The sequence below is a fragment of the Psychrobacter sp. SZ93C1 genome (assembly GCF_015864635.1).
GTDB classification, from domain to species: domain Bacteria; phylum Pseudomonadota; class Gammaproteobacteria; order Pseudomonadales; family Moraxellaceae; genus Psychrobacter; species Psychrobacter fozii.
Map to the genome: position 1 here is coordinate 1 of NZ_JADYWY010000012.1, position 57,671 is coordinate 57,671.

The 57,671-nt window shown below is 41.5% G+C and carries 53 protein-coding genes and 1 pseudogene; 27 read left to right on the plus strand and 27 right to left on the minus strand.

Translation table 11 applies throughout. From position 1 onward, the window contains the following. Positions 1-271: 271 nt before the first annotated feature. Complete coding sequence (locus tag I6E83_RS13415) at positions 272-841, minus strand: c-type cytochrome (RefSeq protein WP_197102580.1); 570 nt, start codon at positions 839-841, stop codon at positions 272-274. Positions 842-931: 90 nt separating this feature from the next. After that, positions 932-1,192, minus strand: a complete 261-nt coding sequence (locus I6E83_RS13420) for a hypothetical protein (RefSeq protein WP_197102581.1) — start codon at positions 1,190-1,192, stop codon at positions 932-934. A 546-nt stretch (positions 1,193-1,738) separates the two neighbouring features. Between I6E83_RS13420 and I6E83_RS13425 the strand changes: the two genes are divergently transcribed. After that, positions 1,739-2,878: a M14-type cytosolic carboxypeptidase gene (locus I6E83_RS13425; protein ID WP_197102583.1), complete on the plus strand. Its 1,140-nt coding sequence runs from the start codon at positions 1,739-1,741 to the stop codon at positions 2,876-2,878. Positions 2,879-3,077: 199 nt separating this feature from the next. Here the strand turns inward: I6E83_RS13425 and nfsB are convergent, their stop codons facing one another. The 4 genes from nfsB to I6E83_RS13445 form a co-directional block, all read right to left on the minus strand. Then, positions 3,078-3,734 carry an oxygen-insensitive NAD(P)H nitroreductase gene (gene nfsB / locus I6E83_RS13430; RefSeq protein ID WP_197102585.1) on the minus strand — a complete coding sequence of 219 codons (657 nt, stop codon included), beginning with the start codon at positions 3,732-3,734 and terminating at the stop codon, positions 3,078-3,080. Between the two features lie 65 nt (positions 3,735-3,799). Further along, positions 3,800-4,852, minus strand: a complete 1,053-nt coding sequence (locus I6E83_RS13435) for a zinc-binding alcohol dehydrogenase family protein (protein ID WP_197102587.1) — start codon at positions 4,850-4,852, stop codon at positions 3,800-3,802. Between the two features lie 42 nt (positions 4,853-4,894). After that, complete coding sequence (locus I6E83_RS13440) at positions 4,895-5,794, minus strand: SDR family NAD(P)-dependent oxidoreductase (protein WP_197102589.1); 900 nt, start codon at positions 5,792-5,794, stop codon at positions 4,895-4,897. A gap of 254 nt (positions 5,795-6,048) precedes the next feature. Continuing rightward, a complete protein-coding gene (locus tag I6E83_RS13445) occupies positions 6,049-7,017 on the minus strand; it encodes a hypothetical protein (protein WP_197102591.1) in 969 nt (322 codons plus the stop codon). 181 nt (positions 7,018-7,198) lie between these two features. Between I6E83_RS13445 and I6E83_RS13450 the strand changes: the two genes are divergently transcribed. Further along, positions 7,199-8,113 carry a LysR family transcriptional regulator gene (locus I6E83_RS13450; RefSeq protein ID WP_197102593.1) on the plus strand — a complete coding sequence of 305 codons (915 nt, stop codon included), beginning with the start codon at positions 7,199-7,201 and terminating at the stop codon, positions 8,111-8,113. A 115-nt stretch (positions 8,114-8,228) separates the two neighbouring features. Here the strand turns inward: I6E83_RS13450 and I6E83_RS13455 are convergent, their stop codons facing one another. Then, a complete protein-coding gene (locus I6E83_RS13455) occupies positions 8,229-9,140 on the minus strand; it encodes a LysR family transcriptional regulator (RefSeq protein WP_197102595.1) in 912 nt (303 codons plus the stop codon). Between the two features lie 104 nt (positions 9,141-9,244). On the opposite strand from I6E83_RS13455, the gene I6E83_RS13460 reads away from it, so the two are divergent. Together I6E83_RS13460 and I6E83_RS13465 are read left to right on the plus strand one after the other, a co-directional pair. After that, a complete protein-coding gene (locus I6E83_RS13460; protein WP_197102597.1) occupies positions 9,245-9,691 on the plus strand; it encodes a VOC family protein in 447 nt (148 codons plus the stop codon). Beyond that, positions 9,678-10,271, plus strand: a complete 594-nt coding sequence (locus tag I6E83_RS13465) for a glutathione S-transferase family protein (protein WP_197102599.1) — start codon at positions 9,678-9,680, stop codon at positions 10,269-10,271. Before I6E83_RS13460 ends, I6E83_RS13465 begins: the two co-directional genes overlap by 14 nt. A 191-nt stretch (positions 10,272-10,462) precedes the next feature. On the opposite strand, the gene I6E83_RS13470 is transcribed toward I6E83_RS13465, so the two are convergent. Next, positions 10,463-12,643, minus strand: coding sequence for a heavy metal translocating P-type ATPase (locus I6E83_RS13470; RefSeq protein WP_197102601.1), 2,181 nt, complete (start codon positions 12,641-12,643; stop codon positions 10,463-10,465). A 199-nt stretch (positions 12,644-12,842) separates the two neighbouring features. Between I6E83_RS13470 and cadR the strand changes: the two genes are divergently transcribed. Further along, the gene (gene cadR / locus I6E83_RS13475; RefSeq protein ID WP_110923360.1) at positions 12,843-13,256 is read left to right on the plus strand and encodes a Cd(II)/Pb(II)-responsive transcriptional regulator; all 414 of its coding nucleotides are present in this window, start codon (positions 12,843-12,845) and stop codon (positions 13,254-13,256) included. Positions 13,257-13,735: 479 nt separating this feature from the next. Here the strand turns inward: cadR and I6E83_RS13480 are convergent, their stop codons facing one another. Next, positions 13,736-14,083: a hypothetical protein gene (locus I6E83_RS13480; protein WP_110923361.1), complete on the minus strand. Its 348-nt coding sequence runs from the start codon at positions 14,081-14,083 to the stop codon at positions 13,736-13,738. A gap of 121 nt (positions 14,084-14,204) precedes the next feature. Next, complete coding sequence (locus tag I6E83_RS13485; protein WP_110923362.1) at positions 14,205-14,567, minus strand: hypothetical protein; 363 nt, start codon at positions 14,565-14,567, stop codon at positions 14,205-14,207. Positions 14,568-14,895: 328 nt separating this feature from the next. On the opposite strand from I6E83_RS13485, the gene I6E83_RS13490 reads away from it, so the two are divergent. Continuing rightward, positions 14,896-15,534 carry a LysE family translocator gene (locus I6E83_RS13490; protein WP_197102603.1) on the plus strand — a complete coding sequence of 213 codons (639 nt, stop codon included), beginning with the start codon at positions 14,896-14,898 and terminating at the stop codon, positions 15,532-15,534. 519 nt (positions 15,535-16,053) lie between these two features. On the opposite strand, the gene I6E83_RS13495 is transcribed toward I6E83_RS13490, so the two are convergent. Together I6E83_RS13495 and I6E83_RS13500 are read right to left on the minus strand one after the other, a co-directional pair. After that, the gene (locus tag I6E83_RS13495; RefSeq protein ID WP_197102605.1) at positions 16,054-16,260 is read right to left on the minus strand and encodes a hypothetical protein; all 207 of its coding nucleotides are present in this window, start codon (positions 16,258-16,260) and stop codon (positions 16,054-16,056) included. A 30-nt stretch (positions 16,261-16,290) separates the two neighbouring features. Beyond that, the gene (locus I6E83_RS13500) at positions 16,291-17,274 is read right to left on the minus strand and encodes a hypothetical protein (protein ID WP_197102607.1); all 984 of its coding nucleotides are present in this window, start codon (positions 17,272-17,274) and stop codon (positions 16,291-16,293) included. A 444-nt stretch (positions 17,275-17,718) separates the two neighbouring features. Between I6E83_RS13500 and I6E83_RS13505 the strand changes: the two genes are divergently transcribed. Then, a complete protein-coding gene (locus I6E83_RS13505; RefSeq protein WP_197102609.1) occupies positions 17,719-18,336 on the plus strand; it encodes a trimeric intracellular cation channel family protein in 618 nt (205 codons plus the stop codon). A gap of 168 nt (positions 18,337-18,504) precedes the next feature. On the opposite strand, the gene I6E83_RS13510 is transcribed toward I6E83_RS13505, so the two are convergent. Continuing rightward, positions 18,505-19,482, minus strand: a complete 978-nt coding sequence (locus tag I6E83_RS13510; RefSeq protein ID WP_197102611.1) for a zinc-dependent alcohol dehydrogenase family protein — start codon at positions 19,480-19,482, stop codon at positions 18,505-18,507. 168 nt (positions 19,483-19,650) lie between these two features. Between I6E83_RS13510 and I6E83_RS13515 the strand changes: the two genes are divergently transcribed. Together I6E83_RS13515 and I6E83_RS13520 are read left to right on the plus strand one after the other, a co-directional pair. Next, on the plus strand, positions 19,651-20,544 hold the full coding sequence (locus I6E83_RS13515; RefSeq protein ID WP_197102613.1) for a LysR family transcriptional regulator: 894 nt from the start codon (positions 19,651-19,653) through the stop codon (positions 20,542-20,544). Between the two features lie 233 nt (positions 20,545-20,777). Further along, positions 20,778-21,002, plus strand: coding sequence for a hypothetical protein (locus I6E83_RS13520; RefSeq protein ID WP_194196758.1), 225 nt, complete (start codon positions 20,778-20,780; stop codon positions 21,000-21,002). A gap of 340 nt (positions 21,003-21,342) precedes the next feature. Here the strand turns inward: I6E83_RS13520 and I6E83_RS14885 are convergent, their stop codons facing one another. Next, entirely contained in the window at positions 21,343-21,531 is a 189-nt protein-coding gene (locus tag I6E83_RS14885) for a GNAT family N-acetyltransferase (RefSeq protein ID WP_265091222.1), read from the minus strand. Further along, positions 21,512-21,844, minus strand: a complete 333-nt coding sequence (locus tag I6E83_RS14890; protein WP_265091223.1) for a GNAT family N-acetyltransferase — start codon at positions 21,842-21,844, stop codon at positions 21,512-21,514. The genes I6E83_RS14885 and I6E83_RS14890 overlap by 20 nt, the downstream gene beginning before the upstream one ends. 298 nt (positions 21,845-22,142) lie before the next feature. On the opposite strand from I6E83_RS14890, the gene I6E83_RS13530 reads away from it, so the two are divergent. Further along, positions 22,143-22,403 (plus strand): hypothetical protein, encoded by a 261-nt coding sequence (locus tag I6E83_RS13530; protein WP_197102615.1) that lies wholly within the window; start codon positions 22,143-22,145, stop codon positions 22,401-22,403. Between the two features lie 481 nt (positions 22,404-22,884). Here I6E83_RS13530 and I6E83_RS13535 read toward each other — a convergent pair whose 3' ends face one another. Both I6E83_RS13535 and I6E83_RS13540 read right to left on the minus strand, forming a co-directional pair. Beyond that, on the minus strand, positions 22,885-23,601 hold the full coding sequence (locus tag I6E83_RS13535; protein ID WP_197102617.1) for a 3'-5' exonuclease: 717 nt from the start codon (positions 23,599-23,601) through the stop codon (positions 22,885-22,887). A gap of 337 nt (positions 23,602-23,938) precedes the next feature. Beyond that, positions 23,939-25,753 carry an NAD(P)/FAD-dependent oxidoreductase gene (locus tag I6E83_RS13540; protein WP_197102619.1) on the minus strand — a complete coding sequence of 605 codons (1,815 nt, stop codon included), beginning with the start codon at positions 25,751-25,753 and terminating at the stop codon, positions 23,939-23,941. An 852-nt stretch (positions 25,754-26,605) separates the two neighbouring features. On the opposite strand from I6E83_RS13540, the gene I6E83_RS13545 reads away from it, so the two are divergent. Then, positions 26,606-26,911 carry a putative quinol monooxygenase gene (locus tag I6E83_RS13545; protein WP_197102621.1) on the plus strand — a complete coding sequence of 102 codons (306 nt, stop codon included), beginning with the start codon at positions 26,606-26,608 and terminating at the stop codon, positions 26,909-26,911. Between the two features lie 224 nt (positions 26,912-27,135). On the opposite strand, the gene I6E83_RS13550 is transcribed toward I6E83_RS13545, so the two are convergent. Further along, a complete protein-coding gene (locus I6E83_RS13550; RefSeq protein WP_197102623.1) occupies positions 27,136-28,020 on the minus strand; it encodes a LysR family transcriptional regulator in 885 nt (294 codons plus the stop codon). 173 nt (positions 28,021-28,193) lie between these two features. Here I6E83_RS13550 and I6E83_RS13555 point away from each other — a divergent pair, with 173 nt between their 5' ends. Beyond that, positions 28,194-29,330, plus strand: coding sequence for an alkene reductase (locus tag I6E83_RS13555; RefSeq protein WP_197102625.1), 1,137 nt, complete (start codon positions 28,194-28,196; stop codon positions 29,328-29,330). A gap of 217 nt (positions 29,331-29,547) precedes the next feature. Then, complete coding sequence (locus I6E83_RS13560) at positions 29,548-29,769, plus strand: hypothetical protein (RefSeq protein ID WP_197102627.1); 222 nt, start codon at positions 29,548-29,550, stop codon at positions 29,767-29,769. A 238-nt stretch (positions 29,770-30,007) separates the two neighbouring features. Here the strand turns inward: I6E83_RS13560 and I6E83_RS13565 are convergent, their stop codons facing one another. From I6E83_RS13565 to I6E83_RS13585, 5 genes are all read right to left on the minus strand, one after another. After that, positions 30,008-30,904 carry a 3-hydroxyacyl-CoA dehydrogenase gene (locus tag I6E83_RS13565; protein WP_197102629.1) on the minus strand — a complete coding sequence of 299 codons (897 nt, stop codon included), beginning with the start codon at positions 30,902-30,904 and terminating at the stop codon, positions 30,008-30,010. A 574-nt stretch (positions 30,905-31,478) separates the two neighbouring features. Beyond that, entirely contained in the window at positions 31,479-33,125 is a 1,647-nt protein-coding gene (locus tag I6E83_RS13570; protein ID WP_197102631.1) for a BCCT family transporter, read from the minus strand. A 160-nt stretch (positions 33,126-33,285) separates the two neighbouring features. Then, the gene (locus I6E83_RS13575) at positions 33,286-35,793 is read right to left on the minus strand and encodes a CoA transferase (protein ID WP_197102632.1); all 2,508 of its coding nucleotides are present in this window, start codon (positions 35,791-35,793) and stop codon (positions 33,286-33,288) included. A gap of 234 nt (positions 35,794-36,027) precedes the next feature. Then, complete coding sequence (locus tag I6E83_RS13580) at positions 36,028-37,518, minus strand: CoA-acylating methylmalonate-semialdehyde dehydrogenase (protein WP_197102634.1); 1,491 nt, start codon at positions 37,516-37,518, stop codon at positions 36,028-36,030. A gap of 59 nt (positions 37,519-37,577) precedes the next feature. Next, the gene (locus I6E83_RS13585; RefSeq protein WP_197102636.1) at positions 37,578-38,768 is read right to left on the minus strand and encodes an iron-containing alcohol dehydrogenase; all 1,191 of its coding nucleotides are present in this window, start codon (positions 38,766-38,768) and stop codon (positions 37,578-37,580) included. A gap of 245 nt (positions 38,769-39,013) precedes the next feature. On the opposite strand from I6E83_RS13585, the gene I6E83_RS13590 reads away from it, so the two are divergent. Further along, a complete protein-coding gene (locus I6E83_RS13590; RefSeq protein ID WP_197102638.1) occupies positions 39,014-39,784 on the plus strand; it encodes an IclR family transcriptional regulator in 771 nt (256 codons plus the stop codon). 229 nt (positions 39,785-40,013) lie between these two features. Here the strand turns inward: I6E83_RS13590 and I6E83_RS13595 are convergent, their stop codons facing one another. Then, positions 40,014-40,628, minus strand: a complete 615-nt coding sequence (locus I6E83_RS13595; protein WP_197102640.1) for a GNAT family N-acetyltransferase — start codon at positions 40,626-40,628, stop codon at positions 40,014-40,016. Between the two features lie 138 nt (positions 40,629-40,766). Continuing rightward, complete coding sequence (locus I6E83_RS13600) at positions 40,767-41,642, minus strand: MBL fold metallo-hydrolase (RefSeq protein ID WP_227680956.1); 876 nt, start codon at positions 41,640-41,642, stop codon at positions 40,767-40,769. A 147-nt stretch (positions 41,643-41,789) separates the two neighbouring features. On the opposite strand from I6E83_RS13600, the gene I6E83_RS13605 reads away from it, so the two are divergent. Next, entirely contained in the window at positions 41,790-42,683 is an 894-nt protein-coding gene (locus I6E83_RS13605) for a LysR family transcriptional regulator (RefSeq protein WP_197102642.1), read from the plus strand. Between the two features lie 168 nt (positions 42,684-42,851). Here the strand turns inward: I6E83_RS13605 and I6E83_RS13610 are convergent, their stop codons facing one another. Then, entirely contained in the window at positions 42,852-43,457 is a 606-nt protein-coding gene (locus I6E83_RS13610; RefSeq protein ID WP_320158395.1) for a TetR family transcriptional regulator C-terminal domain-containing protein, read from the minus strand. A 578-nt stretch (positions 43,458-44,035) separates the two neighbouring features. Here I6E83_RS13610 and rutA point away from each other — a divergent pair. The 11 genes and pseudogenes from rutA to I6E83_RS13665 all read left to right on the plus strand — a co-directional run bounded on the left by rutA (position 44,036) and on the right by I6E83_RS13665 (position 55,202). Continuing rightward, on the plus strand, positions 44,036-45,139 hold the full coding sequence (rutA, locus tag I6E83_RS13615; protein ID WP_197102653.1) for a pyrimidine utilization protein A: 1,104 nt from the start codon (positions 44,036-44,038) through the stop codon (positions 45,137-45,139). Positions 45,140-45,153: 14 nt separating this feature from the next. Further along, positions 45,154-45,873, plus strand: coding sequence for a pyrimidine utilization protein B (rutB, locus tag I6E83_RS13620; RefSeq protein WP_197102655.1), 720 nt, complete (start codon positions 45,154-45,156; stop codon positions 45,871-45,873). A 75-nt stretch (positions 45,874-45,948) separates the two neighbouring features. Continuing rightward, entirely contained in the window at positions 45,949-46,332 is a 384-nt protein-coding gene (gene rutC, locus I6E83_RS13625; RefSeq protein WP_110923384.1) for a pyrimidine utilization protein C, read from the plus strand. A 179-nt stretch (positions 46,333-46,511) separates the two neighbouring features. Then, positions 46,512-47,048, plus strand: a complete 537-nt coding sequence (gene rutF, locus I6E83_RS13630) for an NADH-dependent FMN reductase RutF (protein ID WP_227680962.1) — start codon at positions 46,512-46,514, stop codon at positions 47,046-47,048. A gap of 33 nt (positions 47,049-47,081) precedes the next feature. Beyond that, on the plus strand, positions 47,082-48,440 hold the full coding sequence (locus I6E83_RS13635) for a solute carrier family 23 protein (protein ID WP_197102657.1): 1,359 nt from the start codon (positions 47,082-47,084) through the stop codon (positions 48,438-48,440). A gap of 39 nt (positions 48,441-48,479) precedes the next feature. Continuing rightward, a complete protein-coding gene (locus I6E83_RS13640) occupies positions 48,480-49,979 on the plus strand; it encodes a CoA-acylating methylmalonate-semialdehyde dehydrogenase (protein WP_197102659.1) in 1,500 nt (499 codons plus the stop codon). Between the two features lie 109 nt (positions 49,980-50,088). Further along, a pseudogene (gene ribB / locus I6E83_RS13645) lies at positions 50,089-50,772 on the plus strand (3,4-dihydroxy-2-butanone-4-phosphate synthase); the annotation flags it as partial. Between the two features lie 111 nt (positions 50,773-50,883). Next, positions 50,884-51,660, plus strand: coding sequence for a pyrimidine utilization protein D (gene rutD, locus I6E83_RS13650; RefSeq protein ID WP_197102663.1), 777 nt, complete (start codon positions 50,884-50,886; stop codon positions 51,658-51,660). An 18-nt stretch (positions 51,661-51,678) separates the two neighbouring features. Beyond that, the gene (locus I6E83_RS13655) at positions 51,679-52,275 is read left to right on the plus strand and encodes a malonic semialdehyde reductase (RefSeq protein WP_197102665.1); all 597 of its coding nucleotides are present in this window, start codon (positions 51,679-51,681) and stop codon (positions 52,273-52,275) included. Positions 52,276-52,828: 553 nt separating this feature from the next. Further along, entirely contained in the window at positions 52,829-53,368 is a 540-nt protein-coding gene (locus I6E83_RS13660; protein ID WP_197102667.1) for a phage antirepressor N-terminal domain-containing protein, read from the plus strand. Between the two features lie 217 nt (positions 53,369-53,585). Further along, the gene (locus I6E83_RS13665; protein WP_197102669.1) at positions 53,586-55,202 is read left to right on the plus strand and encodes an NAD(P)/FAD-dependent oxidoreductase; all 1,617 of its coding nucleotides are present in this window, start codon (positions 53,586-53,588) and stop codon (positions 55,200-55,202) included. A gap of 309 nt (positions 55,203-55,511) precedes the next feature. On the opposite strand, the gene I6E83_RS13670 is transcribed toward I6E83_RS13665, so the two are convergent. Next, positions 55,512-56,402 (minus strand): LysR family transcriptional regulator, encoded by an 891-nt coding sequence (locus I6E83_RS13670; RefSeq protein WP_197102671.1) that lies wholly within the window; start codon positions 56,400-56,402, stop codon positions 55,512-55,514. Between the two features lie 83 nt (positions 56,403-56,485). On the opposite strand from I6E83_RS13670, the gene I6E83_RS13675 reads away from it, so the two are divergent. Next, the gene (locus I6E83_RS13675; protein WP_197102673.1) at positions 56,486-57,412 is read left to right on the plus strand and encodes a DMT family transporter; all 927 of its coding nucleotides are present in this window, start codon (positions 56,486-56,488) and stop codon (positions 57,410-57,412) included. The last annotated feature ends 259 nt before the right edge of the window (positions 57,413-57,671 follow it).

Genomic DNA, 57,671 nt, shown 5'->3' on the forward strand with positions numbered 1-57,671 from the left:
CTCATTAATAGAACAGAATGAGCTATGTAATGCTTTAATCAAACTAGATTTGCTGCTGCGGTGAGTCAATGGTTGCATAAATGGCTGTTGAGCCATCTTTGTTAAGCTGCATCACTTTATAAGGAATAGACATTTTTTATTTAGCAGCTTTGTACTTAGAGACTTTATACTTAGAGACCTTGCACTTAGAAGTCTTGTATTTAGAGGTCTTATATCTAATAGATTTGACTCTGTGTATGGTCAAAGCAACAAGGGTTTTAATCTATGTTGCTCAGTGTGCCATAGTCGCGTCAGTGAGTGACATATCTAATATCTTGTCATCGAATCTAGTGGTCAACATCGTATATTGATCCGTATTCAGTTTGGGTAATTCTCTGATAAAAGCCACCATCGCCCACATTCTGTCATCATCATGAGAGGCTCCCCATGCTGGCATACCTGATGCCATAATACCGTGTTTAATAGCCCAAAATCCTTGTCTTGCACCAGCCTCACTTTGATAGCGATCAACGATATCTGCATTGGTAAAGTTTGGCGGTTTTGGGTAGAGGTTGTTACTCAAGTCTGTACTTGTGATACCGGGTGATAAATGACAGCCTGCACACATATCCTTATAGTCTGCGCCACCTGAGCTTATCATTTTTACCTTTTCTAAATTTGGAACCAAGATATCTGTACTTGCCCATTGAATTGAGCGATTGCGAGCGGTTTCTAACAAGTTGTAGACGATTGGACTGTGTTTCTGATCAGCACCAACGTTGACGATACCACTTGTGATAACAACAAAAATACCAATTACGATGGCTGTAATAGCGAATAATATGCCCAATAAAAATTTCATACGTTCATCCAAAAGAACTATTTTGTCACTCACCACTATCTAATGAATAAAATCGACTAAGTAGTGATGAGTGTTGAACAAAGTTATTTCTTAAGAAGCGCTGTTATTAGTAACACAGTGTTTTTTATACATCGCTTTCATTTTTTCCATATTGGCCATCATTGCTTTCATTGATGGATCGTTCATATCCATCTTGCTATGATCCATTTTTTCCATCATCTGCATGTGCTTTTCCATCTTTTCACAATTCATTTGGTCTTTTTCAGCATGCATTTTTGGATCATGTGCCATAGCAGAGATTGAAACGACTAAGGCAATAGCGGTTGCTACGATTGATTTAGATAACCACATAAGTAATCCTTTTTTGGTTTGATAATAGTATTGATAGTTGAAGTTATTGAATCTGTCTAAAGTATAAATAAAAGTTTCTGACAGGAGCATGACTACAAAATGACAATATTGTCATTTTGCAGGTTTTGATCGATGTTGAAAGCGTAGTGGGTTTGGGAGATTTATGACTTGAAAAAGAATTTGCCATGACCAAAAAGAGATAGAGTGACAGCATTGAATCAAAACAGAAACAATCAAAAAGGTGCTGCTCAGTATTGTGGGGTGTAGCTGGTGAGTATTTGGATTAGGAAGAGCAAGGAATACGTTATCCAACTGGTAGAATCAAATGATTGGCAGTAAACTATTTGATGGCGTTGCTAGAGCGAAACAGGCTGGCGCACTCTATTACATCTTTATATAGTCGGTTCAATATAATTTGGATACAAGGAAGCCGAGTGAAAGTACTACAATTAGGATACTAAGCGAGACTGACACCGTATCTAATTTATAGAGGATTGACTACATGCTTTTTAAGGCACAACTATAATGATTTATTAAGGAAAGACTATGCATATTACGGCTAATTTCGACGCAGGTAATATTGATATTATTAATTTAGACGATAAAAAAGACATTCAATTAGCGATTCGTCCAGACGTTGGCGAAGAGTTTTTTCAGTGGTTTAACTTTCGTCTGTCCGGTCAGATAGGCGAGCAGTATGTTCTCAATATTATGAATGCCAGTGAGGCATCTTATCTGGAAGGGTGGGAGGATTACCAAGCGGTTGCGTCTTATGACCGTCAGGAATGGTTCCGTTTGCCAACCTCTTATACAGATGGCAAATTAACCATCGTGGCAGAGCTAGAATGCGAAACCATTCAAATTGCTTATTTTGCGCCCTACAGCTATGAGCGTCATCAAGATTTATTGGCGGCAGTGCAAACGCACCCGTTGGTAACGTTAGAGCACTTAGGCGAAACGCTTGATAAGCGCGATTTGACGCTAGTTAAAATTGGTGATGGTGACAGTAATAGTGATGTGAATAAGCGTAATATATGGATTACTGCTCGTCAGCACCCTGGTGAAACGATGGCTGAATGGTTGGTCGAAGGTTTATTGTATAGCTTGTTAGACAGTGATAATGCGACAGGAAAACAGCTACTAGACAAAGCAAACTTCTACATCGTTCCTAATATGAATCCCGACGGTAGCGTGCGCGGACACCTGCGTACTAACGCGGTAGGAACCAATTTAAACCGTGAATGGGAAAGCCCAAGCTTAGAGAAAAGCCCTGAAGTATTTCATGTGATTAATAAAATGAAAGAAACCGGCGTTGACCTCTTTTATGATGTGCATGGCGATGAAGCACTGCCGTATGTATTCCTTGCAGGCTCTCAAGGGACGCCCAGTTATAGTGACCGTCTCGCACATTTACGTGATAGATTTTCAGACGTATTAAAGTTAGCCAGTGCTGACTTTCAGTCTGAGGTTGGCTATGAGATTGATGCACCGAGTGCTGCCAATATGACCGTTGCAACCAATTGGGTTGCTGAGCATTTTGATTGCCTTGCTAATACATTAGAGATGCCATTTAAAGATAATGATAACCTGCCTGATGAAGAGATGGGCTGGTCACCAGAGCGCTCTGCTAAATTAGGTGAGGCGTCATTAGTGGCAATGCTTGCTGTGGTAGATGATTTACGTTAATTTTAGATAAGTAAGAGAAAAATCCAACGTTTTTTATCAGTGCAATGCCATTAATATCACAACGATATTAATGGCATTTTTAGGTTTGAGATAACACGAAATTGCGCTTATTGACCGTTTGATAAGGCTCAGATTAAACACAGCCAATACGATGAAAAACGTATTGGATTATAGTATTTAGGCTTACTTTTATGAATGGTTAAGCCTTAATGAAAATAGCTTCTTCACTCAAGCGTGACTTAGGTATCTTGGCATTAAAGTCTTCATCACTGCGGTACCCAAACGATACCACTGCCACAGCAGAGTATCCTTTGCTACGTAAGTCGAACTCTGTATCAAGTGCCTGTAAGTCAACACCTTCCATAGGTACGGTATCAATACCCAAAAGCGCGCTGCCCAATAGTACCCCGCCCATGTTGAGATATACCTGTTTGGCAAGCCAATGTGGCTCATCTTTGGTATCGAATCGATGCATATCTAAGAACAATTGGCGACCTTGATGCATCTGTGCTTTGAATTCTGGCTGCGCATAACGACCGTCTTGATCTTCTTTTTCTAACACCGCCTGCATGTATTCATCGTCGGCATGAATACGAGTACAAAAAACCACCACGTGTGAGGCATCTAGCACTTTAGGCGTATTAAAGTGAAAGGCCCCTTGAGTGCTTTTGGCAATACGTGCTTTGCCTGCGTCATCATCTGCAATCACAAAACTCCATGGCTGAATGTTGGTGCTTGATGGACTCATTTGTAACATGTCTTTTATTTGCTCAAAATCCTCAGCAGATATTTTTTTGTTCGCATCAAATACTTTAGTGCTGTAACGCCAGTTTAGCGCTGCGTTAATGGTTTTCATAATAGTCCTTAAGTATAGCTGGCTTTAGTTTTTTAGCCAGCTTTTGATATGAATGTGTTGTGGCTTTAAGCGTTGTCAGACCAGCCTTCAAGTACGATTTTACCGTGAGCTTCTCTGTTCTCTAGCATTTGATGGGCATGGCGTAAGTTATTAGCAGTAATATTACCAAGCTCATGAGCAATGGTGGTTTTTAGTTGACCGGCATCAATCATGGTGGCTACTTGGTTTAACAAATGATGCTGCTCAATCATGTCAGGTGTATTAAACATCGAGCGGGCAAACATAAACTCCCAATGTAGGCTCAAGCTTTTTAGTTTCAATGCGTTGGCATCTAGGGTTTTAGGGTCATCAATGAGTCCCAATTTGCCTTGTGGCTTTAAGCACTCGATGATTTCTGCAAAATGCTCTTCGGTGTTGTTAAGGCTCACCACGTAATCCACTTCAGTAATGCCTGTTTTTTTCAGCTCATCTGACAATGGATTGTGATGATTAATCACGTAATCTGCGCCTAGCGTTTTTAACCACTTGACGCTCTCATCTCGTGAGGCAGTACCAATAATTACTGCCTGCGTTCTGGTTTTTAGCAACTGAGTCATGATTGAACCCACGCCACCTGCTGCACCAACCACTAAAATAGTCGGACGGCTTTCCGTCGTTTTTGTATCATCAGAATTTTCGCTAGGAGCAACGGGCACTTGCAAACGATCAAACAACATCTCCCACGCTGTGATGGTGGTTAAGGGTAAGGCGGCGGCTTCAGAAAATGACAGTGATTCTGGCATACGTCCTACAATACGCTCATCAACTAATTGGTACTCGGCATTGCTTCCTGAGCGGGTCAAATCACCAGCGTAATAGACGCGGTCGCCTATTGAAAACAAGCTAACATCCTCGCCAACGGCAGTGACCACACCCGCAGCATCCCAGCCAATAACGGCAAACTCATCCTTTGGTGCTGGTCTTGATTCACGGATTTTATAATCCACAGGGTTGACTGAGATGGCTTTTACTTCTACCAAAACGTCACGGCCTGATGCCACTGGTGTGTCTATAGTAATGTCTTGTAACGCCATCTCGTTATTGATGGGTAAGTTGTCTTGATATCCGATTGCTTTCATAGTCGTAGTCCTAAATATTTGTTTGTGGGTATGGAATAAAAATTATAGTGTGGGCGTTAATATCTGTTGGGTGTGTTGCATGAGCTTGGCAATGGCTGTTTTATTCAGGGCATCGCTATGAGGTGTGCCAAATTCGCCTCTCTCATCACCATGTTCACCGTCTTTGATGTCATTATCGAAATATCGACCTGCCTCAGATGTAAATTCATCGGCAATGGCCAGTGCTACTAAGATGTCAGCGCCTTTATCTGCTGGAGACCAGTGCTGTCCGTAAGCATCATTTGCCATGCGGGTGTTGAGTAATGAGCCGGGGTTAACGGCAATCACGTTGATATCATCGGCTTCTACCTGTTCAGCCAGTGCCATACTCCACATGGTTAAAGCCAGTTTGCTTTGTGCATAGGCATCTTGGTCGTTCAGTTTGGTGTGCCCAGTCATGGCTTGTGACGATACGACTTGCTGCGCCGCCGAGCTTAAATTGATAATACGGGCAGGCAGGCTATCGCTAAGTGTGTCGTTAGATTCTTCGACCGCTGATGCACTCATTAACGGTAGTAACGCTTGGGTTAATAGGTAAGGGGCAAAGTAATTCACCACAAAGCGCACATCGAACCCTGTCTCAGTCTGAGCGTTTGCTACTTTGAACACGCCCGCATTATTAATTAGTACATCCAAATGTATTCCGGCAGCTGTAAACTTGCTTGTTACTGCATCAGCCATATGCTGAACATCGGTTAACGACGCAAAATCAGCCACGAAGCCATCAACGTCTACTTGCTGATTGGCTTGGGTTGCAGCGGTTTTGACTTCTGCAATCACATCGGCAAGCTTATTGGTATCTCTACCATGCAGATAGATATTGTGACCCAGTTGTGCGAGTTTGATAGCGGCCAATTTACCAATACCATCGGTACTGCCTGTGATTAAAATAGTCTTTTTCATTTTTTATCCTTATTTATTTTTAAATGGTTTATTTTTAAAGCCGTGTTATTTATTCGATGTTTTCGATCAGGGTTTATAATAATCAATCTGATTACCTGTAACCAGTAGCGACCAGCGAAAACACTTTCAATATATTTTTGAAAGTCATATGAGTTTTAGTATCTGCTGAATAAGGTGTTATCTAAAGACAGCGGATCAGTTAGATTAATCAGCTGCTACTACTCATCAACTAGCAATCGACTGATAGACGAACTTTAGAATGGTGCAAAACGATCGGGTTGACTGTGTGGCACTGTCCATCGTTGATTGGCATCAATATCACTATGAAGTCCGACACCACGCGGCACTTGCATATTATCACCATACAGCCACAGCACCATGTTTGTGCGTGTGCCACTGGTAATAGGATGGGCTGCGTGCGGCACATTGCCTCGGTGAATAATCGCCATGCCAGGCTCAAAGATGGCTTGTTTACTCTGACCTAAATGACGATCGACAAAATCGACTTCTGACCCTGTAAAGGGTTCATCTATCAAATTTAAGTTGATATTTATCGTCACTGCTGATGCATCAGTATGGAGTTGCAGCGATGTGTCACCTGTGGGCTGATATTGAATCGAAAACCCAAAGGTTTGAGTGTCGTAGCCATAAACATCTGCAAACAGTAAGCGAGCGATGGGTCGCACATAGCGATTCATGATCTCATGATAAAACGCCTGAAAATGGGGCGCGGCGATATAACCTGTTGATCGTGCATCCAGCATCGCTCCATTGCGATTTAACGCAATACCATAAGGCAGACGTATTGGAATATTGGCATCTGCCACCGCTTGTAAATAACGACGAAGCTGAGACAATTGTGTTGGGTCAAAAAACTGACCTTGGTAGACATTAGGTAAAATCTCTTGCCACAAGTCTTTTACCGCCATTTCTGTCGCAGGTGTCTTCCACGCTTGTGTCACAGCGTTACGTAGTTTTGGGTCAAATAATGAGTTATCAAGTACAGGCAAGTCCGTCTCAATGGCTTCCCATTCTGTCCATGCCTGCTCAAATAACTGACTATTTTGATGCCAGAAATGCTCTACTGAAGGCGCACGTCTTAGCATGTCTGATTTTGAAGGCAGTGGTAAGTTGCGCGCTTGCTGTAGTGGGCTTACGTGATCGCTTTGCTCAGTGTTGAGTGCAATGTTGAGAGCAGTATCAGGCTGTTCGATAGTGTGCATAATGAGTCTCCAAATGTAGGGGTAGATCTTATGTACACATATTACTATAATTAATTATTTTGATAATCAGCAGGTTTAGCGAAACAGTTTCAATAATTTTTATATAATGATAAATGCATTAGTGTCAGCAACTCGTTGTTACCGCTAATTCAATTACAGCTAAGCTAACCAAGGCGACACGATGAAGAATTTGCAGGATTTACGTATTTTTATTGAAACTGCTCGTTTGGGTAGTTTGTCTGCCTGTGCGCGCTACTTAGATCTGTCGCCAGCGGTGGTGAGTGCAGCCGTAAAACGGTTGGAAGCCGAAATTGAAACGGTATTGTTTGTTCGCTCAACCCGCCGGCTACGTTTGACCAGTAAAGGTGAGCAGTATTTAAAGCATTGCCGAGATGCCGTGGCTATTTTAGACAACGCTTATGCAGGATTGCATGATAATGATGCCGAGTTGACCGGTACGATTCGGCTGTCTGCATCGTCAGATTTGGGGCGAAATTTGGTGTTGCCATGGTTGGATGATTTTATGCAAATCCATCCCAAAGTGACGGTGCAGCTACACATGTCAGACAGCTATGTAGATCTATATGGGCAACAGATTGATTTGGCGTTGCGCTATGGTGCGCCCAAAGATTCGTCGCTCGTGGCATTACCCATTGTGTTGAACAATCGTCCGATACTATGTGCCTCAAAGGTATATTTGGACAAGGTTGACAATAATATTGGCTCGCCGAAAATCCCTGAAGACTTAACTCAGCATAATTGCTTGTGTTTGGGACATGACGAAAAGTATTTGAGTGAGTGGACTTTTGAAAAAGAGGGCAAGACCAAACGTGTGGCAGTGGCTGGCAATCGGCGAAGTAAAGATGGTGATGTGGTACGGCGCTGGGCCGTGGCAGGTCAGGGTATTGCCCTGAAATCACAGTTAGATATAGCTGCAGATTTAAAAGCAGGGCGATTGGTTGAAGTGGCGTTGGACGGCTGGCAAGTGGCCAACTATCCGCTATATTTGATTTGTCCAGAACGGCGATTGATAGATCCGCTGTTTAATGCGGTTAAAGAATATCTGATTGAGCGGGTAGAGGGAGTGTTGGCATAGATTTTTAGTCAACATAGCCATTGTCGCAGAATGTTTTACGTTTTAAGTGGTCTATCAATCAATAAATAACATGCCTTAGTGTAAATCGATAAACTTACTGAGACGTAATAATGCGCTAACAAGACAGTTCGCGAAGTCTCTCCTTTAGTTTTGGAGATGTAAATTCCAAAAAGCTTTTCATCTTTTGCGGCAAATATTTTCGAGTCTTGTGCAGCAAATGTATAGGGGTTTCATCAGGTTCAAACTCAGCTAGTATGATATTAAGATCACCTTTATCTATCGCCTCTTTCACTTGATAATGCAGTTGTTGAGTGATGCCCACACCCTTTATAGCAGCATTAACCGCAGAGTCACTATCATTGACTGTGAGTCTTGGTAAAATATCTACATGAGCGGGGAGTCCAGAATCAGGAAGGTTGTAGCTCCAATAAGGGGTGGTCATTACTGTACTTAATGATATGCAGGAGAGGTGCGTTAAATCATAAGGGGATTCAATCTTGCAATGATTAGATAAAAATAATTGACTTGCACAAGTCACTGTTCGCATACGACCCACTTGAGTCGCGACCATTGTGCTATCTGGCAACTTGCCTATTCTAATTGCCATATCTACATCATCTTCGAATAGATTGATATTTCTATCGGACAACAAGAGCTGCACATTTATATTTGAATATAAGGACAAAAATTCAATAACAATGGGTAATACGTATAGCCTGCCAAACATAACGGGTGCAGTTATAACCAAATCACCTCTTGGTTCTGAATACTCTCCTTTCGCTTTACTTTCGGCCTCTTCAACCTGCTCCAGTATTCTCTTACAAGCTTTTATATAATCGTATCCAGAATCAGTTAAAGACAGTTTTCTGGTGGTTCTATGCAATAAACGAATACCCAACTGATTTTCAAGTTCAGATATCTTTCTACTTAGGGTTGGCAGCGGTATGTTCAAGCTTTTGCTTGCCGCAGAAAAGCTGCCAAGTTCTACGACTTTGATCAGCATAGACATTGCTTGTAATCGATCCATAATTGTCTCATTTATTGAAAATATGATTATCAAATTTACAGTATTATCTTTTAAATAACAAAATGTCATACTGAACATGTCGAAATCAATAGGAGAACTATCTTATGAGCACCTTATCTCAGGCAAATTCACAAGTCGCGATTGCCTACGATCATGTTGGTATTAGAGTCAGTAATCGACAAGAAGCGATTGCGTTTTATGAGCGTCTTGGATTCGCAGAAACCTATCGCATACCTGAAGGTGAGGCGAATGAAATGGTCACTTCGGCTGGTGTACGAATCAATCTTATTTTTAATGGCGCAAAAACAAAAGATCAAAAAAACGTCCTACTGGATGAACCGATTAAAAGGCCAGGCATGACTCATCCAGCCTTTATCATTCAAGACATAGCTGCCTTACAAATCTGGCTACTGAAAGAAGGGATAGAAATCACAGAAGGCCCTAAACAATTAGGTCCAAGAAGGATTACGTTATTCATTCGTGATCCAGATGGAAATGTACTGGAATTTAATCAACTACTGTCTGAGGAAAAAAATTATGAGACTGTATGATTTAGCGCTATCAGGAAACTGCTATAAAGTAAGGCTATTTGCCTCGTTTATCGATACGCCTTTAACGATTGTGCCTGTTGACTTCATGAATGGCGAACACAAAACAGAAGCAATACTTAAATTAAATCCTTGGGGAGAAATCCCAATTTTAGAAGACGGATCCGTCATATTAAGAGACTCACAAGCCATATTGGTATACCTAGCCAATAATTATGGTGGTGAAGCATGGTGGCCGAGTGAAGCACATCTGCAAGCTGATGTGATGCAGTGGTTGTCTGTTGCTTCTAATGAGATACAATATGGCCCCAACGTAGCACGTTTGATTAAGAAGTTCGGTTTGGAAAGTGATTGGGAGCAAGCTTCAGAGCGTTCACATAGCATCTTAACCTTAATAGACAATCATCTCGGTAGTCACCATTGGCTAGCCGCCAGCCGTCCTACTATTGCTGACTGCGCAGTTTATCCATACATTTCAACGGCACACGAAGGCGATATTGATATAGACAGCTATCGCAATATTCAGGCATGGATGAATCGTCTACAGCAATTACCAAATTATATCTCTATGCCTGGGAACTAACCTTGGTTCATGATAAATACGGTGCTGTGTCTTGGATGGCAGTACTCTTTTTTGCCAATATATGGCGAAATTGTTTAACCTAGAATGACTAGGCATCAAAAATTTCACTGCATATTGTCTAAAAAATAGTCACTGCCAGCACCACATTTGAGTATTCAACAGACCCTAGTGGTTTTTAGAGCAAGTTCCAATTAACTAGCCCCTTTAAAGCGCAGTAAGCGTAACGCATTCAACGTGACCAATACGGTCGCGCCAGTATCAGCCAATACAGCGATCCATAGCCCAGTGATACCCAGTACAGTAGTGATTAGAAATATGGACTTTAGACCAAGCGCAAATATCACATTTTGATGAATGTTGGACATGGTGGCACGTGACAGGGCAATGAGATGAGCAACGTCTGTGACGCGACTTTTTAATAATGCGATATCGGCTGTCTCGATGGCGACATCCGTACCGCCGCCCATGGCGATGCCCACATCTGCGGTTGCTAGTGCTGGCGCATCGTTAATACCATCACCAATCATCGCTACTTTGCTATTACCTTTCATCTCATTCAACAAGCGTAGTTTGTCTTCGGGCAACAGCTCAGCTTGCCATTCTATCTCTAAATGACTAGCAAGCGCCTGAGCGGTCAGACGGTTGTCACCTGTGAGCATCACAGAGCGCACACCCATCGCTTTGAGCTGCGCCACGCCTGCCTGAGCATCCTCTCGCAACTCGTCTCGTAGCGCGACCAACCCAAGCAATTCACGGCTTTGCTCATCGAACAGCACGGAGACCGTCTTACCCTCATTTTGCAGTGCTTCAATTTGTGCATTTTGTTCGAGTGATATCGACGTTTCATTGGCTGCGTAGACGGGTGAGCCGATGGCTAACGGACGCCCAGCTATCGTCGCATGTACTGCTTTGCCCGCAGTGGCATAAGCCCTAGAAGCTACTGGTATAGAAATATTAGTAGCTTTGGCATGATCGATGATCGCTTTTGCAAGTGGATGACTAGAGGCAGACTCGACACTGGCAAACAGCGCCAACACCTCATTTTGACTCTCAGATCCTATATGCTCTTGTACTATGTGTCCCTGTGCTATGTGCCTCTGTGTAAAGGCAATAACATCGGTAACGCGAGGCTTGCCTTCAGTCAACGTACCCGTCTTATCAAAAGCCACGACATTCACGCGACCAATGGTCTCTAAAGCGCTACCGCCTTTGATGAGTAAGCCGCGACGTGTACCGACAGCCAACCCTGACGCGATGGCGGCCGGAGTAGATAGGACGAGTGCGCAAGGACAGGCAATTAGCAACAGTGCAAAACCACGATATAGCCAAGTCGCCCATTCTCCTCCCATCGCTAACGGCGGCACGATAATAACCAGTGCGGCAATCGCCATCACTGCTGGAGTGTAATAACGACTGAATTTTTCAATGAAACGGGCAGTAGGGGCTTTAGAGGCTTGCGCTTGCTCTACCAGAGTAATAATGCGCGCAATGGTGTTGTCGGCCGCGGTCTTTTCTACACGGACTTGCAGCACTCCTTCCATGTTGATGGAGCCTGCGAATACCGTATCGCCTATCGTTTTGGCAACGGGTATGGATTCGCCAGTGACAGGTGAGTCATCAAGATTAGAGTCACCTTGAACAACGACACCATCAGCAGATACTTTATCACCAGGACGTACCAAGACCAAATCATTGACCTGTAATGAGACTGCAGGAACGTTACGCTGTCCGCCTTGTGCATCAAGCAAAATCGCAGTCTTTGGAACCAATGATACCAATGCTCTGATACCAGCACGTGCATGATCAGCCGCCACGCTCTCTAGTAATTCGCCAACTGAAAACAAGAAGACAACAGCCGCAGCCTCTTCAGCTTCACCAATGATAAGCGCACCAATTGCCGCGATAGACATCAGCATTTCAATTGAAAACGGGGTGCCTGTCATTGCCAAGGTCATAGATTTTCGGGCAAAGGGAAAAACGCCCACAATAACGGCAATAGCGAATGCCCACATTCCATAATCAGGAAAAATTAGTGCTAACGCGTAGGCGGCACTCATCAAGACACCCAGACCAACCACTTGCTTGCCTTTTCGGGTTTGCCACCAACGCTGTTGCTGCGTATCTAACGGATTGTCACCAATGCCGTCTGCTGCGATTGCTTGATCAGTAGTGGCAGATATACCAAAACCAAGGCGCTTGATGGTTTTTTCGACATCACTGAACTGAGTCTCTGAATCAGAGGCCAACGTTAGCTCTAACTTTTCAGTCGCAAAATTAAGCTGTATGTCAGAGACACCCGGCATACGTGCTAATGCAGTTTCAATCTTTCTGACGCAACTGGCACAGTCCATACCTTCAATACGATATTGCATAATAATTCGTCCTACTATAAGCGTTCTTTTGATAACGCTATTGTGAACCCTATAGTGGCTTCAGAGTCAAGGCCGTTTTTAGGTAACTGTACAAACTTGATTTTCTCAGTGTTAAACCTTATAGTTACTTTAATGTTTTCAATTTTGAGATGACTTTGAAATAACTTCAAGAGAACTGTGAGATAACTTTGGAATAACGATGCTAATAAAAATTGGAGAGCTCGCTAAGCGCACAGGCGCGACAGTAGAAACCATTCGCTATTACGAAAAAGAAAAGCTATTACCAGAACCTTCCCGTAGTGAAGGGAATTATCGCTTATATCGTGAAAACCATATTGAACGTCTACAGTTTATCCTGCACTGTCGCACACTTGATATGACGTTGGATGAAGTACGCACCTTACTGCAGTATTGGGAAGAACCTGACAGAGACTGCGGCGATGTCGATACCTTATTGGATGAACATATTCATGCAGTGGAAGTACGTATAGAGGAATTAAAGCAGTTGAAGCAGCATCTAAATGTTTTGCGGCAGAAATGCGTCAGTAGGGCGCCCGCGAAGTCATGCGGCATATTAAATGCGCTTGCCGACAACTCCTGCCATAACGAATAATATGGATAATAGTTGTTAATGCCAGCGATATTGCCAAATAACTATGTGGATTTATATAGGCAGTAGATTGATCCGCTGTTTAATGCTGTCAGAGCATACTTGATTGGGCGGTTAGAGGGAGTATCCGTAGTCTATTTTAAGTGGTTCCATTATATTGGTCTGTTTTGAGTGGTCTGTTAATAGGTTTGAAGAGTGAAATAGCTAGTTCCGCTAGGGTATGCCTATATCGAACCAGTCAGGTACTTTCACTGCTTCGGTTCCTTAGTGAGAACTTGAACATCCGACTCTATAATATTGCTATCAAGAGTTTAATTTTTTGAGATAGTAAGAGGGCACTTGTTGAAATGGCTGATGTTGTTCAAAGTCACTGCTGCTGCTGCTGCTGCTGCTGCTGCTGCTGCTGCTGCTGCTGAGAAGAAGGAATGGTGAAATTCGTGAAAGCCTTATTTCACTTGATGTAGCGGTGCTTTTAGATAAATTTAGTTAGAAAGGTAGTTTTTAATCAATTCAGTGCGTAAACCTTTTTCCCAGATGTCTTTTGCATAGACCTCTGCTTTGCTATCAGCTGTATTTTTAATTAAGTACTCATCTATTTTCTTTATCACCAGCTTAATTTCATTCCTATCCAATCGATAGAATTCGTGATATGGAAAGAATTCAACACATTTACTATCAATTATTTTATTAAAAATTTCTGGATATGGATCCAATATTGCTTCTTCCAGAAGCTTAATAAACCCTCTACCAGCGAACTCACTATAATCGAAAGATATACACTCATCACCCTCTTCAGGACTTGTTATATAACTTGTGGAAAAGACTGACATAGTTACTACCTTTGTAATAAGTTGCTTAATAATAACCTATGCTATCGATTTCGTAATCATGCAATCCATATCTAACATGAGTAGTTCGACTCCTGTATAGCGCACCGAACAGGATTTAACATTAATAAGCTCTATTACAATTAGTGTATTTACGACTTATTAAATCAAATTCATACCAGAAATCCCACATGTATCTATCATCTGCATTGAATACTATCCTAACTCCACGTTCAACTTCCCAACACCAGCTAAATATAAGCTTAAGCTTTTGATAATGCATTTCAACCTCGGGAAATGGGATAGTTAATACATAATTACCTGCTTTATCATATACCTTTGCTACAAAGTCTGTATTTCTAGAGAATGTTTCTTTATTAAAAATCAAAAAGTAATCGAAATTATCCAAAAGCGTAACATCACCATACTCGAAGTCGATTTCAAAATTATTCAGTAGTGCTAATTTTTCGCGATTATTTAAATTCATTTCTCTTCTCCTCTCTTTTAGAGCTAGTTCATTAGTAAAATTTCATAATTTTATGGATAGCTCAAGTGGAAATTAGGTTCGTTATAACAAATCTTAGAGATAATTTTTTTTCGAAAATCTCACATGATGTACATTACCAAGTACACCGCGACTACCTAAATAACTCAAGATACTGATACCATTAACCTACAGCCAGAGATTCAAGTCCTCACTAGGGTATCGCCCTTGTTACAACAACCCTATGTTTAAGAAAATCAAATATTTTGGTTGTCCTATAGTGATAAACTTAGCTTTGATAAGTATCAAACTAAATTTGTAAGGAATAGATATGGTGACGAGTACAAGTTTATTTGCTGTATTCCTAATAGCATTGGGAATTGTTTTGTCTCCCGGACCAAATATGATGTATCTGGTTTCAAGATCTATATCACAAGGACGTATTGCAGGAATGATATCTCTAGCAGGCATTGGGGCAGGGTTTTTATTCTATATGATTGCCTCAGCTATCGGCTTAGCTACCTTGTTTAAAGCAATTCCAATAATGTATGACATTATAAGAATTTCAGGTGCTATATATTTAGGTTACTTAGCTTGGAACATGATTAAACCGAAAGGTAAATCACTATTTGTAGCTGAAGAGCTTAAACCTCACTCACCCCTAAACTTGTTTTCAATGGGATTCGTCACTAATTTATTAAACCCTAAAATTGCACTGATGTATGCAGCTCTCATTCCACAATTCATTGATCCAGCCAACGGCTCTACTTTTAGTCAATTTATACAGTTAGGTATGGTTCAAATAGTGATAGCTATTACAGTTAATGGACTTATTGTACTCAGTGCTTCTACAATCAAAAATACGATAGTTAAAAAACCCTCTGTAATGCTTGCACAAAGATGGGTATCAGGTACGGTACTTGGTTTATTTGCCCTCAGCATGTTAAGACAGAAATCACCTACTGGCTAAAAGAGTAAATGAGCACTCAAAACAGCCGACTGCTCCCATAAACACACGTTATGATAATTTTTTTTAGCGGAAAAAGTCGGTTTAGGGTGGTCTGATTAAGCTATTGAAATAGTCATCAAAATACCACTAACACTTCGTTTGTCCCATCAAGCTGATTTTGTTTGAAGTAATGTTTTAAAGCACTGGAAGAAGACGCTCCGTTAGCAATATGAAGGGTAAGCATGCGACATATCTTATTTGAAACAGTAGGCGTCAAAAAGAAAAGATTAATATGTCATCGAGCACTGTTCTTAAGCTTCTTTATCTATGATTGCTTCGCTTATTTTTTATATATTGTTTGATTGAAATAATAATTAAAGCTATTAAAACTGGATAAATAATGAAAACATCTACTCTTATTATTGCCCCAACTTGTGTTTTAGACCATATATCGATATAAATTTCCCATACAATATATAGGAGTATGGCAACTATCGTTACCATTTGCATTTTGGTTATTTTTTTCACAGGTCTTCTCTCTTATTTACTTTCAAGATATGTTGGAAATGCATAAGTATGCGCAAATACTTTAGCTTGCTCATCCCATTTCCTGTCTTTTTGCGTTTCTTCAAATACAGTATTAATAGCTGTAGTTTGAATAAAGTTCATATTTTTACAGGCAGTCGTGAATACAGTTAATGCTAAAATTAACTGTATTTCAAAGTTTTTATATAGCACTTGTTCCATTCTATGACCCAGTAAACCTTTAAGGAATACTTAAAATTCGTTAACTGTGTCAATCACAAACTGACGAGAAGCCTCACCATCTATAATATGATACTGAATTTGGCGTGTTTTACTTTGTGGATTGGCATTGCTATCGTTTTCTAAATAGAGTGGGAAACGTCTAACCAATACATTCTCAACCAATGCAAACGCATCATGACCCATATAACCTTGTTTGAGTTTATCAGTCAGCTCTGGATAAGAGACTTCACGCCATGACAGCCCTTTATTGCTCGAATAAGCAATCACGTCACCATATGAGCCGCTACCCACACTTTGAGTGAATACCAGAATGTCATGATATCCATCGCCATTCATATCACCCACATCAGCACTAACAACAGGATCGCTAATTGATCGCTCGATAATGTCTTCACCCATGGGCTGAATCTGCAAGATATAACCACCATTGCCGTCAGAGGTACTGGTCACTTGAGTAGAAAAATCACCATAGTTGAGTGATGTAGCGTATTGCGAGTTATCCAATTGTCGAGTATCCAGCGTATCGCTTAATTTTTGATATACGCCACCAAGCGTTGCACCGCCGCTACAATAAAAAGCTGTTTTTTGTAGATGGGATTTTTCGCCTTCAATGGATAAGCTATTGTCATCAAAGCGCAAATAGACGGGGTTATTATCTACCCAAAACTGATACCGTCCATCATTAGCTTTATGAAGTACGGTGTCTAATGTACAAGTAGGTTTCTTTTTGTCTATGCGAGAACGAATAGACAAACTAATAGTGTCTGGACCAGCATCACGTACGCTGATCGCAAACCAGTCGTAACCCTCGTTACGCTTTGTATAGCCGTCTGTGACGTAATCGCCAGTTATATTGTTAGTATATTTATCGGTTACGGTTGTTGTAGGTAGGTTTTTTTGTAAAACCGTTGTTGTCTCGAGGCTCTGCTTATTGGTGTTCTGGCACGCAGTCAGACTTAATATCAGTATGCTGAGCAGTAACGTTTTTCTCATAATAATTTTTAGTCCTTCAGAAGATTGTTATATAGGCAATCCATAATAAATTCAGTACAGCCGATATCATTTGGCAATTTAAGAAAACCATTATCCATTCTTGGTGTGGAATATTGGTTTGTACCCATTTTTTCTAGATGGGATCTAAGTCAGGGCACTAGGATAGTGGAGTTCAAAGCCTGTGACCGTGTCTATTCAGTAACCTTTTTACTTGTTTATGAAAATTTGATGATTAGGCATAAGCTGCGTTTTATGCTTGGGAGAAGCAGTGCTTTTGCATATAAAATGACAATAACGTTGCATTATTTTTTGATTTCCCGTTGCTAAAATAGAGTAGTACTCGATGCTTGCAAAACGATTCAAATTATCATTCGTAATACATCAGATTTATCTTTACAATCTCCCCTCATTTACACTATCAGATAGATTTAAGGTGAGTATTCCATGCTTTTGAGTATAGTTTACATTATTGGTATTACAGCAGAGGCAATGACAGGTGCATTAAGTGCGGGACGACAAAATATGGATTGGTTTGGCGTTATGCTTATCGCGAGTGTAACAGCGATAGGTGGTGGTAGTATAAGAGATATCCTGCTTGGTAATTATCCCTTAACTTGGGTAGAACATCCTGAGTATTTATTAATTGTTTGTGTGGCTGGGCTTATAACGACCTGGTTGGCGAGATGGGTTGTTAAATTTAATGGTGTTTTTATGCGTTTGGATGCTTTGGGGTTAGCGGCCTTTAGCATTATTGGTTGCCAAGTAGGGCTTAACATGGGACTTCACTATGGTGTTTGTGTGGTTGCTGCCATTGTAACAGGCGTTTTTGGCGGGTTGCTGCGTGATTTAATATGTCGCCAAACTCCATTAGTTTTGCATCATGAGTTATACGCTTCAGTTTCTTTGATCGTTGCGTGTTTATATTTAACACTCCAGTATTTTACTGTTAGTAGCAATATTAGTGTCATTGTTAGTTTGGTTGCTGGTTATTTAATCCGTATGGCAGCGGTTAGAGCAAAGTGGCGATTACCCGTATTCCATTTGTTAGAAACTTCTAAATAAAATAGTGGACCCACCGTTATAAGAATGTCTACGAGCGAGCTGTGTTATTTTAGAGAGTCATTACCACCTGTGAACATCTCATTTTTAACACAGCTATTTAATACAGTTTGACTGCGATTTATCTCATTTTTATCGTCATGTTCAAAATGAGGACACGCCCTAATACTACTATAGAGTGAGCGTAATTTTACCCACTGCTTTACCTGATTCAAGATGGTCATGCGCGCGCGCTACCTCCCAAATAGAGTAGTTACTATCATCTATGATAGGCGTGATTTTGCCAGTATCAACCAGCTTTGCAATCATTGTCAGGATACGACCGTGCGATTCATGGTTGATGCCATGAAATAATGGAATGAGCACCAAAACACCGTGAAAGGATAAGGCTTTGAGAGCAACTTGCAATGGATCCGCAATGGGTAAAATAGTGGCGACATGGCCATTGAATCTAACGGCTTGAAAAGATTTTTGTATATTATCACCAGCTACCGTATCGAAAATTTTGTCGAAACCCACGCCGTTAGTATACGTCGCCACATAATCATCAACCTCCGCTGTTGTATAATCCACTAGATGATCCGCGCCTAGTGTTTGTGCTAATGCACTATTAGCAGGAGAGTAGGTAGCGGTGACTGTCGCGCCAAGTACTTTTGCTAGCTGAACGGCAATATGACCAACGCCCCCTGTTGCACCATGAATCAAGATGTTATCGCCTTCTTTGACATTCATTTTTTGTACGAGTGCCTCATAAGAAGTGAGTGCGACCAACGGTAGGGCTGCGGCTTGCTTCATACTGAGTGTTTTAGGTTTTTTAGCCATTAAACGCACATCAACTAACATGAATTCAGCAAGTGCACCATCAGTACCGTTGAGACCACCAGCCATACCGTAAACTTCGTCACCAACACTAAATTCAGTGACGCCGGCACCTATCTCGCTCACAATACCAGCTACATCACCGTGTAGTATCTCTGGCAAATCCTCCGACCAAGGCAGCTCGACTGAGCGCAGCATGGTATCAATAGGGTTCACACTAGTGGCTTTCACTGCCACAACCATATGACCTAGTGTTGCCGTTGGTTTTGGTTTTTCTGCCAATTGAAAAACTGCAGTTGTACCGATTTCTTTAATAATCATCGCTTTCATGTTATTACCCTTTACTGGTGTGAATGTCTTATTGTTTGTTTCAGGACAATCAGTTTAGGCGTTGCTAATCCAGCAAACCATTACCCAGTAAACAAATTACTTTTGCTTTTTGAGCAAGCCATGGTTACAGTTAAATGGAATACCTATCAACTTAATAGAGGAGTGGCAATGAGCTCAATAAATCGATTGGCATATTTTAATAGTGTTGTCGAAACCGGTAGCATTTCAGAGGCCAGCCGCATCTTTGATGTACAGCCGTCTTCCATTTCACGGCAGTTAGCAGTGCTTGAGAAAGAGTTGGGGGTACGTCTACTCAATAAAACGACCAGAAACACCAGTTTGACTGAAGCGGGGCACAAATATTACGAATACTCTCAGCGAATTGTGTCAGAGTTTGATAATGCCAAAAGAGCTGTTAATGACTTACAAATAACGCCACAGGGTAAGCTTAAAATAAGCATGACAGTCGGTTTTGGTGAAAGTATGGTATTACCATTGATACCGAAATTTATGTCGTTATATCCAGATATTGATATAAAAATTGAGTTAACAGAGCGGGTTGTAGATCTTATAGAAGAAAATATTGACGTGGCTATTCGAAGTGGACGCTTATCTGATTCGACCATGATTGCCCGACGCTTGGTATTTAATGATTTTCTACTGTGTGCAAGCCCCCAATATTTAAAAAATAATGGCACGCCTCGTAGCATTGATGATCTAGCTGATCACCAATGTATCCGATATGGTTATAACGGTTGGAAAGAGTGGTTTTTGATAGAAGAAGATCGTAAAAAGTTGATGATTAATAGTCAGGTTTCAGTGAACTCAGTGAATGGTCAGAAGCAGCTGGTATTGAATCATACAGGTCTGACGCTAATCCCATTGTGGGCTGTTAAAAGTGAATTGGCGAACGGGTCATTGGTTCGAGTCATGCCAGATCATGTTTTTAGTCCCTATGAAGAACTTAGTGCTACTTACGCTATTTATTTAAAGCGAGATATGGTCTCACCAAAAACACGCGTTTTTTTAGATTTTTTGGTAGAGCACATGATAGCGATTTGAGTTTGGGTCTACAGCTTGATCGCACAAATTTTTATAGTCGATGACTGCTAAATTTACTTTCATGAAGGTTGATGTTCTTAAAGACCGAGTATGAATAGTTTATGAAAAAATAGGAGCGCGCCCAATCCGCAGATTATTTCATATACGATACATGCCTAGGCACTCATGATTTGATGAATGCTTCTAAATTTAAAATGACTTATTACTCTTAAATATCAGCCTATGGAGCTTTCATGACATCTAAATTATTTATCAGTGGCTCAATTATGCTAGCCCTTGCTGGAATGTCTGGGCTGATGGAAAGCTTATTTTACGGTGGCATTGCTTCTGATGGCGTGCTTCAAGACAGCTTGTTTTTACCTCTGACTTTTATTTTTTTAGCCTTAGCAGTAATCCTTTATTGCTTATCACTAATCATGCAGGTAAAAACAAGCGTGACAGGGACTCAAATGAACTAAACACTTATTCCACAACCACATTATCAATCAGTGTCATCTTTTCGCCCGCTTTAAACGTCAGAGCATGAACACTAGACCTGACGTTTTTATTTTGGTCAGTCTCTGTTGGGTACTGACGTATAGTGACAAAGATGAATATCAAATACTAAATCAAAAGTAACTCTCTTTAACCTTAAAGTATTAACGTTATGTATATTGTGAAGTACCTTACTACTATCTCAACAATTCAAACTATTGGTGTCATTTGCACATAGGGCCGTAGATTCAAGTCCTCACTAGGTTACCAAACCGGTGAAGGCGCATGACTGGTTCGACATAGATATACTCAAAATAACAGATATTAGAGTAGTTTTATCATTCTGACATCTGTTATTTTAGTGCCTTCGTATAGCTCTTCATGACATTGGCCGTCAGACTCAAAACCAAATTTTTCATAGAAATTAATCGCAGATAGATTGGTTTGTAAAACCCATAAAGATAGACTAGAGCAGCTATTACACTGAAAAGCATCAATTAGAGCTGCGTTCATTCATTAACTTAGTACCTATCCCTAAATTTTGATATTGCGGTAGAAGATATAGAGTGGTTATTTCACACTTGTAATCTTTCTTAAAGTAAGAAATAAATCCTACAGTGGTATTATCAGCATCATATGCTATCCATGTGTTCACACCAGAGCTAGGTAATACTTTCCCCCACATCTCCATTTTTTGAGATAAGTTATTTTCCTTGTCTCTATACATTTTGGGTAAAAGCTCCGAATACGTAGCATTCCAACTTTCAAAGTGTATATTAGCAATATCTGATACATCGGTCTGGTTTGCCTTACGTGTAAAAAACATGTAGCACTCCATAGTTGAATGTTAGGATAGTACTACAGCGTAGCAAAAAATACATCATCTGAGGTTTCTAAACAATCCCGAAATTGTCGAAGGCCAAAGCTCCTTCATCGAATCGTATAACAGACGTTATAACAAATGGCTTCCATTCAAAAAATCATTCGTTTGAATGACAGAAAATAGACGAGTACGATAGGTATCAAGTAGAAGTATGTATTTAAAAAAAGTATAAAAAGTATTATTTATTTGCTATAACTGTAAAGGCTTTATAAATTCACGGTTAGGAGATGAAAAATGTATAGTGGATAATGAACTAACAGGGAGTAATTTAGCGCGAGCCATGCTGAAGCGTGGTTACGAAAAAATATGGTGTGCTGTCACTGATGAGAACGACCGACAGGCAATCACTTATTTAAATGGTAATGATTTTACAGCTTATATCGTAAAGTTTGAAAATGAATGTTTTTATTGTGATGCTGGAATGGAATGGTTGTACGCTGTACCCATTAAGATAAGGGAAATAACACAGAAAGAAGCAACTTCTATCAAAAAGACCTGCTAGCGACTGCGGGTTTTTTATTGCCTAAAATATACGTCGCATCATGCCAAATATGCACTGTGATTATAGTTAATGTGAGCAATAAGTAAGTCATTGGTAGAAAATTCAAGGCTATCTACGACGAGCTGACGCCACCATAGATATCAATGGTAAAACCTCTTTTTGACACATATTTCTTAGGTGTTGTGCCGATTTGATGCTTGAGATAACGAATCAGATGCGGCTGGTCACTAAAATCAAACTCGAAAGCGATATCAACCCAATCTACCTGAGAATGCTCTTTGCAGGGGCTCAGCTACAATGTTAGTCACATTATCTAAGGTAAGGTAACATTCATATCGTTGATTCAGTTTAAAAGAGAGACAAGGCAACCAATTGTAGATGTATATGGGATGCATCAAGCGAGGTTGACGCTGTCTCTCTTTTATAAAGGATTAACTATAGCTCAGCTTTTTATACTGGGTCAATAATCATTTATAGGGCTTTATACTGATGCTAATGCCTGCTTACAAGCTTCAGCCAAATACGTATCTACCGTATCCTGTTTGAGCAGCCACTTTAAATACCCAGCACCATCCGAATGGGTAACTAAATCTGCAATAGCCTCACCCTTAAACTTACCAAAACTCAAATGCGTGGGTATGCGTGCCATTTGACTAAAGGTATATAGGCTCTCTACATCAGTGATGACATGACCTTGGCTATTTGCTAAGTCAATTAGGCTGCCAAGTACCAGTTGAGTAAAGTAAATATCATAAATAGCAGCGTGTGCATGCTTTGCTTGAGCACGTGCTACATCTCGGTGGAAATGATAGAGCAAGGATACCAGTTTATGACTCTCAAGAGTAGGAAGGAGATGATTGGACATTGCATTGGTACAGATTAATTTAGGGGTATGGGTCACGCCCGCATTTTTTAGAACGCCCATATCATAATCAATATTATGACCAATCAAATATTCAACACTACTAGGCAATCTAAAGTCAGTATGAGGTGGCTCATTCATGACGTCTTCTTCACATATATGTGATACAGCCATAGACCCTAAACTGATTTCTTTTAGAGGATTAAAGCGCTTAGATCTTGGTTCCTGGATTACCTCTACGTTACCATTATTTATGTCAATAATAGAGTAGGCGGCTTCAGTCATGTGAGGTTCAACAAGACCTGTGGTTTCGGTGTCGAGTATATATGTGGTCATAGTGTCCGTTTATAGTTTGGTGCTAGATGTGAGTGGTAAAGGCGTAAAAGCTTTGACATTGATAACAATGACTAAGAGAGTTGCTAGCCATTAACAAGCTAAAATATCAATTGCTAACAGCGATAATTGATTAGATTGCTTGCTGCATAAATAATCGCTAACTATACCAGTCTTGGCGGTTCTAATACATACGAGATTATTAATAAAGAAGTGATATGCCTGTGCAAAGACAACCGTAAAGATGGCTGGACTGAAGAAATACCCATACTGAATCTAACCAGTATGGGTATTGTATTTACTTTTTTTATGAGTTGAACTGACTCTGGCAACGTTTGATTTACTCTAAGTGATGCACTTCTTGCAGGCCATATACCGGTGTCTCTAAACCTTCCATTCGGGCTTTAATTTGTAGTGATAAGTATTGAGAGTAATGTCGAGACTGGTGCAAGTTTCCACCATGGAACCATAATGCTTCTTGTTGTGTCGGTTTCCACATGTTTCTCAACTCGCCTTCCCAAGGGCCTGAATCTTTAGCAGTATCTGAGCCCATTCCCCAACACTTACCAACTTTATCTGCTACTTCTTGGGAGATTATTTTTGCAGCCCAGCCGTTCATAGAACCAAACCCAGTGGCATACACAATCAAATCAGCCTCTAGCTCTGTACCGTCAGTTAGTACGACCGATTTGGGTTTGATATGATCAATACTTACATTGGGTTTGAGCTTTATTTTGCCTTCTGCGACAAGCTCAGAGGCACCTACATCGATATAGTAACCAGAACCTCGACGTAAGTATTTCATAAATAGACCAGTGTGATCTTCACCAAAGTCGAGCATAAAACCTGCATCGGTTAGCCTCTTATAAAAATCAGCGTCTATCTCTGCTACTTTGCGATATACAGGCTCATGAAATTCCGGCATGATTTTGAAAGGAATGGAACCAAAAGTCAGATCTGCTTTATAGGTAGTTATTCCGTTTTCAACGGCTTCTTCTGAGTACAAACCACCTAACACTTCATCCATTAGCGTATTAGATTTAATAATATGCGTTGATGAGCGCTGTATCATAGTGACGTCTGCGCCATTTTCCCATAGGGCAGCACAAATATCATGCGACGAGTTATTAGCACCTAAGACAACACACTTTTTATCTCGATATGCTTCACCACCTGGATGCTGGCTAGAATGATGTTGCTCTCCAGCAAAGTCCTTCGCCCCTTTAATTTCAGGAATGTTTGGTAATCCGGACATACCTGTCGCTAAAACCAACTGTTTAGGATGTAATACTAAACGTTCACCCGCTCTATCAACCTCTACATTCCATTGCTGTAGCTTTTCATCAAAGGCCGCACTGACACATTCAGTTGAGCTCCAATAGTTTAGTTCCATAATCTTAGTGTACATCTCTAACCAGTCACCCACCTTGTCTTTTGGTGTAAATACTGGCCAGTTGTCAGGGAAAGGAAGATATGGCATGTGGTCGTACCATACAGGATCGTGCAAACATAATGATTTATAACGGTTGCGCCATGTGTCACCAGCTCTCGGCTGCTTATCAATGACAATGGTAGGAACTTCTAGTTGTCGTAAGCGAGCTCCTAGACCGATTCCACCTTGTCCGCCACCAATAACCAAGCAATAAGGTTGCTCGCTATAACCAAGGTTTTTCTCTTCAAGCTCACGCTTTTCCTGCCACGTTAAACGATTAGGATCTGCACCGTGTTCAGCCCCTTTTGAGCGTAACTTTTTGCGCTTTTCGGGGAAGTCTTTGAGCTCGGTCATCGTGGTCAGTAATGTCCAAGCTTTGCCATTACGCAGTCGTAAATGTCCATAGCCTTTCGATACTTTGGTCTTAAAAGAGATCCAAGCTTCTATTACGCCATCGTTTTCTACCGCATCTCCATCAAGTTGCCAGTCGTATGGCTCAGTGGTCTCTAAGGTATGCGAAAGCATTTCTTTGATTTCATCTTGTCCCTCTAGCGTTTTGATATTCCAAGTAAAAGAAACTAAGTCACGCCAGTAGCCTTCTTTTTCAAAGAATTCAGCGGCTTTGTCGATGTTTTTGGTACGTAGGGTTTGATCGAAACCTTGTAGCCAATTAGTGACTTGTTGGCTTGCGGATAACGTATGGTCTGATTTTTGAGCAGTCATAAAATTCCTCTCCCTGGTTATGTTTATTACTCTACCGCCGAACTCCATGTGCAGCAGTAAAAACTCACAAAATACCAAATAGCATGCTTTAAGAAGTGAATTAAAAGTCTAACTGATTGATATTATTGAGTGTTATCTCAAAAAAGAAAATCACTATACTTGAGAAAAAGCATAGTCTGTAAAGACGGTGTCTCTTTAGAAGAGTGATAGTCCGTAAAGACTATATCTGTTATAAACAGATGTTGTCAATTATGGTGTATGGTTGTTCTCTCAAACACCCTAAGATAATGTACTTGCCGAGCGAAAAAAGGGTGTTGTTTGAATCTTATAATAGGTCAGGGGTCATTATGTCGCATGGGATTAGTGAAAGTACCCCATGATACCTATGTGCGATAGCTTGGAGATGGTCACTTCCCCTCACACATCAATTGAAGAAATCATCGACTTTGATATATCTTTTTAATAAATGTTCTAATTTCAGGATCGTATCCAAACACTGATTTTTGCAGCATCATGTAGGAAAATCATAGGTAAAATTAGAGTTGTTTTGAGCATGCTCCTATATCATTGATGCTCTCAATCTTGAGATAACGTTATGTGATTTATCTTATAAATTATATAACATATCAACATTCACTTTCTTGATACTATAACAACCGAGCACTTACGTATTACGCGACATACATTGGAAAATCGTCAAGCAAATGGCAAAAAATTATTAGAAGTCCAGCCTGTATAAAGCGTCAAATAATCGCTTAAATTTACAAGTCTGATTTAATGTTTTGCGTGGATACGTTAAAGCTGCTTAGATTTATTTGAAATAATTATAATACTTAAAAATAGGAAAAACTTATGAACACACAAGCGAACAAACCGCTCACCATCGTTGCCACTGTCAAAGCCAAGCCTGAGCACGTCGAACAAGTAAAATTAGAGCTTCTCAAGCTAACAGCAGCTTCACAAACTGATCAAGGTTGTATCCAATATGACCTGCATCAAGACAATACGAATAGTAATGGCTTTATCTTTTATGAGATTTGGGAAAACAATGAGCTGTTGCAGAAGCATGTAGAAAGCCCGCATTTTCAAAACTATGTAACAGCAACAGACGGGATGATCGATGAATTTGTTATAAATGAAATGACCATTATCTCGTAAGTTTTAAAAAGCGCAGACTGAAAAAGTCTTTTAAGCTATGATTTATACGGCTTAAAAGGCTTTTTTAGTTTTAGAGAAGGTTGTTGTCATTAGCTATTACCTTCTCTGGATATATGGGTAAGGCTAAAACATTCAGAATAGTGACTTGTTACCAGAAAATAGGTACGAATTAACACAAATTAAAAAAGGGATCGGTCAAAATTGGCTATCGCTATCATTACTTACTATAGATTTCTCAACTGCTCAATCAACCAACGATGTATACCACTGTCGCTAGTACGTGGATGCCATGCCGCGATGACTTTAAAAGTAGGCGGCAATGCTTCAACTTCAAGCTCTTTGACCTTACTATTCGGCAATAACCGCGAAGGATAAAACGCAATCATATCGGTCGTATGCAAAATATCTGGTACGGCTGAAAAGCTAGGCACCGACATCACAATATTTCGTTTTAGACCCTTTTCTGCAAACCATTGATCATGAGAGCCGCGTAAATTAGCACGCGAAGGCGATACTACTAGTTGAGGATGAGCAGCCACTTGCGCCAGTGTTAATGCCTCTGTTGGAATTTTATTTTCATAGCTGGTAATGCATAAATGCTGTTCTTCAAATAGAGTCACATACGATAAGTTATCAGGGATAAATTCGGGGAAGGTAATCAGCAAATCAAGCTCGCCTGCTGCAATAAGTTGATTGATATTGTCTGAGGCAAAGTCACGGACGATCAGCTTTAGATCTGGTGCATCGCGTCGCGTAATATTAAACAATTGCGGTAACAATGCCTGCGTCGCATAGTCAGTCGCACTAATCGTAAATATGCCTTTGTATGTGTGCGGCATAAAAATCTCTGGCTCTAACAAATCTTCCAACTGTTTTAGTATATCGTTAAGGGATTGCTCCATCGATAGCGCCTTTGGCGTTGCCACCATGCTATTGCCTTGACGAATAAACAGGCGATCATCAAACACCTCACGTAACTTACGCAGTTGCTCACTGATGGCTTGTTGGGTCAGCCCCATTTTGCGTGCGACTTGTGACAAGTTTTTTAGATCAAGCAGCGCCTGTAATACTCTAAGTTGCTTAATGTCGAGCCGATTCATTCCATTCATAATGCATACCATTAATAGTTGTATCTTAAACAATAAGTGGTTGTTTCTAATTGTACCCTCAAAACGCTATGCTGACTAACATTGCTTAAGTAGCCACTAAATGAGCTATTAAGCATCAAAACAGGCCAAATACATTCAATAATAAGCCATCAGCTGCTTTAAAAGAGACCTCTATGACACAAACCATTCTAAACACAAATACACTATTTTCCTCTGTAGCACTTGGGCCTTATACACTCAAAAACCGCATCGTAATGCCACCGTTGACACGCTCTCGTAGCACGCAACCTGACAATATCCCTAATGACTTAATGGCCAGCTATTATGCACAGCGTGCTACAGCAGGTTTTATGGTGACTGAAGGTACGCAGATTGAACCAAGAGGCCAGGGCTATGCTTGGACGCCAGGTATTCATTCACCAGCCCAAGTTGAAGGCTGGAAAAAAGTCACGCAAGCAGTACATGACAAAGGCGGTATTATTTTTGCTCAGCTTTGGCACGTGGGCCGTGTCTCTCACACCAGCTTGCAGCCTAATGGTGCTCAGCCTGTAGGGCCGTCTGATATTACTGCTGATAATGTAAAGGTATTTATTGAAACAAGTCCGGGTGAAGGTGCATTGGCCGATCCAAGCGCTCCGCGTGCCCTCAGTACCGATGAAGTTGGTGAACTGGTAAGTATGTATGCGGCCGCTGCGCGCAATGCATTGGAAGCGGGTTTTGATGGGGTAGAGTTGCATTGTGCCAATGGTTATCTGGTGAATCAGTTTATTTCTGAACATAGCAACACACGTGATGACCAATATGGTGGGTCGTTGACCAATCGTTTGCGCTTCTTAAAAGAGATAGTAGCCGCTGTCAGCGATGTGGTTGGTGCTGATCGTTTGGGCGTGCGTTTTGCGCCACTATTTGCCAGTACCACTGAGACACGTGTGTACTTAGGCTTGGTAGAGTCAGATCCCCATCATACGTATATTGAAGCGATTAAAGTCCTTGAGCAAGCTGGCATTGCTTACTTGTCCATAGCCGAAGCCGATTGGGACAATGCGCCTGATTTACCAGACACTTTTTATCAAGCGGTCAGAGAAGGATTTTCAGGCCGTATTATTTATGCTGGCAAGTATACGGTACAAAAAGCTGTGAACATTTTAGAAAAAGGCTACGGTGATTTATTCGCGTTTGGTCGTCCTTTTATCGCTAATCCAGATTTACCCGAGCGTATTGCTAATAACTGGCCATTGAATGAGGCAGACCCTGCCACTATGTATGGTGGTACTGATGTTGGCTATAGTGATTATCCTTACTATCGTTAATCCTCGATAAAAGAGTGACAGCGTTAACCTCGCTTGAAGTACCACAGTTACATCTGCACTCGGTTGCCTTGACTCTCTTTTAAACTGAATCAACTACATTAATAATAGTGAAGCACTTAAACAGTGAATGAGATAAGGCCATTGATGGCCTTATCTCTATTTATAAACTTAATGCTTTTATATAAGCAGAGGCTTAATCATCAATCGGTATCATGCCATGAATCAGAATTCCAAAGACAGACTGATACGCATATTAGTAGGGTATGTCGGACTTTATCCAACGCTCTTGATTGTATTGACGTTATTGAAGCCTGTGACTCAAGGTTTAAGCCTACCAGTGGTAGTATTAATCGAAACCATCATACTCGTGCCCTTGACACAGCTGGTGTCATTCCCGCTAGCAGGCAAGCTGATTGATATGCTAAGAAGAGGAAAATAATGGTTCTTTGCATAGCGTATTTACCGCAATACTTGTGTTTACCAAGCTGATTTCTAACGAACCTCTAATGAACTCCAAAGCTTGGTTATACAAACCTGATAGTAGGGTTACTCTTCCGCACATTAAAAAAGACCTTCAATTGCTTGAAGGTCTTTTTGGTTTTATAAGTTATGTGAGCTTTCTAAGCATTTAACATAAAAGTCATGCTAACAAACTCTCATAAATAAAGAGCGGTTTTTTATTTCAAAAAGTCAGGTTGCATAAAGGCAGGGTTTGGATAAGTATAAAATCCTTCTCCAGTTGCGGCACCCATTTTATTTTGATCAATCATCTGCTCTTTTAGGTATTTAGCGGCCTTTAATCTTGCAGGGTTTTGAGTCGTTTCAGCGGCTAGCTTAGTGATGTTGTAGGCCGTGTTTATACCGATAGTATCCAAGATGCCAAATGGTCCTACAGGCGCACCAGTCACTATCATCCATGTCTTATCTATTGTATGCGGGTCTGCAACCTCTTTGGCTAGTAATTGTAGACCTGCATCTATAAAGGGCGCCAATAAACTGTTCATTATGTAGCCAGGTTGTTCTTTGTGAAGCGGCATTGCCACCATACCGATGGCAGTAGCAAAAGCAACCACGTCATCAAATACCTTAGGATCCGTGCCAGGATGTCCCATAATTTCAGCGACATTATGCATCCAAATCTTATTGGCAAAATGGAGCGCTAAAAACTGTGCAGGTCGTCCCGTTGATTCCGCAAACTGGCTAGGAAGTAAGGTTGAGGTATTGGTCGCAAAGATGGTCTTCTCTGGCGCTAATTTGGCAAGCTTTTCATAAAATTCGATTTTAATGTCAGGAATTTCGGGAATGGCTTCAATCATTAGGTCAGCATCTTTGACCGCTTCTGCTAAGTCTGAGGTATAGCTCAGATTGTCAAAGGCCATGTCCAACTGCTCTTGAGTTGCCCTCAAATCCTTTCGAAAAGCCTTGCACATCAATTGAAATTTTGACTTTGCTTTTTCTAAAACCTCATCATTGATGTCATAGACACTAACATTAAAACCATGAAATGCTGCTTGAAAAGCAATTTGGTAGCCTAGGATGCCGCTTCCAGCGACAGTTACATTTTTATACGTCATTGTATTTATTTCCTAATAGTAGTGGATATAAGTTGCTAGATAAATGTCTAGAACTTATAGACCTATTATTAGATTGTTTTACCTCATTATTCAACCTTCATTTTTATAAAAATATTAAAGAGAACCCAAAAATATCGGTATGTAAGCATCAGATTAGTTCATACCACTTGACTTCTTATATTGTTAAATAATTCAATAACTTACTGTTATTAATTATAGGTTTACACCTGATTATTGTACGATGATGGAAAGCTGTTTTGATAGTATAATGACATTTTTAATGACTACTGATGTCAAAGTATTGTCGATGAGGTTGTGACAGAAAGGAAAGTATAGGTATGGGTAGTGAGTTATATATTAGTGGTTTTCTATCAAGACAATGTGGAAATGGAAGTAGGTGGTAGTGTTACTTGCTACTAGGTAATGATAAGTAATCAATAATGAGTCGCCCTAGAATTGTCGTATTCTCTCAGAATATTGAGTTTCCAACAATCTCAGGGCGGTTCACTCGCTATCATTTAGCGTTGCGCTTACTTTACCTCCTTGCTGTGTGTCGTTTGTGTACATAGCTAGGTTATGGTTCGTCGACCGGATCTATCGTCTCTAGCCTAGCCGGACTGGTATCATAAAGAATGGCTTTGACCAGCGATATTCCCATTAGTACCATCACAAAACTAAAGGGTAAGGCACCAATAACCATCGCCGTTTTAATCGCACCCAATCCTCCGCTTACCAGCAGCACCCCAACAACCAATGCCAATATTACGCCCCAAAAGATAATATGTGGGCGGCCTTTTGGACCCTCGTTACCACCTGAATTGATGGTGTTGATAACTAAAATTGCCGAATCTAAAGTCGTGACTAAGTAGGTCAATAGTAAGACCAGAACTAAAATTGCCATTATCCAAGCAAAACCTGGTGATAGCATCACATCAAGCATTGCCAATAATTGAGATTCTTGACCCACGCTTGAGATGGCGTTGGTGCCACCTAGCGTTAAGTCAATCGCGGTTCCACCCACCATTGAAAACCAAATAAAACACATCAGAGCAGGTAGGATAACGGTACCGAATAAATAAGTCCGAATACTACGACCACGTGAAATGCGAGCAAAGAAAACACCAACAAAAGGACCAAAAGCAATCCACCATGCCCAATAAAACACAGACCAGTCTTTTTGCCATGTGGCAAGTGTGTCACCGACCACCGTACCATCTGGCTGCCAAACCGTAAATAGCAGCTCGGGAAGTGCGACGACATAGTCAAACACACCTAAGAAAAAGGATTGTAAACCAAAGAAGGTCGAACCGAATATTAAGAAAAAGGCAAACAGAATAAGACTCAACCCCATGTTGATATTAGACAGCCATTTTACCCCTTTACCTAGCCCAGAAAGTGCAGATAGGGTTGCTATGCCAACGATAACAACCAGTGCAACGATAATGGCTGCCGTTGATGACGTGCCATCAGCATTCATCAACCAATCGCCCAAACCAACACGGTACATACTAGAAACGAATTGCTCAACCCCAAACCCTAATGTCTGCGCAACGCCCAAGATAGTGGCAATAACGGCAACGATGTCAATGGTATTACCGAGCTTACCTGATAGTTTTTGGCCGAATAATGGCGCAAGACCTGAGCGAATGGTTAGAGGTAATTTACGTCGAAACGAAAAATAGGCCATCGATAATCCGACTAAGGAATAACAGATCCATGCGCTGAATCCCCAATGTAGAAAGGCCCATTTATAGGCATATCGTACATTGTCGGCACCAGAGCCCGTTGCTAACCCTTTGATCACTTCAGGGTTATTGGCAAAGTGATACATCGGCTCTGCGGTCGCAAAAGTCAACATACCAACACCGATACCAGCACCGAAAATCATCGAAAACCATGAAAAGTTGGAGAACTCAGGTTTATCTCCGGTGTCCCCTAAAATCAACCTCCCATAACGCGGGACAACGGCCAGAATCAACGCTAAAATCAAGAAAAAGGCGACACATAAGATATACCATGTCGAAAAGTGATTGAGTAAGAAAGTATTGATCGACCCTAATATCGTCGTTGAATTATTAGGAAAGATGACAGCCCAAACAATGAGCAGACCCAGTAATATTTTAGCGGTAATCGTAACGTCTTTATTAAACCCTTCATAAAAACCTTTTGTCGCCACTTTAATCGGCAATTTAGTTAAAGGTTTTCTGCTGCTATTTTTCATATCTAATCCTTTAGATGGTTTTCCTTTTGTTCAAATGAGCATCAAGCTGCACCGTCCTTCAAGCAGCTTAACCCCTATCATTCAGGGCGTGTCATCAGCCAGATACCAACCAACTTGCATCATGGTTAGCAGGGTACTCCAACTGATGACACTGCCTCATTTAACTTGGTAAAAACTCTTGACTCCAACTATCACTCAAATCGCCACCGGCAATACTGGCATCAATGTCTGTCTCGCTATAGCCAAGTTCTAGCATGATCTGACGGGTGGATTGTCCAAATTTTTCAGGTCTAGAGAGTGCATACACGATGCTGTTCGACGGACGAATAGCATAAGGATCAAGCTGAGTCACTGTATGGCCACTTGGATGATCTTCATAAATTGAGAAAGAATAACTACCATTGTCAGTACCTGGTGTGCCATCTGCTGTGCGGCTGTATTCAGCACGTAATGCATTGATATCCGCACAGACGACAGCCGCAATATCGGCAGCTTGCAGACGTTCTACCCAGTCATGAGCAGGCGCTTTTTGAAAAATATTAGACAAGAATGCCGCACGTTCACTTTTGTCCAACTCACTGAAACCTTGTAAGTCTTCAACGTTTTCGAAGTTTTTTACATCAATTTCATACGCGTTTAATAACAAGTAGTTCCCTGAAGAGGTATAGTAAAAGCGCGTCAATTCATCATGGCCGTTGGTTTCTCGACCTGATGGCTCATTGAATAACCCGCGTTTTTCAAAATCATAACAATAGGGGATTTGTAGTAGGGCGCTATTGGCGACCAATGAAGTACGACCACGTCCAATGCGGCCTGTACGATATTTTTGATAGAGCGCCACACCAATACTCATGGCACCGCCAAAGCCGCACATGACATCAATGGTACCAACGTGTGCGTGCTCTTCAGGAGTATCCATAGCACCGCCGCAACGCAACATGATGCCGGTAGATGCTTGTACCACATCGTCATAGCCTATGAAGTCACTACTCGGACCCTTACGGACACCACTAAAACAATCAAGCTTGCAAAATATAGCGTCAGGATTTAAGGCTTTTAAGCCTTCAGTATCCAAGCCCATTTTTTTGATTTGTGTGTCTGTGGCATTCCAAACAATAACGTCAACGGAACGAACCAACTTCTCAAACACTTCTCGTCCTGTGCCTTTACTGATATCCGCAAGTATGGAGCGTTTGCCGACCATTTGAGACATACCATAAATGACAGTATTCCAGCTGTCGTACAACGGAGAGGCAGAATCAAGCTTAATAACTTCTGCACCAAAACGCGCCAAATAACAGGCCGAATGCGGGCCTGCAATGACATTGCAAAGATCAAGTACTTTAATACCTTCTAACCAACCACTCTTTTCATCAACATTATCGATTGAAGGCAACTTGGTTTTGATCGCCTTTAGTCTTTTTAATGCGCCATCAAAGTCGATAGGCTGCGGTGCTTTTGGTTGTAACATCAACTCGCCACATTCTTCTAACCACACAATTGGGCCTGGCTGAATCATCTTGCCATAAGTGGGATCATCAACTTCAATCATGAGTCCTGTTGTTTCTGCATGATCATCATGAATCCATTCTTGTAGCCAACGCTGCGGTGCACCAGGTATGCCGCGTTTCCCAAAAATCTTCTGCCACTCTTTTGACGTACGTAATAAAAATGCCACTTTCATTTTTTCGGCAATACGATCTGCCCAATGTTTTGGCATGGGATAAACCCCAAGTGATGTATCAGATGTCCACTGACTAGAAGGCAAATAAGTGTCTTCCTCCTCAGTCAATCCTTCCTCAAGTAATTCGTCGTATAACCCCAATACTTGCAAACAACGCTTGGCGTGATGCTTATGGCTAGGGCATACCACGTAAAACATACGGCCATCTTTACACATGTAACTGCGGTAAAAAGGATCTAGCAGTTCTTGCAACGCTTCGTAGTCCATATTCATGGGAATACCTTCAACGCGGCGACGTTGAATCTCAACTTCACGTTGGGTCAAATAGCGTTCAGGTAGGTTTTCGATATCGATTGAGTTGTAACAAAGGCCTTCCATCACAGCCGCAGCAAGCGGAACTTCAATAGCGTCGCCAAGTCCTGTGTTTTCACGTGCTTGTAGTGCAAAAACAACGGAAGAGCCTGCCAGCATGGCGCCATAAGCAGAGGGTAGTGGTAGGGGTGAGAACGAGGGATTGATGCCCATGAGCACACGGTTTAAACCCATGTCAGTAAACACGCCCGAGCTCGCTGCCACAATGCTTTCATAGGCACGTAACTCACGGCGATTTTCGTCATTCGATGCAAATCCAGGGATGGACAGCGTGATCAGCTGCGGCCGCTCTTCTCGTAGCGCAACCAAATCTAATCCCATTTCTGCCATTTTTCCAGGGCGAAAGCCTTCGATAACGATGTCACTTTCTAAAATTAATTGTCTAGCTTGTGCCAAGCCTTCATCCGTCTTAAGATCGAGTGTTAACATCAATTTGTTGCGATTCAATACCGCATTGGCTGGACTGTGCCACTTTGGGCCTGATGGCGGATCTATATGAACCACGGTTGCGCCTAAGTCGCCAAGCATCATACCGACAGCGGGACCGGCAATATATTGACCAAAATCGATGACTTTGACACCCAGTAATGGCAATTCAAAAGTTTCTCGCATAGTTATCTATCCTTAGAATTTTATGGTACGACTATGAAAAATTAGAATTCAGTCAGAGCACTTGCCAGTCGTCCACTAATGGAGAGAGTCAGAAGCAAGCAGCATTTTTTGAATACAAACGACTGCTTTTAAGCGCACTGATTATGCAGTGCGCTTAAAAGGTAAGGGCTTTATAATGTAGCGCCTTTATAATGTAGTGTTCTTAAAGGCTAGCACTTTAAAAAGGCGGTGCTATTAAGTTGGCATAGAGAACTGTTTTTCTTCTCTCAATGCCGCACTAGGCCAGCGCTGCGTAATGGTTTTACGACGAGTGAAGAATCTCACGCCGTCTGGTCCGTACATGGCCAAGTCACCAAATAATGAACGCTTCCAGCCACCAAAGCTTTGAGACGCGACAGGTACTGGTAGTGGAATATTGACACCAACCATACCGACTTGAATGTTGTCAATAAAGTAACGCGCCGCCTCTCCATCTCTCGTATAAATACAGGTGCCGTTACCATATTCATGGTCATTTATGAGTTGCACTGCCTCGGCCATGGTCTGTACACGCATCACCTGTAACACGGGACCGAAAATCTCTGCCTCGTAGCTGTGCATCTCTTTTGTGACATGATCAATCAGAGTAGGACCTACAAAAAATCCATTTTCATTGCCTTCTGGTGCAGCATCAGAGCCATCGATGATGAGCTCTGCACCTTGCTCGGCAGCACTTTTTATATAATCTAAAATCTTAGATTTGTGTGCCGCCGTAATGACAGGGCCAAAGTCGTTGCTCTTATTTGAATGAAGGCCCAGTTTTAGTTCTTTGATAGCAGGCTGTAGGGCCGCAATCATCTTGTCAGCCGTTTCGTCACCAACGGCAACAGCAACAGATAGCGCCATACAACGCTCGCCTGATGAGCCAAAAGCAGCACCCAATAATGAGGTTACGACATTGTCTAAGTCCGCATCTGGCATGACAATCGCATGGTTTTTTGCACCGCCGAGTGCTTGGCAACGTTTGCCTTGTGCAGCGGCTGTGGTATAGATGTATTCAGCGATAGGGGTTGAGCCCACAAAGCTAACGGCTTTGACATCTGGGTGATGCAAAATAGCATCAACGGCTTCTTTGCCACCATTTACGACGTTGATGACACCATCCGGTAGGCCCGCTTGCTGTAAAAGCTGTGCGATGAAAAGTGTGGCACTAGGGTCACGCTCAGACGGTTTTAGTACAAAGGTATTACCGCACACGATGGCCATCGGGAACATCCACAGTGGCACCATTACAGGGAAGTTGAAGGGTGTGATACCAGCGACGACGCCTAGTGGATGAAACTCACTCCAAGAGTCTATATCAGTACTCACATTGCGGCTGTGCTCGCCTTTGAGCAGCTCAGGTGCGCCGCACGCATATTCGACATTTTCAATACCGCGCTGTAGTTCGCCTGCAGCATCATGTACGATTTTTCCGTGCTCTTCGCCAACCAGTCTGCAAATTTCATCTGCATTTTGCTCTAACAATTCTTTGAATTTGAACATGACGCGCGCGCGTTTTAGTGGCGAGGTTTTACTCCATGCTGGAAAAGCCGCTTTAGCCGCAGCGACTGCTTCGCCGATTGTTTTTTCACCACCCAAAGCGACTTGCTTGCTGACTTCACCCGTTGATGGGTTGTAAACATCTTGAGTTTGGCTGTCATTATTTGACAGGCTGCCGTTAATAAAATGTCCGATTGTTTGCATGAGTTTAATTCCTTTAAACGTGTGAATAATTAGTAGGTTAATCGTAAATGATGACTGTTTTAACTGAGTGAAATCTCAGCAACAGTGTTGTCATTCCATAGCAAGGTATAGAGTTGAACCATTTCTTCTAGCGTAGGTATTCGAGGGTTGTTGTTGGGTGAACCTGATGCAAATGCTTGCTCGCACATCGTGTTTATTAGCGCATCAAAATCTGCTTTTTGCACACCAAACTGTGCCAATGTGGGCACGTGAAGCTCATCATTTAAGCTTTTTAGATAATTGACCAAACTGACGTTGGCTTGATCATCTGTCTCGCTGTGGTCCGCTATTCCTAAGGCACGCGCGCAGTCCGCATAACGGTCGGGCGCACTAGAGATGCCGAATTCTGTAATAGTTGGTAATAGCATCGCGTTTGATAGGCCATGCGGCACATGAAAAAAGGCACCGATTGGACGACTCATGCCATGTACCAGCGCCACCGAAGAGTTACAGAATGCAATACCTGCTAAGGTAGAGCCCAGCATCATTGCTTCACGGGCGGTTTCATCTTTGCCGTCGTGATAAGCCGTTTGGATATTGGGTCCGATTAAGCGTAGGGCGGCGAGCGCCTGTTGGTCGCTATAGGCATTACGTTTGGGGCTGATATACGCTTCGATAGCATGGGTCATCGCATCGATACCCGTATCTGCGGTAGTACGCGGTGGTACGCTGAGCGTGAGGCTATAGTCGATAATGGCTGCGACGGGCATAAATCCCATACCCACGCACAACAGCTTTTCGTTATTAGCTTCATCGGTAATGATGGTAAAGCGTGTTACTTCTGATCCTGTGCCTGCCGTCGTCGGTATGGCAATAATAGGCAGGCCTGCTTCATTAACTTGACGAGGAAACTTATAATCACGAATCACGCCGCCAAATTTTCCTAGAATAGCAATGGCCTTTGCACTATCGATAGGACTTCCGCCACCTAAGGCAATCAGACCATCGTAATCTTGCGCTTTTACTTGAGACACGCCAGCCTCAATAGAGCTTTCAGTAGGCTCTGGTACCGTCTCTGAAAACACATCGGCATTGATTTGTGCTGCTTTCAAAATGTTTTGTATGTTATCGACATAGCCGAGTTTAACCATCATCTCGTCAGTGATAATAAGGGGTTTTTTTACCCCTAAGCTGGCCAATATTACTGGCAGTTTTTGGCAGGCATCGCGTCCAATTTCCATCGTTCTTGGGAGCAGGATACTGTGTGACATAGTGACTCATCCTTGAATTAATGACTTCAGATATAAGCGTAGTAGGTAGCTCAATCGTCGTACGGACTATTCACAAAAGTGTATAGCGTTTAGATATAAAATTCACATAACGATAAATATATTATCGATATGTAAAAGTTAACAGAATGTTTTTGTAATAGCAAGACGCAAAAGCGTAAATTTTATCGTTATAATAAATAAATAAATTTATTTGCTGCGAGTCAGCCAGAGGTTTAAACCAAACAATGAGTAATACTAAAAAGAAAGGTTCAAGTGTTGAGCGCGTTTTGCAGATAGTAGAAGTGCTAGCCAGCTCGCAAAGACCAATGAGTGTCAGCGATTTAGCAGAAACATTAGAAGTGCCAGTGCCAAGTATGTATCGGCTATTGGATCAACTGCAGGGTCTTGGGTTTGTGCAGTTAGATTTGCCAGGAAAGGTCACTTGCGGTAAGCGCACTTATAAGCTTGCCATGAACTTATTGCAAAACAGTGATTTCAAAAATGAAAGATTGGCCATACTGAATGAACTGTCAGCGCAAATAGGGGAGACGGTGGGTATTTCGATTTTGCAAGACTTGGATGTGGTTTATATCGATCGCGTTATGTCGGATTGGCCGCTACAAATATTTCTACCTTCGGGCACGCATGTACCGGTTTGGGCCAGTGCCAGTGGTAAATTGTTGCTATCACAGCTAGCGGATGAGAAATGCGAGCGCATCGTTGAAAAAATGTCGATACATGCGCTAACGACCAAAACGCAGACCGATAAAAAACAACTGATGCAAACGATTACTACAACGCGTGAGACGGGAGTAGGAATAGATAATGAGGAGTTTATTCCAGGTATGGTCGCGTGTGCGGTCATGATTCCTAATGGCGATCAGCAAGCCTTTGCGACGGTGTTTACCCATGGGCCGACCGTGAGAAAAAGTCTAGAGGAACTACTCAGCTATGTGCCTCTTATGCAAGAAGCAGCAAATGAGCTATCGGTAATTTTTAATCAAAACTATGAATAGAGAAGTAGGCGCAAAGCAGGGTGATAAATTACTATGAGTGTTAGTTGATCTTATAGCAAACCCCAGTCAGAACATCATCACCTCAGTAAAAAAGGTTGGTAACGCTATATATAATATAGCGTTACCAACCTTTTTTACTGCAAATCATATTTTGTAAGTAACAAGATACTGTACCGTCCAATTTAGTATATCTATGATGTCAAAACCATTTGTATTTTTTACAAACTCGTTAAGATAAAGGTTTGACATAGGTATAGTGCATTATTTTCGGGTTTAGGTGATTGGGATACTGATCAACACGTTGATAGCCATTATTATCGTAGTACTGATAAGTGCATAAAGTGTCTGTATGTAGTGCATACATGGTTACGCTCTGTGCGACGAGATAAGTTTCAAATGCCTGAATCAATGTCGCTCCAATACGGTGGCGACGATAGTCTGGATCTACACAGAAGAACTGTAATTCGTTATCAAAATCGACTTTCTTTCGTTTCGCGCTAGCCGATTCTTTTTTCTGTAAATCACTTAATACCTGTTGTCCTTGATCAGACAGGCGCAGCTTGCTTTCTATCTGATCAATAATAGGCTTATCATCGAATAATAAAGCTTTATATGGATCTTGTTTAGTGACCCCTATCACCACACCGCAAATAATGTCACCATATTCTGCAACTTGTATAAAAGTAGCATGATGACAGTCTTTAGCTAGAAATAGGGTAGCCAGTTGCTTTAGAACCCGCTTATCTGTGGCAGTAGTAAATACACTCAAATTCATATTGACGACAAAAAGGTCGACAATGGCTGAAAAGTCTTCAGGCGTAGCACGACGATATTGTATTGTCATAAGTTGCTCTCTTTTATCATTAAAAGTACTGGCGTATGCTTCTTGACAAAGCATTCATACGGCAGCACCTTGACACTAACATCTGACTAATAGACATAGCCAGATGTTAGTATTTTTTACTTAATAGTTGTCCTATATTTACCACTCTATTTCACCTGTATTGACTTGACTGCTCAACTCTAAATCACTTCCTCCGGGCAAGGCTGGATAAGCTGCTTCCATGGTAGAAGTTACTTTTTCTGATTGCTTAGAATCTTGTCTTTTTGCCTCGCCCAGTGCTTGTTCAAAAGTTTTTAGATAATTGAGGGTAAAATCAACAGCGTAGTCTTTTTTGAGTAAGTTGCCTGAATAGTGACCTGGTATCACGACATTTGGCTTTAATTGCTTCATTTGTTCTAACGATTGCATCCAAGCGCTACGAGCTTCTTTAGTTTGGGTATCAGCAGTCCACACATGCATGCCTGATGTTACCGACACGCCGCCGAACACAGTTTTTGACTCTGGTACCCACATGTATGCTTGAGGGGTTCCGAACGCTTTGATTTCAATTTTGTGGCCTTCTAAAGTCAGTGCAGACTGATCAAGTGTTTGAGGTACTGTAATTTTGGTAGGTGCATGTTTACCAAGGATTGGGCTCCAATGCTCTAATTTTGCATCTTTAGTCGCCTCAATGTGTCCAACAATAGAAGGGCTAGAAACTACCTTAACATTGGGAAAAGCTTTGACTAAAGGCTGAAGACCGAAGTAGTAATCTGGATCGCCTGCCGTGATATAAATCATTTTTAGGTCTTTATTGCTTTTTTTGATCATATCAACCAATGCTTTACCGTCGCTAACACTGAACTGTGCATCGAACAAAATAGCGTCTGTATCACCACTCGCCAGTACAGAGGTCACTGGGAAAATAGCATTTTGATCTGGTTTGTATTCTTGTAGTTGTAGATCGGCTGCGTTTGTTTGGGTTGCAAGCAGTAGAATACTGGCCGCCATAGAAGCTGTCATTAATTTTTTCATAATACACCTGCATTTTTGTTTGAGTAAATAGACCGTATTAATGGCGGTATTCGTTGTTAGTGGCTATTCTATTCGATTGTATTTCGTTTAAATACGCTATAATCCAGTGTTTACTGTTTCAGTTTTCGAGCAAATAAGGATGGATAAATGGATAGGCTGACCGCGTTACAGGTGTTTGTTACTATCGTTGAACAAGGTAGCTTGAGCCGTGCTGCGGATAATTTAGATATGTCTAGAGCTAAGGTAACGCGCTATCTGACAGAGCTTGAGAGCTGGATGGATATACGCTTATTACATCGCACGACTAGAAGTCTGAGCCTGACTGCTCCTGGTGAGCAGACGCTTGAGGTGGCGTATCAGTTACTTGAATTGACCGATTCATTGGATCAGATACGCAATCAAAATACTTTGGAGTTAAAAGGTCAGTTGCGGATTACTGCTAGCCTTTCGCTGATTGATAGCCTTTTGATGGATGTGGTTGGTCGCTTTGTATCTCACTGGCCGCAGACAGCGATTGATATTCTTACCACTGATGACTCGGTTAATTTAGTTGATGCCCGTATTGACTTGGCGATTCGTATTACCAATGATTTGGAACCAAATGTCGTGGCTAGACGTATTGGGAAGTGTCAATCCATTGTGTGCGCCGCACCTAAATATCTAAAAAAGCGTGGAAAGCCTAAGGATGTACAGTCTCTTATTCATCATAACTGCCTATCGTTTGCGTATTTTGGACGGTCTGCATGGGTGTTTGATGGGCCAAATGGTCCAGAGTCTGTTCCTATCTCTGGCAATATCAGCGCCAATATCTCTGAAGTCTTGCTCTCTGCTACGTTGCGTGGACATGGGATTAGCTTACAACCATCTGGCGCAGTCAAGTCCTTGATTGCATCTGGACAACTTATTGAATTACTGCCTGAATGGAAACCCAAAACTTTGGGTGTTTATGTGGTTTATGCCAATCGAAAGCAGGTGACACCATTACAAAGAAGGTTTATTGATTTTCTCGCTGAAGAAATAAAGCATTCGCCTTACTGGTAGCAAGCAATGGATGAATATGGACTATTTATAAAACTCAATATTAGCAACATCACCTAAAAACGTTTAAATTAGCACTTAATTCCTTAGAACCCCTTATCCATACCTTATAAGGAGTTCTGTTGTGAGCTTGATTCTTCTAGTTCGTAGTTATACCCAACTAATATCGAATCATACAATCAAACTGTCTACCAGAAGCTGAATGCTAGTATCTAACGCACTAGTAGCGAATTTCTTATTTCTTAAACTATGATTACAAACCGCTTCAGTTTGTGTAGAAAAATCAGAATAGTGCTGAGTTACTGCCCAAATATGGAAAATTAAATGGATGGCAGAAACGGACTTAATCTTGTTATCTGCAATCCATTCGTCAATCACTGCCACCTTTTCTCGAACTAAGGATTTCAAAGGTCCTTTTAACACGGCCATCAAGTGAGGGGCGCCTTGCATGATTTCTAATGCGTATAGTCTTGACGCTGCAGGTGATTTTCTTGAAACTTTATATTTTTCTTCAATGTAGTTTATAAGGGCCTTTCTTGGATCTTGGTTGACATTCATCTCGTTTAAAGGGGATAGCCACTTACTAAGCACTCTTTCTAAAACGGCAACATACAGAACCTCTTTACTGTCGAAGTAGTAAAATATATTTGATTTAGATATATCAGCCTCTTCAGCGATTTTTTCCATTCGCGCCCCATTTAATCCCTCTTGGGAAAATACGATCAATGCAGCATTAATGATATGTTCTTTCTTTTTTAATATTTTTGAACTCGTCACGGTCTCTTCCTTTAGCACGTACTCTCTCACTATGTTGTCCCTCACTATAAAGTCATATAAACCTAATGTTAAATGACAGTTGATTCAATTTAAAAAACGATCAAAGCAACCAAGTACATAAGCCACTAATCACCCCAAGTAAACATGCCAACTATGTCGATAGCATTTAACACCTTATCGATTTATAAGTTCGCTGACGGTAGCGATATCGCGTCATCCAGTCTCAACAGCCTAATGTCATTCAAGCTCAGTAATCTAGTACCAGCCTAGTGTCAGTCAGCCTTCTTTTTATCACTCATTTAGAGCCATTCTCATCCAAATTGCCAACAAAATGCGCTTTTTAAGCATTTCTACATTTGTGCACCATTTTATAACACTCTGCACCATTTTATAACACCTTGCACCATTGTTCTGCATATTTTTAGACCATATGGTTTAAAAAATTGTGGGTATAAAAACACTAAGTATTTGATAAATAACAATAAATTACTATGGCATAAGTTTTGCTTTATAAAAAACATGAAATAATCTTTATTTCTTTTATCGCTCTTTTCTTCCTCAAACGTATAGGTGAAATTATGGAAATAGGTATTTTTTGTCCGATTGGCAACAATGGCTGGTTAATTTCAAAAAACGCGCCGCAGTACAAGCCAACATTTGAGCTTAATAAGCAAATTGTGCAACGTGCTGAGCACTATGGTTTTGATTTTGCGCTCTCGATGATTAAGCTACGCGGCTTTGGCGGGGAGACGGAGTTTTGGGATTATAACCTTGAAAGCTTTACTTTGATGGCAGGGTTGGCTGCGGTCACATCCAAAATAAAAATCTATGCCACATCGGCGACTTTAGTTATGCCGCCTGCAATTGTAGCAAGAATGGCGTCGACGCTTGACAGTATCTCAAACGGGCGTTTTGGATTGAATGTCGTGACTGGCTGGCAAGAAGCAGAATATGGACAAATGGGGATGTGGCCGGGCGACGATTATTTTGGTAAGCGCTATGACTACCTATCTGAATATGTCCAAATTTTAAGAGATCTGTGGGCGACAGGCCAATCTGATTTGAAAGGTGAATTCTTTCAAATGGATGACTGTCAAGTGAAGCCCATCCCAAAAGGGGATATGAAAATTATCTGTGCGGGCCAATCAGATACAGGCTTGGCATTCTCTGCACAATACGCTGACTATAACTTTGTCTTTGGTAAAGGTCTAAACACACCTACCGCTTATGCTGGTATCAATGACCGCTTAAAGGTACACACGGACAAGACGGGTCGTAATGTTCCGACCTATGTGCTCTTTATGCTCATTGCAGATGAGACCGATGAAAAAGCCCAAGCAAAATGGCAATCGTACAATGACGGTGCGGATTTCGAAGCCATTGATTGGTTGCAGTCACAAGGAGGTAAGGACAAAACCTCAGGCAAAGATACCAATGTTCGCCATATGGCCTCAAGCGTTTCACCAGTCAATATTAATATGGGAACGCTGGTTGGCTCCTTTGAAAATGTCGCCAGCATGTTAGACGAAGTTGGTGAGATACAAGGTACTGATGGCGTCTTACTTACTTTTGATGACTTCGTGCAAGGTGTTGAAGATTTTGGCAGTAAGATTCAGCCCCTTATGAAGAGCCGTATCAATGTCGATACACCAGTGGCCAGTCAAGCTGTCAGCGAAGCCTAATAAAAGGAGCGGATATGAATTCGGTTAATACAATTTGTGCAGACTTTACCAAGGAGTCCTCTCCTGTTTTAGAGTCGTTGCCTGAACCTATCAAGTTAGATCCCTCACAGACGGCGTTGATCGTAGTGGATATGCAAAACGCTTATGCCAGTAAAGGTGGTTATCTAGATTTGGCCGGGTTTGATGTCACAGCGACCAAACCCGTCATCGATAAAATAAAGCAAGCCGTGGATATTGCGCACCAAGCTGGCATACAAGTCATCTATTTTAGAAATGGCTGGGACGATAAATATGTGGAAGCTGGTGGTAGTGGGTCGCCTAATTATCACAAGTCAAATGCCTTAAAAACCATGCGTAAGAATCCTGAAATTGAAGGAACTTTATTAGCAAAAGGTGGCTGGGATTACGAGTTGGTCGACGAGCTTAGCCCTGCGCCTCAAGACATCGTTATAGATAAACCTCGTTATAGCGGCTTTGCGAACACCAATTTCGATAGCGTATTACGGTCACGTGGCATAAGAAATCTATTGCTCACTGGTATCGCGACAAACGTCTGTGTTGAATCTACGCTTAGAGATGGATTTTTTCTTGAGTATTTTGGGGTGTTATTAGATGACGCTTGTTATCAGGCAGGACCAGTAGAAGCTCATGAGGCCACACTATATAACGTAAAAACCTTTTTTGGTTGGGTCTCTGATGTTGCTAGCATGCAGCAGTGTTTTACAGATAGCTAATGTTTTGAATAGCCAGTTTTTAGCAACCTAAACCACGATTTTCATACTTAACCTAACCACACTAGGAATGTAGATATGTCTAAACAAGTGATTATCCCTGAAGGTACGAGCAAACCATTAGCCCCTTATGTACCAGCGACTAAGGCCGACAACATCGTTTATGTCTCCGGTACTTTGCCTTTCGATGAAAATAACGATGTCGTACACGTGGGTGATGCCGCTGCTCAAACTCGCCATGTGTTAACGACGATCAAAAACGTGATTCAAACCGCTGGCGGCGATATGGATGATGTGACGTTTAACTCAATCTTTGTAAAAGATTGGGCAGATTATGACGCCGTCAACCAAGTCTATGCAGAATTTTTTCCCAATGAAAAGCCAGCGAGATTTTGTATTCAATGCGGGTTGGTAAAACCAGACGCTTTGGTCGAAATCGCGTCCATAGCGCACATTGGATAAGAAAGCCTGTTTAAAAATAACTGCAGTTAGTGAATTTAAAGTTACCTGACATTGAACCTCCTAGCATTGGACTGTAATAGGGCGCTTTAGTTAACTACACATGTGGCGGAATATTGTTTAAAAGGAAATGACAGATGAATACAGTAATTAAAGAAAGCCAAGTAACGCAATCCTCATTAATGAAACATAAGTCTAAAGAATCATTCACCTCTACGGCAGGAAACTTAACCGACATGCAGCAATCTTTTAGAGATGCGATGAGTAATTTGGCTGCCGCCGTCAACATTATTACCACTGAGGGTCCAGCAGGGCGGGCAGGATTTACTGCCTCCGCTGTGTGTAGTGTCACTGACTCACCACCAACTCTATTGGTGTGTTTAAACAGAAGCGCTTCTGTCTACCACTTTTTTAAAGAAAACATGGTGCTATGCGTCAACACACTTGCTCTTGAACATAAAGATCTAAGCGGTGTGTTCGGGGGTAAAAAATCTCTGGAAGAAAGGTTTGAGCAAGGCAGTTGGTCTACGCTGTCGACAGGATCGCCTGTATTAGAAGACGCCAGTATTTCTTTTGATTGCAAAATCAAACTCATTAGCTCGGTGGGAACGCACGATATTCTTATTTGTGAAGTATTGGATATCAAACACAAGCCTGATTGTGACAGTCTCATCTATTTTAATCGAGACTACCATCAATTAAGTAAGTGCACGAACTAAGTATCATCCCTCTACTTTTTAAGGATATTTAAAATGGATAAATGGTTTGTTAAATGGCGTCCCTATACTGGAAACTTAGAAACGACGCCGGTAGGTATCAATGAGTATCTACCCATGGGTAAGAGCGTGGTGTTAGGCGCACAGCACTCATTCGCAATGTTCGGCGCGACAATCTTAGCTCCCTTACTGATGGGCTTTGATCCTAGCTTAACCATGCTGATTACTGGTATAGGCACGATACTTTTCTTTCTGATTACTGGCGGTCACGTACCAAGCTATTTAGGCTCTAGCTTTGCCTTTATCGGGGCGGTAGCAGCAGTAACAGGGTATAGCGGTACTGGTATCAATCCAAATATTGGCATTGCGCTTGGGGGCACACTGGTCTGCGGGGTCTTATACGCATTGATGGGTCTGCTGGTGATGAAGACAGGTGCAGGGTGGATTGAGAACTTGATGCCACCTGTGGTCACTGGGTCCATTGTGATGATTATCGGGTTGAACTTAGCACCTGTCACCATACAAAGCGTCATCGGCAGTAGCTTTGATTCTTGGATGGCGTTAGTCACCGTGTTGTGTATCTGTTCAGTCGCCGTATTCACCAAAGGTATGGTCAGACGCTTGTTATTATTAATAGGACTGGTCACTGCGTATTTTATTTATTTCCTATTAACGAATGTGATGGGTATGGGCAAGCCTATTGATTTTTCTCCAATTGCGAATGCCGCTTGGTTCGGTATGCCAACCCTTTACTCTCCTGTCTTTGAGACCAGTGCCATATTAGTGATTGCACCCGTCTTTATCATCTTAATCGCTGAAAACCTTGGTCATTTCAAAGCAGTAGAAGCCATGACTGGCAAAAGCATCTCGCCTTATATGGGTAGGGCGTTCTTCGCTGACGGCCTTTGTACCACGCTCTCAGCCTCGGTAGGTGGTACTGGTATGACGACCTATGCAGAAAACATAGGCGTTATGGCCGCGACCAAAATTTACTCTACAATCGTCTTTGTCATAGCAGGTGTTTTCGCCATTCTATTGGGCTTATCCCCTAAATTTGGCACCTTAATCAGTACTATTCCTGTGCCCATTTTGACAGGTGCTTCAATCGTTGTCTTTGGTTTAATCACGATCGCTGGTGCGCGTATTTGGATGAATGCAAAAATTGATTTCAGCAAGAATGGCAACATGTTGGTAGCCGCCGTTCCAGTCATCTTAGGCACTGGCAACTATTCACTAAACATTGCTGGCTTTGATTTAGGTGGTATCGGTACCGCTACTTTCTTAGCCATTCTTATGAACCTCGTTTTCAATTTTAAAAACAAACACAAAGAAGTGAGCGTGACCACTGAGAGAGAAGTCGCTACATCAGAACCGCTCTTAAAACTCAATCCATAAATTTAAACCCTATTCGATATTACTTTAAGGAATCGTGTCATGAATACAGAACCACGCAGCGTACAACAATTGATAAACGGCGAATTTACTGAATCGACTACCACAGAATGGATTGATATCACCAATCCAGCCACTCAAGAAGTTATCGCCAAGGTACCACAGTCAACACCTGGGGAAATCGAGCAAGCTATCAAAACAGCATCTGAGGCCTTTCAGAGTTGGCGCGTCACACCAATCAGTAAACGAGCCCGTGTTTTTCTAAAGTATCAACAACTGATACGTGAAAATATGGATGAGCTGGCGGCGCTATTGACTGAAGAACAAGGTAAGACTTTGGCGGATGCTAGAGGAGATGTATTTAGAGGTCTTGAAGTTGTAGAACACGCCTCAGGTATCGGCAACTTACAACAAGGTGGCTACATTGAAAATGTCGCCAGTAGTGTCGATATGTATACCGTTCAGCAGCCAATAGGTGTCTGTGCAGGTATTACCCCCTTTAACTTTCCTGCCATGATTCCCCTATGGATGTTTCCAATGGCCATCGCTACAGGCAACACGTTCATCCTAAAACCTTCTGAACAAAACCCAATCGTTACCATGAGATTGGTCGAGTTGGCGCTTGAAGCAGGTATACCAAAAGGGGTATTGAATGTGGTTCATGGTGGTAAAGACACGGTGGATGCACTGTGCGATCACCCAGATATAAAAGCGATATCTTTTGTGGGTTCAACAGCGGTGGGCAAGCATGTGTATGATCGTGCCGGTCAGGCTGGCAAACGTGTGCAATGTATGATGGGTGCGAAAAACCATGCCGTTATCATGCCTGATGCCAATAAAGAACAAAGTCTGAATCAATTAGCAGGTGCAGCATTTGGTGCAGCAGGTCAGCGATGCATGGCACTGTCTGTTGTCGTATTAGTTGGCGAATCTAAACAGTGGGTTGATGAAATTGTAGAAAAGTCAGCACAGCTAGTAGTGTCTGCTGGCAAGGATGATAAAGATTTAGGTCCGCTAATATCTAAGCAAGCCAAAGCCCGTGTCGAGCGCTTAATCCAAGCGGGTATCGATGAAGGGGCGCATCTAAAACTAGATGGCCGTGGTTGTCAGGTAGCAGGTTATGAAGAGGGTAACTTTGTTGGTCCAACCATCTTAGATCATGTAACCACTGATATGAGCTGCTATACCGAAGAGATCTTTGGTCCTGTCCTATGCATTATGTATGCCGACACGCTTGAGGAAGCCATTGAGATTATCAATACCAATCCAAATGGTAATGGCACTGCCATTTTTACCCAGTCTGGCGCCCATGCACACAAGTTCCAACAAGATATCGATGTTGGACAGGTCGGTATTAATTTACCAATTCCAGTACCGCTACCGATGTTTTCGTTTACAGGGTCTAGAGCCAGTAAGCTCGGTGACTTAGGTCCTTATGGTAAGCAAGCGGTGCAGTTTTATACGCAGACTAAAACCGTGATATCACGCTGGTTTGATGAAGATGCTAGTGAAGGCGTAAATACCACTATCTCTATGAAGTAGCTATACGGCCGTATCAAACGTAGGACGTTATGTAGAGCGTGTGATTAATTGACAACAGGCTCTACATAACAACATACAAAAGCAAATATAAATGCAAATGGTGGATTTTATGAATATCAATACAATACCAGAAATCATTGAAGATATTAAAGCAGGCAAGATGGTCATAATCATGGATGATGAGGATCGGGAAAATGAAGGTGACCTGATTATGGCAGCCAGTTTGGCCAAACCTGATGATATTAATTTTATGATTACACATGCCAGAGGTTTGGTTTGTTTGACCTTGACCTCCGAGCGTTGCAAAAAATTAAAACTACCTCTCATGTGCAAAGACAACCAAGCACCTTATAGTACAAATTTCACTGTTTCCATTGATGCAGCAAAAGGCGTAAGTACAGGAATATCAACGGCAGACAGAGCTCAGACCATTAGAACTGCCGTGTCTCAAGACGTTACCTTTGATGACGTCGTAACCCCAGGTCATATTTTTCCATTAGTGGCTAAAGAAGGTGGTGTTCTAGAACGCGCTGGTCACACGGAGGCAGGTTGTGACCTAACGAGACTGGCTGGCTTGGAGCCTGCTGCGGTTATCGTAGAGATTATCAACCAAGATGGTGAAATGGCTCGTAGAAATGATCTGATGAAATTCGCCGATACTCATAACCTAAAGGTCGGCACCATAGACGCGTTAATTAAATATATTAAATCTCAAGAGGCTGTTGAAAATAAAAGTAAAAATGAAAGCGAAGTCGAAAATTTCGAAGAAACTGTAGCGTATGAATATGATGAAAGCGATGAGCGTACCGTTGAATTGATTTAGTCAGTTTAATTTAACCTGATTTTATAAGCTATTAGATACTTTTACCGCAATTTGAAATTTACTAAAATTGGATGAAACCTTATGTTAGTTAAAAAATATCCTTGTAAGAACGACACGACAGAAACGATCGTATTTAGTTCAGGTTTAGGCGGGCATGCTGATTTTTGGTTACCTCAAATTGAGAGTTTTACCGAGTATTACAATGTGATTTGCTATGAACAAGAGGGGGTATCGCCTGATAGTGATCTCTTACCCGATGATTATTCTATGCAAGATTTAGCAGAACAATTAATTGAAATTTTAAAACAAGAAGGGCTTTCTAACTGTCATTTTGTCGGTCACGCACTTGGCGGGTTTATTGGTATGGAAGTCGCTTATAAAGCACCAGAGTTGTTAGATAAACTGGTCATCTTAAATGGTTGGGAAAGCCTAGATCCTCACACTATCAAATGTTTTAGCATGCGACAAAGCTTGATAGAAAATACAGGTATAGAAGCATTTGTACGCGCCCAAGCGATATTTTTGTACCCGCCTATATGGATATCAGACAATATAGAAGCACTCACGCAAAAAGAAGATAAAGCAATTGCTAACTTTGCTCCCGTTAAGAACGTCTTAACGAGATTAAAAGCCTTACAGTCTTATCAGCCTCTGATAAATGCTAAGCATATCAAAAATAAAACGTTGGTTTTAAGCAATCTTGATGATGTGTTGGTGCCATGGCAACGTGGTATGGCTTTAGCCGATAACATGCAAAACGCCCAGTTTGAGTTAATGTTGACGGGTGGACATGCCAGTACAATTACAGAGACCTGCTCAACCAATAGCAAAATTCTTCAATTCTTATCCAAAATCTAATATCAATTAGGACGTACTATGACTGATTCCCTATCGTTATCCTTAGAAGGTCTTGATCAGCTGTTTGGTAAGGCCAGATCCTTCAACGCTTGGCAAAAAAAAGACGTACCAGATACACTACTTGAAGAGATCTATCATTTAGTTAAAATGGCGCCTACCTCGGCCAATTGTTCACCTGCGCGGTTTGTATTTCTCAGATCTGATGACGCTAAAGCGCGCTTAGAGCCAGCACTGTCATCAGGTAATATCGAAAAAACAATGACTGCACCTATCACAGTGATTGTCGCTCATGATAATGAATTTTATGAGCAACTTCCCAAATTATTTCCACATACGGATGCCAGATCATGGTTTAACTCTAGCCCTGAACTCATAAAAGAAACGGCATTTAGAAACAGTTCTATGCAAGCGGCTTATCTGATTTTGGCTTGTAGAGCCTTGGGTTTAGACACGGGCCCTATGTCTGGATTTAATAATGAATTGGTAGATGACACCTTTCTTAAAGACAGTAAATGGACCTCAAACCTACTTATTAATATAGGTTATGGCGAACCCGATCAATTATACAGCCGTCTGCCAAGATTGGACTTTGATGAAGCTTGTCAGATTCTATAAGAAACAAGTTATTCATTCACTGAACTGTCTTGTTTTAGGAGTAGTAGACTGAATTGATGACACGTGGATGAGTGACACGGAGATGGTGGCCACCATATATAATAAAGCTATCGATTTATTCTTAAGAGATTCAGAATTTAAGAGAATAGAGATATAAGCCTTGTCTAACTGATAAGGACTTTTTTATAGTTGACATGTTAACAGCCAACTGCTATATTTGTGTGATAATGTCGATTAGTACGTAGATACTCAACAACTTTAAAGCCTTACATTAATTTGTAGGGCTTTTTTATGCTTGATAGATTTAGTCACAATCAGCACATGCCAATGAGAACCAGTTAGCAGATGACGACTGCAACATACGATAAATTATCAATGATTATCTGACTTGGATTATCTGACTTGCATGTGATGATGACATAAGTTGATAGCACCTTATTTAGCCCACGTTAGAAATAGCGTGGGCTTTTTGCATCTTAGGGGTTGGCCATGTTTTCTACCTTGGTTACCAGCCTTTCCTATTTCAAGGTAGAAACTATGAGAGTAGAAATTCATGACTTATCCAATCAATGTTAGTTTTTATGACGATGAATTAGTCGTCATCAACCACAACGGTGAGCCATATGTGCCAATTAAACCTATTGTAGAAAACATGGAGTTAGACTGGAAAGATCAAGATAGAAAGGTTAAAGTACGGTTTGAATCAACTGTCACCATTTTGACCACAGTTGCAGAAGACGGTAAATCACGTGAAATGATCTGCCTGCCATTACGGAAACTGTTCGGTTGGCTTATGACTATTAGCCCAAACAAAGTTAAGAGTGAGATTAAAGATAAGATTATACGCTATCAAAATGAGTGTGATGACGTGCTTTGGCAGCATTGGACTGGCAGACACCAAAGAATACAAGACGAGCTTAATAATGCATTTGTACAAGAAAGTATTTCAGAGGCTAAAGGCTCATTCTATGGCAAAGGGCTAAACAGTCGAAAGCAGGAGAAACAGACCAATCAGCGAACCATACTTTACTTACAAACATTGATACAGCCTGAATTAACAAACTTTAAGACCGCCACTAAGGCGGTTTTTTAATACCTAGAATTTGCCCGTTACGTGAATCTCCGCAATGGCCTATTTTACATCTACGATTTAGCAGGGATGCTATGTGCGAATTAACCAACCAACATCTTTATGATCCCTGCCTTTAAATCCGTAAATTTACCCTGCATAAGTAAAATATTTATTCGCTTATTTGTATCAGTACCAGTAAAATGCGAGACTGTTTTCTACACGAGTTTATGAGTAACCAATGATACGTTTAACTGAAATTAAATTGCCATTAAATCATGCACCTGAAGATCTAACGACTGCTATAACGACAAAACTTAAAATTTCTGCTGAGCAAATGGCGTCATTTTTGATGTTTAAACGTGGTTATGATGCTCGTAATAAAAGAAATATCCAATTAATCTATACGCTAGATATCACACTGACCGACTCGGGTTTAACACATGATTTACTGGTTCAATTTGAGTCAGACAACCATGTTAAGGCAACACCAGACACCAGTTACAAATATGTAGGCCAAGCGCCAGAGGATTTAACTGAGCGTCCTGTTGTTATTGGTTTTGGACCTTGTGGTTTATTAGCAGCACTTACCCTGGCTCAAATGGGTTTCAAACCTATTATCATTGAACGTGGTAATGAAGTCAGACAACGAACCAAAGACACCTTTGGTTTTTGGCGTCAGCGTAAATTAAACACAGAATCTAACGTACAGTTCGGTGAAGGCGGAGCGGGTACTTTTTCTGACGGCAAACTATATAGCCAAGTGAAAGATCCCAATCATTATGGCCGTAAAGTCATGACCGAGTTTGTTAAAGCCGGCGCACCAGATGAGATTTTATTTGTTAGTAAGCCGCACATAGGTACTTATAAGTTAGTCACCATGGTAGAAAAAATGCGTGCTGAGATCATAGCACTCGGTGGGGAAGTCCGTTTTGCGACTCGCGTAGACGACTTGCACATCACTGACTCAAAAGTAACAGGCGTGACCCTTAATACTGGCGAAACCTTAAAAACCAGCCATGTTGTTCTGGCTGTTGGTCATAGCGCCCGAGACACTTTTGAGATGATCCATGATAAAGGCGTGTATGTTGAAGCAAAACCTTTCTCGATTGGCTTTAGGATTGAACATAAACAGTCAACCATAGACCAAGCACGCTTTGGTGACAATGCTGGGAACGAAATACTTGGCGCTGCGGATTACAAACTGGTTCATCATTGCAAAAATGGTCGTTCTGTTTATAGCTTCTGCATGTGTCCAGGTGGAACCGTGGTTGCCGCCGCATCAGAAGAAGGCCGTGTGGTCACTAACGGTATGAGCCAATATTCAAGGAACGAGCGTAACGCCAACAGTGCTATCGTGGTAGGCATTGACCCAGAGCGAGATTACCCAAACCACCCACTTGCCGGTATCGACTTACAAAGACAACTAGAAACCTTAGCGTTTGAATTAGGCGGCAAAGACTACAGTGCACCAGCGCAAACCATTGGTGATTTCTTAAAAGGTAAACCAGACTCAGAATTAGGCGATGTAAAACCGTCTTACACACCGGGCATTACCTTAACCGACTTAAGCAAAGCACTGCCAGACTTTGCCGTAGACGCCATACGTGAAGCCATTCCAGCGTTTAATAAAAAAATCAAAGGATTTTCATCTGATGACGGTTTACTAACGGGTGTAGAAACCAGAACATCGTCACCAATCAGCATTAAGCGCAATAAAGAGTTCCAAAGCATTAACACTAAAGGACTATTCCCGGCTGGCGAAGGCGCTGGGTACGCAGGTGGCATATTATCCGCAGGGATTGATGGCATTAAAGTGGCCGAAGCTGTGGCAAAATCGATATTGAACATAGAGTGAGAGCGGCTCTAAACGGTAAGAAAATCCTAATATTAAAACGCTTAACTAGATAAAAACATGCGAGCGAAAAAGCCTTTCAAGCTATGAAATATAAAGCTTGAAAGGCTTTTTTGTGTTTTGAGAATGATGAATTGCTTTTGTATTTTTAATGGACTTTAAGGTTCTAAGCGCTTGAAAATCAAAAGCTTTGGCTCTCAATATATTTTGTAAAAATATGAATTTTATTGACTATAATAATTTAAATAATGGAAAATATTAAATTAAAATCAACTAAAACCCTGATTTTCACATAGCCGCTGTATTCTCGTCTTAATGTGTCAGTTTTCCCTTTTTTAATAATTGTCCGGCCATTTTTATGAATACCTGTGCAGCAGGAGAGGCTTGGCGTTTACTGTGGAGTGCTAAACCAATCGTTCGTTTGTATTGCGGCGCTAGTTGTCGAACCACATAGCCATCCGTTGGTAACGCTTGAGGGAGTGCTAATTCAGCAACGAGGGCAACGCCTTCACCTTTTGAAACCAAGGTAATTGTCGTCATCAGTTGTGTTGTCCTGTAGCGAATATCAGGGATCAGATCCTCGGCTGCAAATAGCTTGGAAATAAGTTGCGCTGAACCTGCTTCGGTCAGAATAAAAGGAACCTGACATAAATCTTGAAGTACAATTTTATCTTTATTTGCCAATGAATGTGTTTTGGGAATAAGGGCAACCATTTGATCTTCAATCAATGCAAAAGTATCAAAATTCTCATCTGGAAGCACTACAAAGCCAACATCAACACGTCGCTCTTGTAACCATTGCACGACCTGTTGGTCATTTCCTTCATCAACACGCACCTCGATATTGGGAAATTGCTTACGGTAACTATCTAGGATCTCAGGAAGTAAGCGCAAAGAAGAAGTGGGACCGAAAGAACCAATACGCAGGCTACCCAGTTGCAATCCCTTAATGTCAGCAGCTTCTTGGCGTATGGTCTCAGACAACCCCAGTATTTCTCGAGCGCGGGGTAGTAATCGAGTGCCAGCGACAGTCAATTCTGCCTGTGACTTATTACGCTCAATAAGGCTAACTCCTAAATCTTCTTCGAGTTTTTTCAATGCGTGCGAAACAGCTGACTGACTAATACCTAATTGTTGGGCTGCCAAGGTAAATCCGCACAGCTCTGCAACGACCACAAATATTTCAAGTTGGCTAAACGTCATGATCTTTTGCTCATTTTACTATGACTTAACATTAGTGAAATACTATAGCACATATCAGGTTAACTCTTATATTGAGCGACATCATGCAACCAATTAGCAATACCTCTAACGACTTGGCTTTACCCTCTATCTGGCCAATCTATTTCAAACTTATCTTAGTCGCCTTACTGTGGGGCGGGACTTTTATCGCAGGGCGTTTACTGACGGAATCGCTTTCACCTTTAATGTCAGCGATAGGCCGCTTTGGTCTGGCAGTATTTATACTCATTTTACTCACTATAAAATTAGAAGGTAGGCTACCAAAGCTATCGCTCAGGCAGGTCGCGATCACTTTCACGCTCGGTCTTACTGGGATATTTACCTATAATCTGTTCTTTTTTACGGCGCTCTCTGAAATGCCAGCCTCTCGTACCGCTCTATTTGTTGCATTTAATCCTATCGCGACGGCGGTACTGGTTTCCCTTTTATATCGAGAAAAAATTTCATTGCAGATGTTGCTTGGGGTCTCTTTGGCGGTATTGGGCACACTAACCGTGATCAGTAATGGTCATCTACTTACCGTGATTCAAGACAGTGGTCAGGCTTTTGGCCGTGGTGAATTGTCAATGCTCTGCGCGGTAATCAGTTGGGCTATCTATACCGTCGTGGGACGGAAAGCGTTGCTTGGTTTATCACCTTTAGTGTCAACGACTTATGCCGCTATTTGGGGGTTGCTATTGCTATTAATGGTATGGTTGTTCAATCCAAACATGCAGGTGCTACCTGAGTTAAACTGGAAGATCGGTGCCGCTATTGGCTATTTGGCGGTATTTGGCACCGTTATTCCTTTTATTTGGTATTACCAAGGAATCAAAACGATTGGCGCGGCGCAAACGTCGGTTTTTACTAACTTTGTTCCGTTATTTGGTGTGTTGCTCGGCGCTTTGCTACTCAATGAGCAGATCTCCTCTTCGATGTTACTCGGTGGCGCGCTGGTGATAACTGGAGTAGTTTTGACAAATCGGCGTTAAGAAAGTGGTGAATACCCGCATATTGAAATGATAAATATCAAGCGGTGTCGATAATACCTTATTCAAACCCATAAGCCCCTTAGCTAGATAAAAATATGTGATCGAAAAAGCCTTTCAAGCTATGAAATATAAAGCTTGAAAGGCTTTTTTGTGTTTTCAGCATTAGGCTGCATAACTAAAATCTACCAAATGAATTTCTACGGGTTTGACAGCATAGGTTAAAAAACTAATAAATTGATTAGACATTAATAATTTTTAA

Excerpts from the sequence above, each read along its gene's own strand:
- I6E83_RS13415 (WP_197102580.1), bottom strand. The coding sequence starts at position 841 with ATGAAATTTTTATTGGGCATATTATTCGCTATTACAGCCATCGTAATT.
- I6E83_RS13420 (WP_197102581.1), bottom strand. The coding sequence starts at position 1,192 with ATGTGGTTATCTAAATCAATCGTAGCAACCGCTATTGCCTTAGTCGTT.
- I6E83_RS13425 (WP_197102583.1), top strand. The coding sequence starts at position 1,739 with ATGCATATTACGGCTAATTTCGACGCAGGTAATATTGATATTATTAAT.
- nfsB (WP_197102585.1), bottom strand. The coding sequence starts at position 3,734 with ATGAAAACCATTAACGCAGCGCTAAACTGGCGTTACAGCACTAAAGTA.
- I6E83_RS13435 (WP_197102587.1), bottom strand. The coding sequence starts at position 4,852 with ATGAAAGCAATCGGATATCAAGACAACTTACCCATCAATAACGAGATG.
- I6E83_RS13440 (WP_197102589.1), bottom strand. The coding sequence starts at position 5,794 with ATGAAAAAGACTATTTTAATCACAGGCAGTACCGATGGTATTGGTAAA.
- I6E83_RS13445 (WP_197102591.1), bottom strand. The coding sequence starts at position 7,017 with ATGCACACTATCGAACAGCCTGATACTGCTCTCAACATTGCACTCAAC.
- I6E83_RS13450 (WP_197102593.1), top strand. The coding sequence starts at position 7,199 with ATGAAGAATTTGCAGGATTTACGTATTTTTATTGAAACTGCTCGTTTG.
- I6E83_RS13455 (WP_197102595.1), bottom strand. The coding sequence starts at position 9,140 with ATGGATCGATTACAAGCAATGTCTATGCTGATCAAAGTCGTAGAACTT.
- I6E83_RS13460 (WP_197102597.1), top strand. The coding sequence starts at position 9,245 with ATGAGCACCTTATCTCAGGCAAATTCACAAGTCGCGATTGCCTACGAT.
- I6E83_RS13465 (WP_197102599.1), top strand. The coding sequence starts at position 9,678 with ATGAGACTGTATGATTTAGCGCTATCAGGAAACTGCTATAAAGTAAGG.
- I6E83_RS13470 (WP_197102601.1), bottom strand. The coding sequence starts at position 12,643 with ATGCAATATCGTATTGAAGGTATGGACTGTGCCAGTTGCGTCAGAAAG.
- cadR (WP_110923360.1), top strand. The coding sequence starts at position 12,843 with ATGCTAATAAAAATTGGAGAGCTCGCTAAGCGCACAGGCGCGACAGTA.
- I6E83_RS13480 (WP_110923361.1), bottom strand. The coding sequence starts at position 14,083 with ATGTCAGTCTTTTCCACAAGTTATATAACAAGTCCTGAAGAGGGTGAT.
- I6E83_RS13485 (WP_110923362.1), bottom strand. The coding sequence starts at position 14,567 with ATGAATTTAAATAATCGCGAAAAATTAGCACTACTGAATAATTTTGAA.
- I6E83_RS13490 (WP_197102603.1), top strand. The coding sequence starts at position 14,896 with ATGGTGACGAGTACAAGTTTATTTGCTGTATTCCTAATAGCATTGGGA.
- I6E83_RS13495 (WP_197102605.1), bottom strand. The coding sequence starts at position 16,260 with ATGGAACAAGTGCTATATAAAAACTTTGAAATACAGTTAATTTTAGCA.
- I6E83_RS13500 (WP_197102607.1), bottom strand. The coding sequence starts at position 17,274 with ATGAGAAAAACGTTACTGCTCAGCATACTGATATTAAGTCTGACTGCG.
- I6E83_RS13505 (WP_197102609.1), top strand. The coding sequence starts at position 17,719 with ATGCTTTTGAGTATAGTTTACATTATTGGTATTACAGCAGAGGCAATG.
- I6E83_RS13510 (WP_197102611.1), bottom strand. The coding sequence starts at position 19,482 with ATGAAAGCGATGATTATTAAAGAAATCGGTACAACTGCAGTTTTTCAA.
- I6E83_RS13515 (WP_197102613.1), top strand. The coding sequence starts at position 19,651 with ATGAGCTCAATAAATCGATTGGCATATTTTAATAGTGTTGTCGAAACC.
- I6E83_RS13520 (WP_194196758.1), top strand. The coding sequence starts at position 20,778 with ATGACATCTAAATTATTTATCAGTGGCTCAATTATGCTAGCCCTTGCT.
- I6E83_RS14885 (WP_265091222.1), bottom strand. The coding sequence starts at position 21,531 with ATGAACGCAGCTCTAATTGATGCTTTTCAGTGTAATAGCTGCTCTAGT.
- I6E83_RS14890 (WP_265091223.1), bottom strand. The coding sequence starts at position 21,844 with ATGTTTTTTACACGTAAGGCAAACCAGACCGATGTATCAGATATTGCT.
- I6E83_RS13535 (WP_197102617.1), bottom strand. The coding sequence starts at position 23,601 with ATGACCACATATATACTCGACACCGAAACCACAGGTCTTGTTGAACCT.
- I6E83_RS13540 (WP_197102619.1), bottom strand. The coding sequence starts at position 25,753 with ATGACTGCTCAAAAATCAGACCATACGTTATCCGCAAGCCAACAAGTC.
- I6E83_RS13545 (WP_197102621.1), top strand. The coding sequence starts at position 26,606 with ATGAACACACAAGCGAACAAACCGCTCACCATCGTTGCCACTGTCAAA.
- I6E83_RS13550 (WP_197102623.1), bottom strand. The coding sequence starts at position 28,020 with ATGAATGGAATGAATCGGCTCGACATTAAGCAACTTAGAGTATTACAG.
- I6E83_RS13555 (WP_197102625.1), top strand. The coding sequence starts at position 28,194 with ATGACACAAACCATTCTAAACACAAATACACTATTTTCCTCTGTAGCA.
- I6E83_RS13560 (WP_197102627.1), top strand. The coding sequence starts at position 29,548 with ATGAATCAGAATTCCAAAGACAGACTGATACGCATATTAGTAGGGTAT.
- I6E83_RS13565 (WP_197102629.1), bottom strand. The coding sequence starts at position 30,904 with ATGACGTATAAAAATGTAACTGTCGCTGGAAGCGGCATCCTAGGCTAC.
- I6E83_RS13570 (WP_197102631.1), bottom strand. The coding sequence starts at position 33,125 with ATGAAAAATAGCAGCAGAAAACCTTTAACTAAATTGCCGATTAAAGTG.
- I6E83_RS13575 (WP_197102632.1), bottom strand. The coding sequence starts at position 35,793 with ATGCGAGAAACTTTTGAATTGCCATTACTGGGTGTCAAAGTCATCGAT.
- I6E83_RS13580 (WP_197102634.1), bottom strand. The coding sequence starts at position 37,518 with ATGCAAACAATCGGACATTTTATTAACGGCAGCCTGTCAAATAATGAC.
- I6E83_RS13585 (WP_197102636.1), bottom strand. The coding sequence starts at position 38,768 with ATGTCACACAGTATCCTGCTCCCAAGAACGATGGAAATTGGACGCGAT.
- I6E83_RS13590 (WP_197102638.1), top strand. The coding sequence starts at position 39,014 with ATGAGTAATACTAAAAAGAAAGGTTCAAGTGTTGAGCGCGTTTTGCAG.
- I6E83_RS13595 (WP_197102640.1), bottom strand. The coding sequence starts at position 40,628 with ATGACAATACAATATCGTCGTGCTACGCCTGAAGACTTTTCAGCCATT.
- I6E83_RS13600 (WP_227680956.1), bottom strand. The coding sequence starts at position 41,642 with ATGAAAAAATTAATGACAGCTTCTATGGCGGCCAGTATTCTACTGCTT.
- I6E83_RS13605 (WP_197102642.1), top strand. The coding sequence starts at position 41,790 with ATGGATAGGCTGACCGCGTTACAGGTGTTTGTTACTATCGTTGAACAA.
- rutA (WP_197102653.1), top strand. The coding sequence starts at position 44,036 with ATGGAAATAGGTATTTTTTGTCCGATTGGCAACAATGGCTGGTTAATT.
- rutB (WP_197102655.1), top strand. The coding sequence starts at position 45,154 with ATGAATTCGGTTAATACAATTTGTGCAGACTTTACCAAGGAGTCCTCT.
- rutC (WP_110923384.1), top strand. The coding sequence starts at position 45,949 with ATGTCTAAACAAGTGATTATCCCTGAAGGTACGAGCAAACCATTAGCC.
- rutF (WP_227680962.1), top strand. The coding sequence starts at position 46,512 with ATGAAACATAAGTCTAAAGAATCATTCACCTCTACGGCAGGAAACTTA.
- I6E83_RS13635 (WP_197102657.1), top strand. The coding sequence starts at position 47,082 with ATGGATAAATGGTTTGTTAAATGGCGTCCCTATACTGGAAACTTAGAA.
- I6E83_RS13640 (WP_197102659.1), top strand. The coding sequence starts at position 48,480 with ATGAATACAGAACCACGCAGCGTACAACAATTGATAAACGGCGAATTT.
- rutD (WP_197102663.1), top strand. The coding sequence starts at position 50,884 with ATGTTAGTTAAAAAATATCCTTGTAAGAACGACACGACAGAAACGATC.
- I6E83_RS13655 (WP_197102665.1), top strand. The coding sequence starts at position 51,679 with ATGACTGATTCCCTATCGTTATCCTTAGAAGGTCTTGATCAGCTGTTT.
- I6E83_RS13660 (WP_197102667.1), top strand. The coding sequence starts at position 52,829 with ATGACTTATCCAATCAATGTTAGTTTTTATGACGATGAATTAGTCGTC.
- I6E83_RS13665 (WP_197102669.1), top strand. The coding sequence starts at position 53,586 with ATGATACGTTTAACTGAAATTAAATTGCCATTAAATCATGCACCTGAA.
- I6E83_RS13670 (WP_197102671.1), bottom strand. The coding sequence starts at position 56,402 with ATGACGTTTAGCCAACTTGAAATATTTGTGGTCGTTGCAGAGCTGTGC.
- I6E83_RS13675 (WP_197102673.1), top strand. The coding sequence starts at position 56,486 with ATGCAACCAATTAGCAATACCTCTAACGACTTGGCTTTACCCTCTATC.